General features: G+C 70.8%; 52 protein-coding genes (1 of these 52 running past the window's edge). 22 read left to right on the top strand and 30 right to left on the bottom strand.

Annotated features, from left to right (window positions below; translation table 11 throughout):
• Both ABT232_RS04610 and ABT232_RS04605 read left to right on the top strand, forming a co-directional pair.
• On the top strand, positions 1-223 hold the 3' end of the coding sequence (locus ABT232_RS04610; protein WP_351835803.1) for a DUF305 domain-containing protein. Its footprint begins 401 nt before the window's first position; only the last 223 of its 624 coding nucleotides appear in the window; its start codon lies beyond the left edge, outside the window; it ends in the stop codon at positions 221-223.
• Between the two features lie 58 nt (positions 224-281).
• On the top strand, positions 282-2,036 hold the full coding sequence (locus ABT232_RS04605) for an NAD+ synthase (protein WP_351835801.1): 1,755 nt from the start codon (positions 282-284) through the stop codon (positions 2,034-2,036).
• Between the two features lie 48 nt (positions 2,037-2,084).
• On the opposite strand, the gene ABT232_RS04600 is transcribed toward ABT232_RS04605, so the two are convergent.
• Positions 2,085-2,534: a VOC family protein gene (locus ABT232_RS04600; RefSeq protein ID WP_351835798.1), complete on the bottom strand. Its 450-nt coding sequence runs from the start codon at positions 2,532-2,534 to the stop codon at positions 2,085-2,087.
• Positions 2,534-3,070 carry a pyridoxamine 5'-phosphate oxidase family protein gene (locus ABT232_RS04595; RefSeq protein WP_351835796.1) on the bottom strand — a complete coding sequence of 179 codons (537 nt, stop codon included), beginning with the start codon at positions 3,068-3,070 and terminating at the stop codon, positions 2,534-2,536. The genes ABT232_RS04600 and ABT232_RS04595 overlap by 1 nt, the downstream gene beginning before the upstream one ends.
• A gap of 138 nt (positions 3,071-3,208) precedes the next feature.
• Here ABT232_RS04595 and ABT232_RS04590 point away from each other — a divergent pair, with 138 nt between their 5' ends.
• Entirely contained in the window at positions 3,209-6,205 is a 2,997-nt protein-coding gene (locus ABT232_RS04590) for a bifunctional [glutamine synthetase] adenylyltransferase/[glutamine synthetase]-adenylyl-L-tyrosine phosphorylase (protein WP_351835794.1), read from the top strand.
• A gap of 28 nt (positions 6,206-6,233) precedes the next feature.
• Here the strand turns inward: ABT232_RS04590 and ABT232_RS04585 are convergent, their stop codons facing one another.
• Positions 6,234-7,103: a phosphatase PAP2 family protein gene (locus tag ABT232_RS04585; RefSeq protein ID WP_351835791.1), complete on the bottom strand. Its 870-nt coding sequence runs from the start codon at positions 7,101-7,103 to the stop codon at positions 6,234-6,236.
• Between the two features lie 131 nt (positions 7,104-7,234).
• Complete coding sequence (locus tag ABT232_RS04580; protein WP_351835788.1) at positions 7,235-8,269, bottom strand: LacI family DNA-binding transcriptional regulator; 1,035 nt, start codon at positions 8,267-8,269, stop codon at positions 7,235-7,237.
• Between the two features lie 440 nt (positions 8,270-8,709).
• On the opposite strand from ABT232_RS04580, the gene ABT232_RS04575 reads away from it, so the two are divergent.
• From ABT232_RS04575 to ABT232_RS04545, 7 genes are all read left to right on the top strand, one after another.
• Positions 8,710-9,978 (top strand): extracellular solute-binding protein, encoded by a 1,269-nt coding sequence (locus ABT232_RS04575; RefSeq protein ID WP_351835785.1) that lies wholly within the window; start codon positions 8,710-8,712, stop codon positions 9,976-9,978.
• Positions 9,979-10,086: 108 nt separating this feature from the next.
• Positions 10,087-11,088: a carbohydrate ABC transporter permease gene (locus tag ABT232_RS04570; RefSeq protein WP_351835783.1), complete on the top strand. Its 1,002-nt coding sequence runs from the start codon at positions 10,087-10,089 to the stop codon at positions 11,086-11,088.
• A gap of 13 nt (positions 11,089-11,101) precedes the next feature.
• Positions 11,102-12,016 (top strand): sugar ABC transporter permease, encoded by a 915-nt coding sequence (locus ABT232_RS04565; protein WP_351835780.1) that lies wholly within the window; start codon positions 11,102-11,104, stop codon positions 12,014-12,016.
• Positions 12,017-12,168: 152 nt separating this feature from the next.
• Entirely contained in the window at positions 12,169-13,851 is a 1,683-nt protein-coding gene (locus ABT232_RS04560; protein WP_351835778.1) for a glycoside hydrolase family 13 protein, read from the top strand.
• Between the two features lie 146 nt (positions 13,852-13,997).
• The gene (locus ABT232_RS04555) at positions 13,998-15,377 is read left to right on the top strand and encodes an alpha-amylase (protein WP_351835776.1); all 1,380 of its coding nucleotides are present in this window, start codon (positions 13,998-14,000) and stop codon (positions 15,375-15,377) included.
• Between the two features lie 131 nt (positions 15,378-15,508).
• Complete coding sequence (gene pulA, locus ABT232_RS04550) at positions 15,509-20,914, top strand: pullulanase-type alpha-1,6-glucosidase (RefSeq protein WP_351835773.1); 5,406 nt, start codon at positions 15,509-15,511, stop codon at positions 20,912-20,914.
• 49 nt (positions 20,915-20,963) lie between these two features.
• A complete protein-coding gene (locus ABT232_RS04545) occupies positions 20,964-21,326 on the top strand; it encodes a 5-carboxymethyl-2-hydroxymuconate Delta-isomerase (protein ID WP_351835771.1) in 363 nt (120 codons plus the stop codon).
• Positions 21,327-21,337: 11 nt separating this feature from the next.
• On the opposite strand, the gene ABT232_RS04540 is transcribed toward ABT232_RS04545, so the two are convergent.
• From ABT232_RS04540 to ABT232_RS04520, 5 genes are all read right to left on the bottom strand, one after another.
• Complete coding sequence (locus ABT232_RS04540) at positions 21,338-22,027, bottom strand: TetR/AcrR family transcriptional regulator (RefSeq protein WP_351835768.1); 690 nt, start codon at positions 22,025-22,027, stop codon at positions 21,338-21,340.
• Between the two features lie 65 nt (positions 22,028-22,092).
• On the bottom strand, positions 22,093-23,133 hold the full coding sequence (locus ABT232_RS04535; protein WP_351836297.1) for a PDR/VanB family oxidoreductase: 1,041 nt from the start codon (positions 23,131-23,133) through the stop codon (positions 22,093-22,095).
• Positions 23,134-23,144: 11 nt separating this feature from the next.
• Entirely contained in the window at positions 23,145-24,077 is a 933-nt protein-coding gene (locus ABT232_RS04530) for a metal-dependent hydrolase (RefSeq protein ID WP_351835766.1), read from the bottom strand.
• 56 nt (positions 24,078-24,133) lie between these two features.
• Positions 24,134-26,059 carry a hypothetical protein gene (locus tag ABT232_RS04525; protein WP_351835763.1) on the bottom strand — a complete coding sequence of 642 codons (1,926 nt, stop codon included), beginning with the start codon at positions 26,057-26,059 and terminating at the stop codon, positions 24,134-24,136.
• Between the two features lie 49 nt (positions 26,060-26,108).
• Complete coding sequence (locus ABT232_RS04520) at positions 26,109-26,627, bottom strand: tetratricopeptide repeat protein (RefSeq protein WP_351836294.1); 519 nt, start codon at positions 26,625-26,627, stop codon at positions 26,109-26,111.
• A 94-nt stretch (positions 26,628-26,721) separates the two neighbouring features.
• Here ABT232_RS04520 and ABT232_RS04515 point away from each other — a divergent pair, with 94 nt between their 5' ends.
• A complete protein-coding gene (locus ABT232_RS04515; RefSeq protein WP_351835760.1) occupies positions 26,722-27,129 on the top strand; it encodes a hypothetical protein in 408 nt (135 codons plus the stop codon).
• Between the two features lie 73 nt (positions 27,130-27,202).
• Here ABT232_RS04515 and ABT232_RS04510 read toward each other — a convergent pair whose 3' ends face one another.
• The 9 genes from ABT232_RS04510 to ABT232_RS04470 all read right to left on the bottom strand — a co-directional run bounded on the left by ABT232_RS04510 (position 27,203) and on the right by ABT232_RS04470 (position 37,555).
• Positions 27,203-28,771 carry a DUF1996 domain-containing protein gene (locus ABT232_RS04510; protein WP_351835758.1) on the bottom strand — a complete coding sequence of 523 codons (1,569 nt, stop codon included), beginning with the start codon at positions 28,769-28,771 and terminating at the stop codon, positions 27,203-27,205.
• A gap of 118 nt (positions 28,772-28,889) precedes the next feature.
• Entirely contained in the window at positions 28,890-29,903 is a 1,014-nt protein-coding gene (locus ABT232_RS04505; protein WP_351835755.1) for an NAD-dependent epimerase/dehydratase family protein, read from the bottom strand.
• Positions 29,904-29,997: 94 nt separating this feature from the next.
• Positions 29,998-30,618 (bottom strand): winged helix-turn-helix domain-containing protein, encoded by a 621-nt coding sequence (locus ABT232_RS04500; protein ID WP_351835753.1) that lies wholly within the window; start codon positions 30,616-30,618, stop codon positions 29,998-30,000.
• 320 nt (positions 30,619-30,938) lie between these two features.
• Positions 30,939-31,859 (bottom strand): DUF6891 domain-containing protein, encoded by a 921-nt coding sequence (locus tag ABT232_RS04495; protein ID WP_351835751.1) that lies wholly within the window; start codon positions 31,857-31,859, stop codon positions 30,939-30,941.
• Positions 31,860-31,893: 34 nt separating this feature from the next.
• A complete protein-coding gene (locus tag ABT232_RS04490; RefSeq protein ID WP_351835750.1) occupies positions 31,894-33,741 on the bottom strand; it encodes a hypothetical protein in 1,848 nt (615 codons plus the stop codon).
• 124 nt (positions 33,742-33,865) lie between these two features.
• Positions 33,866-34,897: a glutamine synthetase gene (glnII, locus tag ABT232_RS04485; RefSeq protein WP_351835747.1), complete on the bottom strand. Its 1,032-nt coding sequence runs from the start codon at positions 34,895-34,897 to the stop codon at positions 33,866-33,868.
• Positions 34,898-35,438: 541 nt separating this feature from the next.
• Positions 35,439-36,125 (bottom strand): SCO2207 family protein, encoded by a 687-nt coding sequence (locus tag ABT232_RS04480; RefSeq protein WP_351835744.1) that lies wholly within the window; start codon positions 36,123-36,125, stop codon positions 35,439-35,441.
• A 148-nt stretch (positions 36,126-36,273) separates the two neighbouring features.
• Positions 36,274-37,128, bottom strand: coding sequence for a hypothetical protein (locus tag ABT232_RS04475; RefSeq protein ID WP_351835741.1), 855 nt, complete (start codon positions 37,126-37,128; stop codon positions 36,274-36,276).
• 67 nt (positions 37,129-37,195) lie between these two features.
• Positions 37,196-37,555, bottom strand: a complete 360-nt coding sequence (locus ABT232_RS04470) for an arsenate reductase family protein (RefSeq protein ID WP_351835740.1) — start codon at positions 37,553-37,555, stop codon at positions 37,196-37,198.
• Between the two features lie 222 nt (positions 37,556-37,777).
• Here ABT232_RS04470 and ABT232_RS04465 point away from each other — a divergent pair, with 222 nt between their 5' ends.
• Positions 37,778-38,092, top strand: coding sequence for a hypothetical protein (locus ABT232_RS04465; protein ID WP_351835737.1), 315 nt, complete (start codon positions 37,778-37,780; stop codon positions 38,090-38,092).
• A gap of 67 nt (positions 38,093-38,159) precedes the next feature.
• Here ABT232_RS04465 and ABT232_RS04460 read toward each other — a convergent pair whose 3' ends face one another.
• Positions 38,160-39,344, bottom strand: coding sequence for a winged helix DNA-binding domain-containing protein (locus ABT232_RS04460; RefSeq protein ID WP_351835734.1), 1,185 nt, complete (start codon positions 39,342-39,344; stop codon positions 38,160-38,162).
• Positions 39,345-39,585: 241 nt separating this feature from the next.
• Between ABT232_RS04460 and ABT232_RS04455 the strand changes: the two genes are divergently transcribed.
• Positions 39,586-40,950 carry a DUF2252 domain-containing protein gene (locus ABT232_RS04455; RefSeq protein ID WP_351835731.1) on the top strand — a complete coding sequence of 455 codons (1,365 nt, stop codon included), beginning with the start codon at positions 39,586-39,588 and terminating at the stop codon, positions 40,948-40,950.
• Positions 40,951-41,102: 152 nt separating this feature from the next.
• On the opposite strand, the gene ABT232_RS04450 is transcribed toward ABT232_RS04455, so the two are convergent.
• Positions 41,103-41,624 carry a DUF1269 domain-containing protein gene (locus tag ABT232_RS04450; protein WP_351835728.1) on the bottom strand — a complete coding sequence of 174 codons (522 nt, stop codon included), beginning with the start codon at positions 41,622-41,624 and terminating at the stop codon, positions 41,103-41,105.
• A 178-nt stretch (positions 41,625-41,802) separates the two neighbouring features.
• On the opposite strand from ABT232_RS04450, the gene ABT232_RS04445 reads away from it, so the two are divergent.
• On the top strand, positions 41,803-42,072 hold the full coding sequence (locus ABT232_RS04445; protein ID WP_351835725.1) for a hypothetical protein: 270 nt from the start codon (positions 41,803-41,805) through the stop codon (positions 42,070-42,072).
• A gap of 43 nt (positions 42,073-42,115) precedes the next feature.
• Here the strand turns inward: ABT232_RS04445 and pspAB are convergent, their stop codons facing one another.
• From pspAB to ABT232_RS04425, 4 genes are all read right to left on the bottom strand, one after another.
• Complete coding sequence (pspAB, locus tag ABT232_RS04440; protein ID WP_351835723.1) at positions 42,116-42,700, bottom strand: PspA-associated protein PspAB; 585 nt, start codon at positions 42,698-42,700, stop codon at positions 42,116-42,118.
• A 2-nt stretch (positions 42,701-42,702) separates the two neighbouring features.
• Positions 42,703-43,623, bottom strand: coding sequence for a zinc metalloprotease HtpX (htpX, locus tag ABT232_RS04435; protein WP_351835720.1), 921 nt, complete (start codon positions 43,621-43,623; stop codon positions 42,703-42,705).
• A gap of 88 nt (positions 43,624-43,711) precedes the next feature.
• Positions 43,712-43,969, bottom strand: coding sequence for an SCO2583/SCO2584 N-terminal domain-containing protein (locus tag ABT232_RS04430; RefSeq protein WP_351835718.1), 258 nt, complete (start codon positions 43,967-43,969; stop codon positions 43,712-43,714).
• A 242-nt stretch (positions 43,970-44,211) separates the two neighbouring features.
• Complete coding sequence (locus ABT232_RS04425) at positions 44,212-44,982, bottom strand: DUF2637 domain-containing protein (RefSeq protein WP_351835716.1); 771 nt, start codon at positions 44,980-44,982, stop codon at positions 44,212-44,214.
• Positions 44,983-46,012: 1,030 nt separating this feature from the next.
• Between ABT232_RS04425 and ABT232_RS04420 the strand changes: the two genes are divergently transcribed.
• Together ABT232_RS04420 and ABT232_RS04415 are read left to right on the top strand one after the other, a co-directional pair.
• On the top strand, positions 46,013-46,228 hold the full coding sequence (locus tag ABT232_RS04420; protein ID WP_351835714.1) for a hypothetical protein: 216 nt from the start codon (positions 46,013-46,015) through the stop codon (positions 46,226-46,228).
• Positions 46,229-46,311: 83 nt separating this feature from the next.
• Positions 46,312-46,899: a hypothetical protein gene (locus ABT232_RS04415; protein WP_351835712.1), complete on the top strand. Its 588-nt coding sequence runs from the start codon at positions 46,312-46,314 to the stop codon at positions 46,897-46,899.
• 118 nt (positions 46,900-47,017) lie between these two features.
• Here the strand turns inward: ABT232_RS04415 and ABT232_RS04410 are convergent, their stop codons facing one another.
• On the bottom strand, positions 47,018-47,242 hold the full coding sequence (locus ABT232_RS04410; RefSeq protein ID WP_351835710.1) for a hypothetical protein: 225 nt from the start codon (positions 47,240-47,242) through the stop codon (positions 47,018-47,020).
• 2 nt (positions 47,243-47,244) lie between these two features.
• Positions 47,245-47,457, bottom strand: coding sequence for a hypothetical protein (locus ABT232_RS04405; protein WP_351835707.1), 213 nt, complete (start codon positions 47,455-47,457; stop codon positions 47,245-47,247).
• A 174-nt stretch (positions 47,458-47,631) separates the two neighbouring features.
• Between ABT232_RS04405 and ABT232_RS04400 the strand changes: the two genes are divergently transcribed.
• From ABT232_RS04400 to ABT232_RS04390, 3 genes are read left to right on the top strand one after another with little or no spacing between them, the layout of a single operon-like run.
• A complete protein-coding gene (locus ABT232_RS04400) occupies positions 47,632-47,865 on the top strand; it encodes a hypothetical protein (protein ID WP_351835705.1) in 234 nt (77 codons plus the stop codon).
• Entirely contained in the window at positions 47,846-48,370 is a 525-nt protein-coding gene (locus tag ABT232_RS04395; RefSeq protein WP_351835703.1) for a DUF6879 family protein, read from the top strand. Before ABT232_RS04400 ends, ABT232_RS04395 begins: the two co-directional genes overlap by 20 nt.
• A 19-nt stretch (positions 48,371-48,389) precedes the next feature.
• Positions 48,390-49,238: a helix-turn-helix domain-containing protein gene (locus ABT232_RS04390; RefSeq protein ID WP_351835700.1), complete on the top strand. Its 849-nt coding sequence runs from the start codon at positions 48,390-48,392 to the stop codon at positions 49,236-49,238.
• A 555-nt stretch (positions 49,239-49,793) separates the two neighbouring features.
• On the opposite strand, the gene ABT232_RS04385 is transcribed toward ABT232_RS04390, so the two are convergent.
• The 3 genes from ABT232_RS04385 to ABT232_RS04375 all read right to left on the bottom strand — a co-directional run bounded on the left by ABT232_RS04385 (position 49,794) and on the right by ABT232_RS04375 (position 52,560).
• Positions 49,794-50,246 carry a hypothetical protein gene (locus ABT232_RS04385; protein WP_351835697.1) on the bottom strand — a complete coding sequence of 151 codons (453 nt, stop codon included), beginning with the start codon at positions 50,244-50,246 and terminating at the stop codon, positions 49,794-49,796.
• A gap of 833 nt (positions 50,247-51,079) precedes the next feature.
• Positions 51,080-51,274, bottom strand: a complete 195-nt coding sequence (locus ABT232_RS04380; RefSeq protein ID WP_351835694.1) for a hypothetical protein — start codon at positions 51,272-51,274, stop codon at positions 51,080-51,082.
• 2 nt (positions 51,275-51,276) lie between these two features.
• On the bottom strand, positions 51,277-52,560 hold the full coding sequence (locus ABT232_RS04375) for a phage major capsid protein (protein ID WP_351835691.1): 1,284 nt from the start codon (positions 52,558-52,560) through the stop codon (positions 51,277-51,279).
• 291 nt (positions 52,561-52,851) lie between these two features.
• Here ABT232_RS04375 and ABT232_RS04370 point away from each other — a divergent pair, with 291 nt between their 5' ends.
• Together ABT232_RS04370 and ABT232_RS04365 are read left to right on the top strand one after the other, a co-directional pair.
• The gene (locus ABT232_RS04370) at positions 52,852-53,115 is read left to right on the top strand and encodes a site-specific integrase (RefSeq protein ID WP_351835688.1); all 264 of its coding nucleotides are present in this window, start codon (positions 52,852-52,854) and stop codon (positions 53,113-53,115) included.
• Complete coding sequence (locus tag ABT232_RS04365) at positions 53,108-53,578, top strand: tyrosine-type recombinase/integrase (protein WP_351835685.1); 471 nt, start codon at positions 53,108-53,110, stop codon at positions 53,576-53,578. The genes ABT232_RS04370 and ABT232_RS04365 overlap by 8 nt, the downstream gene beginning before the upstream one ends.
• 33 nt (positions 53,579-53,611) lie before the next feature.
• Here ABT232_RS04365 and glnA read toward each other — a convergent pair whose 3' ends face one another.
• A complete protein-coding gene (gene glnA, locus ABT232_RS04360; RefSeq protein WP_351835682.1) occupies positions 53,612-55,021 on the bottom strand; it encodes a type I glutamate--ammonia ligase in 1,410 nt (469 codons plus the stop codon).
• A gap of 207 nt (positions 55,022-55,228) precedes the next feature.
• Here glnA and ABT232_RS04355 point away from each other — a divergent pair, with 207 nt between their 5' ends.
• Positions 55,229-55,699, top strand: coding sequence for an RDD family protein (locus tag ABT232_RS04355; RefSeq protein WP_351835679.1), 471 nt, complete (start codon positions 55,229-55,231; stop codon positions 55,697-55,699).
• Positions 55,700-55,841 lie beyond the last annotated feature (142 nt).

Raw genomic sequence — 55,841 nt, 5'->3', positions numbered from 1 at the left:
GATGGCGAAGCTGAGCGAGCTGAACGGCAAGGCCGCCGAGGTCTGGTTCCTCCAGCTGATGACGGACCATCACAGGGGCGGCATCCACATGGCCGAGGGCTGTCTGTCCGCCTGCGCGGTCGAGGTGGAGAAGGACCTCGCGCGGGGCATGGCCGAGGCGCAGCAGTCGGACATCGATCTGATGGCGGACCTGCTCGCCGAGCGGGGCGCGAAGGCCCGCTGAGCGGCCCGGAACTCGGATCGCCACCCCATCGCGTCGTTTTGACGATTACACTGGGCGCGTGCCTCAACTACGTCTCGCCCTGAACCAGATCGACTCCCGCGTCGGCGACCTCGGCGGGAACGCCGAGACGATCGTGCGCTGGACCCGGCACTCCGCCGAGCGGGGAGCGCACCTCGTGGCGTTCCCCGAGATGGCGCTGACCGGCTACCCCGTCGAGGACCTGGCGCTGCGCTCGTCCTTCGTCGAGGCGTCCCGCGCGGCCCTGCGCGCGCTCGCCGCCCGCCTCGCCGAGGAGGGCTTCGGCGAGCTGCCGGTGCTCGTCGGCTATCTCGACCGCAGCGAGACCGCGCAGCCGAGGTACGGCCAGCCGGCCGGCGCCCCGCGGAACGCGGCGGCGGTGCTGCACCGCGGCGAGGTGGCGCTCACCTTCGCCAAGCACCACCTGCCGAACTACGGCGTCTTCGACGAGTTCCGCTACTTCGTGCCCGGCGACACCCTGCCGGTGCTGCGGCTGCACGGCGTCGACATCGCGCTCGCCATCTGCGAGGACCTGTGGCAGGACGGCGGCCGGGTGCCGGCGGCCCGCTCCGCCGGGGCCGGGCTGCTGCTCTCCGTCAACGCCTCGCCGTACGAGCGGGAGAAGGACGACACCCGGCTGGAGCTGGTCCGCAAGCGGGCCCAGGAGGCCGGCTGCACCACCGCCTACCTCGCCATGACGGGCGGACAGGACGAGCTGGTGTTCGACGGCGACTCGATCGTCGTCGACGCGGACGGCGAGGTGGTGGCCCGCGCGGCCCAGTTCGCCGAGGAATGCCTGGTCATCGACCTGGACCTGCCGGCCGCGGCAGCGGACGCGCCGACCGGCGTGGTCGACGACGGGCTGAGCGTCGACCGCCTGGTGCTCTCCGAGGAACCGGTGCCGGCGTACGAGCCGCAGTACACCGGCGGGTACGCCGAGCGGCTGGACGACGACGCGGAGGTGTACGCGGCACTGGTCGTGGGCCTGCGCGCGTACGTCCTCAAGAACGGCTTCCGGTCGGTGCTGATCGGACTGTCCGGCGGAATCGATTCGGCGCTGGTCGCCGCGATCGCCTGCGACGCGGTCGGCGCACCGAACGTGTACGGCGTGTCGATGCCCTCGAAGTACTCCTCCGAGCACTCCAGGGGCGACGCGGCCGAGCTGGCGCGGCGCACCGGGCTGAACTTCCGCACCGTCCCCATCGAGCCGATGTTCGACGCCTACATGGGCTCCCTCGGCCTGACCGGACTCGCGGAGGAGAACCTCCAGTCCCGGCTGCGCGGCACCCTCCTGATGGCCCTCTCCAACCAGGAGGGCCACATCGTGCTCGCCCCCGGCAACAAGTCCGAGCTGGCCGTCGGCTACTCGACGCTGTACGGCGACTCGGTGGGCGCGTACGGCCCCATCAAGGACGTCTACAAGACCTCCGTGTTCCGCCTCGCCACCTGGCGCAACAAGGCGGCCGAGGAACGCGGCGAGACCCCGCCCATCCCCGAGAACTCCATCAGCAAGCCCCCGAGCGCCGAACTGCGGCCCGGCCAGGTGGACACCGACTCGCTGCCGGACTACCCCGTCCTGGACGCCATCCTGGCGCGCTACGTCGACCGCGACGAGGGCGCCGACACCATCGTCGCCGCCGGCTTCGACGCCGACCTGGTCACCCGGACGCTGCGCATGGTGGACACCGCGGAGTACAAGCGCCGCCAGTACCCGCCGGGCACCAAGATCTCCCCGAAGGGCTTCGGCAAGGACCGCCGCCTGCCCATCACGAACAGCTGGCGCGAGACGGGCTGAGCCCCGACTCCCCACGACACCGACCGGGCCGCGGAACGGGCGGTGCCCCTACTGCTGCTGCTTGCGGGCCAGCTCCGCCAGTACCTGGTACAGCGGTTCCGTGGCCCGGCGGCGGTACTCCTGGATGGCCCAGCCGTTGCCGTCCGGGTCGTCGAAGTACATGAAGGTGGCGCCGTCGTCCGGGGCGTACTGGACCGGCTCGGAGATCTCCAGGCCCCGTTCGACGAACTCCGCGCGGGTCGCCTTGATGTCGGCGACGCAGAGCTGGAGGCCCTGGTAGGAGCCGGGGGCGGGCTTGGGGCCGCGGGTGAGTTCCCAGACGCTGTCGCCGAGGGCGATGGAGCAGCCGGAGCCGGGCGGGGTCAGCTGGACGATGCGCATGCCCGGCATGACCTCCTGGTCGATGTCGACGTGGAAGCCGACCTTGTCCCGGTAGAAGTCCCGGGCCCGGTCGATGTCGCTCACGGGCAGCGGGATCACTTCGAGGGTCAGGTCCATCACGAGACTCCTTCGTCGCCTGCCGGTTGGAACCGCCACCGCGTCTGGCTGAACGGCTCCCCCTTACCGAAGCCGAAAACCGTGCGCGGCGCCACCCTGAAGACGAGGGCCCGTCCGGCGCCGTGGTGGAAGCAGCCGTCCCGCACCTCGAAGTGCCAGAACGCGCCGTACTTCGCCTCCCACGCGGCCGCCAGCTCGCGCAGCCGCCCGTCGTCGCCGACGCGGGCCGCCGCGCCCTCCACCACCAGGTCGTACCCCTCGTTCCAGGTGTTGGTGCCGGTGGTCAGCACCACCTGCGGGTTGGCCGCCAGGTTGCGCGCCTTGCGCTCCCGCGGCCCGGTGCAGAAGTGCAGCGCGCCGGCCGACCAGACCGCGGGCAGCGGTGTGACATGCGGACGTCCGTCCGGACGTACCGTCGAGATCCAGAACAGCTCGGCCGCGGCGAGCAGGGCCTCGGCCCGCGCCCAGGGGATCGCGGTGGCCGTCTCGTCGCTGTACCGGGGGTCGAGCCGGGTGTGCGGAGGTGCGCCGGTCATGAGGGGTCCTTTCCACGCTCACGAGTGCAGACTCCGTCCACCCGTCGAACTCATCGCCGCCCGCGGCACACACTCCGGTTAGGCTCGGCTCGTACGACAGTGATCTCGTACGACGTCGATCCGGACGGGAGGCCTGGGATGACGGCGCCGGGGCGCAGGAGCAGTACCTTCACACGGCTGCTGCGGCACGGTTTCACCGACGCCTCGGCCGCCGAGCGCCTGCTGGACAGCCCGGAGCTGGCCCCCGTGCGCAACGATCCGGTGCTGCTGGAGGCGCTGGGCGCCACCGCCGACCCCGATCTGGCCCTGCACGGCCTGCTGCGGCTGCTGGAGGCGCAGCAGACCCCCGCCGCCCGCCGGGAGCTGCTCGACACGGTGATAGCGGCCAAGCCGCTGCGCGACCGCCTGCTCGGCGTGCTGGGCGCCTCCGCCGCGCTCGGCGAGCACCTGGCCCGGCACGCCGGCGACTGGCAGGCGCTGGTCATGTACGAGCCGCGCGACCTGCATCCCGGTGTGGAGGAGTTCGAGCGCTGTCTGGGCGGGGCGGCCGACCCGGTGGAGCTGCGGGTCGCCTACCGGCGCTGTCTGCTGTCCATCGCCGCACGCGACGTGTGCGGCACCACGGATGTCGCCCAGACCGCCGCCGAGCTGGCCGATCTCGCCACCGCCACCCTGCGCGCCGCGCTGCGCCTGGCGGCGGCGGACGCGCCGGAGGACGCCGCGGTGTGCCGGCTGGCGGTGATCGCGATGGGCAAGTGCGGCGGCCACGAGCTGAACTACGTGTCCGACGTGGACGTCATCTTCGTCGGCGAGGCCGTGGAGGGCGCCGACGAGGCCAAGGCCCTCAAGGCCGCCACCAAGCTCGCCTCGCACCTGATGCGGATCTGCTCGGAGACCACCGTCGAGGGGTCGATCTGGCCGGTCGACGCCAATCTGCGCCCCGAGGGCCGCAACGGCCCGCTGGTACGGACCCTCAGCAGCCATCTCGCCTACTACCAGCGCTGGGCCAAGACCTGGGAGTTCCAGGCCCTGCTCAAGGCCCGCCCGGTCGCCGGCGACCCGGAGCTGGGCGAGAGCTACGTGACCGCCGTGGCGCCGCTGGTGTGGCAGGCCGCGGAGCGGGAGAACTTCGTCGCCGACGTGCAGAAGATGCGCCGGCGGGTGGTGGAGAACATCCCGGTCGCCGAGGTCGATCGCGAGCTGAAGCTCGGCCCCGGCGGCCTGCGCGACGTCGAGTTCGCCGTCCAGCTGCTCCAGCTGGTGCACGGCCGCGCGGACGCCTCGCTGCGCAGCGGCACCACCCTGGACGCCCTGCGCGCGCTGGCCGCCGGCGGGTACGTGGGGCGCGCGGACGCGACCCAGCTGGAGGACGCGTACCGCTTCCTGCGCCTGATGGAGCACCGCATCCAGCTGTACCGGCTGCGCCGCACCCACCTGGTGCCCGAGGCGGAGGACGACCAGCGCCGCCTCGGCCGCTCGCTGGGCCTGCGCACCGACCCGGTGGCCGAGCTGAACCGCGAGTGGAAGCGGCACGCGGCCGTGGTGCGCCGGCTGCACGAGAAGCTGTTCTACCGGCCGCTGCTCGACGCGGTCGCCCAGCTCGCGCCGGGCGAGGCCCGGCTCAGCCCGGAGGCGGCCCGCGAACGCCTGGTCGCCCTCGGCTACGCCGACCCGGCCGGCGCCCTGCGGCACCTGGAGGCGCTGGCCTCCGGCGTCACCCGCAAGGCCGCCATCCAGCGCACCCTGCTGCCGGTGCTGCTCGGCTGGTTCGCGGACTCCGCCGACCCGGACGCCGGTCTGCTCAACTTCCGCAAGGTGTCCGACGCGCTCGGCAAGACACCCTGGTACCTGCGGCTGCTGCGGGACGAGGGCGCCGCCGCGCAGAACCTCGCCCGGGTGCTGTCCGCCGGCCGGCTCGCCCCCGATCTGCTGATGCGCGCCCCGGAGGCGGTGGCGCTCCTCGGCGACGGCGACGGCGGCGGTCTGGAACCGCGCTCCCTGGCCCACCTCGAACAGGAGATCGTGGCCGCCGTCGGCCGCGCCGGGTCCGCCGAGCAGGCGGTCACCGCCGCACGTGGCGTGCGCCGCCGCGAGCTGTTCCGTACGGCCGCCGCCGACATCGTCGGCTCCTACGGCACCGAGGACCGGCCCGCCGAGGCCGATCAGGGCGCCCTGGTGGACCGGGTGGGCGCCGCGGTGTCCGACCTGACGGCCGCGACCCTCGCCGGGACGCTGCGCGCGGTGGTGGACGGCTGGGGCGGGACGCTGCCGACCCGATTCGCGGTCATCGCCATGGGCCGCTTCGGCGGCCACGAACTGGGTTACGGCTCCGACGCGGACGTGCTGTTCGTGCACGAGCCGCGCGACGGCGTCGACGAGCGCGAGGCCGCGGAGGCGGCGAACCGGGTCGTCTCCGAGATGCGCCGGCTGCTCCAGATCCCCAGCGCCGACCCGCCCCTGCTGATCGACGCCGATCTGCGGCCGGAGGGCAAGTCCGGGCCGCTGGTGCGCACCCTGAAGTCGTACGAGGCGTACTACCGCCGCTGGTCCCTGGTCTGGGAGTCCCAGGCGCTGCTGCGGGCCGAGCCGGTCGCCGGGGACGAGGACCTGGGCCGCCGGTTCATCGAGCTGATCGACCCGCTGCGCCATCCCGCGCGAGGGCTCGGCGACGACGCGGTCCGAGAGATCCGCCGGCTGAAGGCCCGGATGGAGTCCGAGCGGCTGCCCCGCGGCGTCGACCCCAAGCTGCACGCCAAGCTCGGACCGGGCGGCCTCTCCGACGTCGAGTGGACCGTCCAGCTCCTGCAGATGCGGCACGGCGCGGCCCACGAGACGCTGCGCACCACCCGTACCCGTGAGGCGCTGGCCGCGGCGCGTGAGGCCGGTCTGATCGGCGCCGAGGACGCGGCGACCCTGGACGAGGCCTGGGTCCTGGCGACCCGGGTGCGCAACGCGGTGATGCTGGTCAGGGGCCGGGCGGGGGACACCTTCCCGTCGGATCCGCGGGAGCTGGCCGCCGTGGGCCGCTATCTCGGCTACGGCCCCGGTCATGTGGGCGACATGCTCGACGCGTACCGCCGTACGACGCGGCTGGCGCGGGGTGTGGTGGAGGAGCTGTTCTACGGGACGGTGTGAGAGCCCGGCCGCCCCGCCGGCGGCGTGGTCAGGCCACGGTCTGGCGGGCCGGCCGTGGCGGGGCCGGCCTCGGCAGGCTGTGCGGCAGGGCGCCGTACCAGACGCGGGCCACGCCGTAGCCGAAGGAGAGGCAGAGGATGCCGCCCACCGCGTCCAGCCAGAAGTGGTTGGCGGTGGCGACGATGACGACCAGGGTGACGGCCGGGTAGACCAGGCCGAGGATCCGCACCCACGGCACGGTGGCCAGCGCGAAGATCGTCAGGCCGCACCACAGCGACCAGCCGATGTGCATCGACGGCATCGCCGCGTACTGGTTGGACATGTTCTTCAGATCGCCGGACGCCATCGAGCCCCAGGTCTGGTGGACCAGGACGGTGTCGATGAAGTGGCCGCCGGTCATCAACCGGGGCGGTGCGAGCGGATACAGGTAGTAACCGACCAGGGCCACACCGGTGGTGGCGAAGAGCACCGTGCGGGTCGCCGCGTAACGGCCGGGGTGACTGCGGTACAGCCACACGAGGACACCGAGCGTCACCACGAAGTGCAGCGTCGCGTAGTAGTAGTTCATGCCCACGATCAGCCAAGTGACCGCGTTCACCGTGTGGTTGACCGACTGCTCGACGGCGATGCCGAGCTGCTGCTCGGCCTTCCAGATCCAGTCCGCGTTGCGCAGCGCCTCCGCCTTCTGCTCCGGCACGGCGTTGCGGATCAGTGAGTACGTCCAGTAACTCACCGCGATCAGCAGGATCTCGAACCACAGCCGGGGACGGCGCGGGGTGCGCAGCCGGCCCAGAACGCTTCGCGGGGTCTGCCCCGTTTCGTCCGCCGCTTCGGCCATGACGGGCTGCGGAACGGCCTCTTCGCGGCCTTCCAATGTCGTCACGGTCGTCTCACCCATGGGCACAGAGTCTGCCAGAAAAGCGTTCCCCCACCGATCATCCCCTGGTCGGGTGAGGGCCGCATGTTGTACGCCGGCCGGACACCCGCCCGTACTGCGCGCGCAGGGCGCCCGGTCCGGTGTCCTCCGCCCTAAGGACGATTTCGGTCCCCAGGGGCCGAAGCGGTCGAACCGCGCACCACCAGCTCCGGCATGAACACGAATTCGCTGTGCGGCGCCGGCGTCCCGCCGATCTCCTCCAGCAACGTGCGGACCGCGGCCTGCCCCATCGCCGGCACCGGCTTGCGCACGGTGGTCAGCGGCGGATCGGTGAAGGCGATGAGCGGGGAGTCGTCGAAGCCGACGACGGAGATGTCCTTGGGCACGTCGAGGCCGAGCTGGCGGGCCGCGCGTATCGCGCCCAGCGCCATCATGTCGCTCGCGCACACGATGGCCGTGCAGTCGCGGTCGATGAGCGCGTGCGCGGCGGCCTGGCCGCCCTCCAGGGTGTACAGCGAGTGCTGGACCAGTTCGGTCTCGACCTCCTCGGCCGCCAGCCCCAGCTGGTCCTGCACGGCCCGGACGAAACCGTCGATCTTCCGCTGTACCGGCACGAACCGCTTCGGGCCGAGCGCGAGCCCGATCCGGGTGTGGCCGAGCGAGACCAGGTGCGTGACCGCCAGCGTCATCGCCGCGCGGTCGTCGGGGGAGATGAACGGCGCCTGCACCTTCGGCGAGAAGCCGTCGACGAGGACGAAGGGAACGCCCTGCGCGCGCAGCTGCTCGTAGCGCTGCATGTCGGCGGTGGTGTCCGCGTGCAGTCCGGAGACGTAGATGATGCCGGCGACCCCGCGGTCCACCAGCATCTCGGTCAGCTCGTCCTCGGTCGAGCCGCCGGGGGTCTGGGTGGCCAGCACCGGGGTGTAGCCCTGCCGGGTCAGCGCCTGTCCGATGACCTGGGCGAGGGCCGGGAATATCGGGTTCTCCAGCTCGGGCGTGATCAGGCCCACCAGACCGGCGCTGCGCTGCCGCAGCCGCACCGGACGTTCGTAGCCCAGTACGTCGAGCGCGGCCAGCACCGATTGGCGGGTGGTGGCGGCGACGCCAGGCTTCCCGTTGAGGACGCGGCTGACGGTCGCTTCGCTCACCCCCGCCTGCGCAGCGATGTCCGCAAGCCGTGTGGTCACAGGGTGGGACTGTACCGGCCGGGTCTCGCCTTGCCCACCAACCGAACGCCGGGTGCGAGCGCTTGCACGGCTCACTCCGGGTTGCTGCGTCATCGCGTCCCCTCGTTTTTCCTAGGTCGGCTTCCGATCGGCGTCCGCCTTCGCAACGGATGGTCCCCCGCGCCGGAAACGTATGGCAAGAGCTTGCAGAGTCTTGCACAACTCCGCGCGTCCCCGCTCAGTAGCGGTAGGTAGCGGTCTCGGGACGGCTGCCGAGAGGTCACGCGCGGATAACTTCAGTGATGCCTTGCACTTTTTTTCTGCAAGGTCTTTCGCAACGCTTACACGGCTGTTACGTTCCAGTCGCCCGGCGGCCGCAACGGCGCAGTCGGCAAGTCGCAAGGGGCGGCAGACGGGACCGCCCCCTGCACCACACGGGCTTTCACCCTCAAGGAGAACTCATGCGGCGTGGCATAGCGGCCACCGCGCTGGTGGCGTCCCTCGCTCTCGCGGCGACGGCCTGCGGCGGAGACGACAGCAGCGACAGCTCGGACGGGCCGGTCACCATCACCTGGTGGGACACCTCCAACGCGACCAACGAGGCGCCGACGTACCAGGCCCTGGTCAAGGAGTTCGAGGCCGCCAACAAGGGCATCAAGGTCAAGTACGTCAACGTGCCCTTCGACCAGGCGCAGAACAAGTTCGACACGGCCGCCGGCTCCAAGGGCGCCCCGGACATCCTGCGCTCCGAGGTCGGCTGGACCCCGGCCTTCGCCAAGAAGGGCTTCTTCCTGCCGCTGGACGGCACCGAGGCCCTGGCCGAGCAGGACAAGTTCAAGTCGAACCTGATCGAGCAGGCCAAGTACGAGGGCAAGACCTACGGCGTCCCCTTCACCACGGACACGCTCGCCCTTGTCTACAACAAGGAGCTGTTCGAGAAGGCCGGCGTCGAGGCCCCCAAGACCTGGGACGACCTGAAGAAGGCCGCCGCCACGATCAAGAAGAAGACCGGCGTCGACGGCTACTGGGGCTCCACCCAGGCCTACTACGCCCAGTCCTTCCTGCACGGCGAGGGCACCGACACCGTCGACGTCGACGCCAAGAAGATCACGGTCACCTCGCCCGAGGCCAAGAAGGCCTACGGCACCTGGGAGAGCCTGTTCGACGGCAAGGGCCTGCACAAGGCCGACACCACCGCCGACGCCTACGCCCACATCCAGGAGGCGTTCGTCAACGGCAAGGTCGCCTCGATCATCCAGGGCCCGTGGGAGATCACGAACTTCTACAAGGGTTCGGCCTTCAAGGACAAGAACAACCTCGGCATCGCCACCGTCCCGGCCGGTTCCTCCGGCAAGGCGGGCGCCCCGACCGGCGGTCACAACCTGTCCGTCTACGCGGGCTCGGACGAGGCGCACCAGAAGGCCGCGCTGAAGTTCGTGAACTTCATGACCTCGGTCAAGGCGCAGGAGACCATCGCGCTGAAGAACTCCACGCTGCCCACCCGTGACGACGCCTACACCGACAAGGTCAAGGCCGACCCGGGCATCGCCGGCTACCAGACGGTGCTCGCCGCCGCCCAGCCGCGCCCGGCGCTGCCCGAGTACAGCTCGCTGTGGGGTCCGCTCGACGACGAACTGCTCAAGATCGCCGGCGGCAAGGTGTCGCTGGACGAGGGCCTGAGCAACGCCGAGACCTCGATCGCCAAGCTGGTCCCGGACTTCAGCAAGTAAGCCCGTGTGGCCGCCGGATCCTCCAGCTCAGAGGGGGAAGGATCCGGCGGCCATCGGCCTGTGAGCCGTACTGATCGATCTGCCGAATCACTAGAAGGTTGTCGAACCATGACAGTCGCCATCGACCGTGCGACCGGCAAGCGGAGCGGTGACCGCGGTCCCCGGCCCGGGCTGGGCCGGCGTCTCAAGCGCAGCTATCAGAAGCACTGGTACGCCTACGCGATGATCACCCCGGTGATCCTGGTGCTGGGCGCCCTGGTGCTGTACCCCCTTGCCTACGGCCTCTACCTGACGCTCACCGACGCCGACAGCCTGAACTCGGCTCGCACCATCGGCGCCAACGAGATCGAGGCGACCTACAAGTTCATCGGCATCGACAACTACGCCGACATCCTGTGGGGCGAGACGGCGTACGACCGCTTCTGGTCCCACTTCATCTGGACGATCGTGTGGACGGCCGCCTGTGTGGCGCTGCACTACTCGATCGGTCTCGGCCTCGCCCTGCTGCTCAACCAGAAGCTGCGCGGGCGGACCTTCTACCGGCTGATCCTGGTCCTGCCGTGGGCGGTGCCGACCTTCGTCACCGTCTTCGGCTGGCGCTTCATGCTGGCCGACACCGGCCTGATCAACTCCGCGCTGGAGTTCCTGCACCTGCCGACCCCGGCGTGGCTGGAGGACACCTTCTGGCAGCGGTTCGCCGCGATCATGGTCAACACCTGGTGCGGTGTGCCGTTCATGATGGTCTCCCTCCTCGGCGGCCTGCAGTCCATCGACAACACGCTGTACGAGGCGTCCGAGATGGACGGCGCCAGCCGCTGGCAGCAGTTCCGCTACGTCACCCTGCCCGGCCTGCGCACGGTCAGCTCCACCGTGATCCTCCTCGGCGTCATCTGGACCTTCAACCAGTTCGCCATCATCTTCCTGCTGTTCGGCAACACCGCCCCGGACGCGCAGATCCTCGTCACCTGGGCCTACCAGCTCGGCTTCGGACAGCAGCCGCGCGAGTTCGCCGAGTCGGCCGCCTACGGCATCCTGCTGCTGGGCATCCTGATCGTCTTCACCTCCTTCTACCGCCGCTGGCTGAACCGCAATGAGCAAGCCGCGATCTGAGGCAGGAGCCCACATGAGCACCACGACCGTCACCCAGTCCGCCGACACGGACCAGGCCGCCCCCGCCCCCGCCCCCGCGCCCGCCAAGGTGCGCGGCCGCGGTGAGCGCAGCCTCGCCGCTACCCTCGCCTCCCACGGCATGCTCACGGTCGCGAGCCTGATCGCGCTGTTCCCGATCGTCTGGCTGGTCTTCCTGTCCCTCGGCCCGGACAAGGACGACTACCTGCACCCGGGGCGCATCTGGTCGACGATGACCCTGGACAACTACACCTTCGTGCTCCAGAAGACGAACTTCACCGACTGGCTGATCAGCTCGATGATCGTCTCGCTGGGCACCACCGTCATCGGCGTGATCATCGCGGCCACCACCGGCTACGCGGTCTCCCGCATGCGCTTCCCCGGCTACCGGAAGTTCATGTGGGTGCTGCTGGTCACCCAGATGTTCCCGATCGCCGTGCTGATCGTGCCGATGTACCAGATCCTGTCGCAGCTCCAGCTCATCGACACCTACCTCGGCCTGATCCTCGTCTACTGCTCCACCGCGGTCCCGTACTGCGCCTGGCTGCTCAAGGGCTACTTCGACACCATCCCCTTCGAGATCGACGAGGCCGGCCGCGTCGACGGGCTCTCCCCGTTCGGCACCTTCCTGCGGCTGATCCTGCCGCTGGCCCGGCCGGGTCTCGCGGTGGCCGCGTTCTACAGCTTCATCACCGCCTTCGGCGAGGTCGCGTTCGCCACCACGTTCCTGCTGGACGACGAGAAGTACACGTTCGCCGTCGGTCTGCAGAGCTTCGTCAGCGAGCACGACGCCCAGCGCAATCTGATGGCCGCGACCGCGGTGCTCATCGCGATACCGGTGTCCGCGTTCTTCTACCTCGTGCAGAAGAACCTGGTGACCGGACTCACCGCGGGCGGCACCAAGGGCTGACGCCCTCCAGGGAAAGACTCCCGCGCCCTGTCGCGCGGGTGGCGGCCGCGGTGTCCATCCGACCCCGCTGTCACCGCGGCCGCCTCATCACCCCGCCCCGCCGCCGTACCCACGCCTCCATGACATCGATTCGGTTAGACATCAAGGACGCCATGAGCCAGCACTCCGCCGACCCGGCACCGAACTCCGCAGTCGCCACCGTCGCCAAGCGCCGCGACTGGTGGCGGGACGCGGTGATCTACCAGGTCTATCCGCGCAGCTTCGCCGACAGCAACGGCGACGGCATGGGCGACCTGGAAGGTGTACGCTCCCGACTCCCGTACCTGCGCGACCTCGGCGTGGACGCCGTGTGGCTCAGCCCCTTCTACGCCTCCCCGCAGGCCGACGCCGGCTACGACGTCGCCGACTACCGGGCCGTGGACCCCATGTTCGGCAACCTCCTGGACGCCGACGCGCTGATCCGGGACGCCCACGAGCTGGGCTTGCGGATCATCGTGGACCTGGTGCCCAACCACTCCTCCGACCACCACGAGTGGTTCAAGCGCGCCGTCGCCGAGGGCCCCGGCTCGCCGCTGCGCGAGCGCTACCACTTCCGCCCCGGCAAGGGCGCGAACGGCGAACTCCCGCCCAACGACTGGGAGTCCATCTTCGGCGGCCCCGCCTGGACCCGTGTCACCGAGCCCGACGGCACCCCCGGCGAGTGGTACCTGCACCTGTTCGCCCCCGAGCAGCCCGACTTCAACTGGGACCACCCGGCGGTCGGCGACGAGTTCCGTTCCATCCTGCGCTTCTGGCTCGACATGGGCGTCGACGGCTTCCGCATCGACGTCGCCCACGGCCTGGTGAAGGCCGACGGTCTGCCGGACCTCGGCTCGCACGACCAGCTGAAGCTGCTGGGCAACGATGTCATGCCGTTCTTCGACCAGGACGGCGTGCACGAGATCTACCGCCAGTGGCGCCTCGTCCTCGACGAGTACGCCGGTGAGCGCATCTTCGTCGCCGAGGCGTGGACGCCGACCGTCGAGCGCACCGCGAACTACGTCCGCCCCGACGAGCTGCACCAGGCGTTCAACTTCCAGTACCTGGGCACCCACTGGGACGCCGAGGAGCTGCGCACGGTCATCGACCGCACGCTGGAGGCGATGCGCCCGGTCGACGCGCCCGCGACCTGGGTGCTCTCCAACCACGACGTCACCCGGCACGCCACCCGGTTCGCCAACCCGCCCGGCCTCGGCACCCAGATCCGCACCGCCGGCGACCGCGAGCTGGGCCTGAAGCGGGCCCGCGCGGCGAGCCTGCTGATGCTGGCGCTGCCCGGCTCGGCCTACGTCTACCAGGGCGAGGAGCTCGGCCTGCCGGACGTCGTCGACCTGCCGGACGAGGTGCGCCAGGACCCGGCGTACTTCCGCGGCGAGGGCCAGGACGGCTTCCGCGACGGCTGCCGGGTGCCGATCCCGTGGACCCGTACGGGCTCCTCCTACGGCTTCGGCGACGGCGGCAGCTGGCTGCCCCAGCCGGAGGTGTGGGGCGAGCTGAGCGTCGAGGCGCAGACCGGCGTGCCCGGCTCCACCCTGGAGCTGTACCGCTCCGCGCTGGCCGTCCGGCGCGCGCAGCCGGACCTCGGCGCCGGTGACGCGGTGGAGTGGCTGAAGGCGCCCGAGGGCGTACTGGCCTTCAGGCGCGGGGAGTTCGTCTGCGTCGCCAACACCGGCGGCGAGTCGGTGACGACCCCGGCCCACGGGCGGCTGCTGCTCGCCAGCGGTGAGGTGCTGGAGGGCGACGGCGAGGTGAAGCTGCCCGCCGACACCACGGTGTGGTTCAGCACGGCTCAGTAACTTCTTGCGGTAACTTCCGTCGGCCCGCTGCCCTTTTGGGCAGCGGGCCTTTAACATCTGGCCACCGCAAGGTTTCTGAAAGATTTCAGCAAAGCCATGCGGCAGTACGTCGCAGCATGTCCCTTCAAAGGTGAAGGAACCCCCACATGGCCAGCAGCAGAATCGTTTCGGGCGCCGTGACGCTCGCCGCGGCGGCAGCCTTCCTGGCACCCGCCACCGCCGCCCAAGCCGCCCCGCCCGGCACCAAGGACGTCACCGCCGTCCTCTTCGAGTGGAACTTCGCCTCCGTGGCGAAGGAGTGCACCACCCGCCTCGGCCCCGCCGGCTACGGCTACGTCCAGGTCTCCCCGCCCGCCGAGCACATACAGGGCGCGCAGTGGTGGACCTCGTACCAGCCCGTCAGCTACAAGATCGCCGGCCGGCTCGGCGACCGCACCGCCTTCAAGAACATGGTCGACACCTGCCACGCGGCCGGAGTGAAGGTCGTCGCGGACACCGTCATCAACCACATGGCCGCCGGCAACGGCACCGGCACCGGCGGCTCGTCGTACACCAAGTACAACTACCCGGGCCTGTACTCGTCGTACGACTTCGACGACTGCACCGCCCAGATCAGCAACTACCAGGACCGCTGGAACGTCCAGCGCTGCGAACTGGTCGGCCTCGCCGACCTGGACACCGGCGAGAACTATGTGCGCGGCGCGATCGCCGGGTACATGAACGACCTGCTCTCGCTCGGCGTGGACGGCTTCCGCATCGACGCCGCCAAGCACATCGACACCGCCGACCTGGCGAACATCAAGTCCCGCCTGACCAACCCTTCCGTCTACTGGAAGCAGGAGGTCATCCACGGCAGCGGCGAGGCCGTCCAGCCCACCGAGTACACCGGCAACGGCGACGTCCAGGAGTTCCGCTACGCCTACGACCTCAAGCGGGTCTTCAACAACGAGAACCTCGCCTACCTCAAGAACTACGGCGAGGGCTGGGGCTACCTGAGCAACGGGTCCGCCGGGGTCTTCGTCGACAACCACGACACCGAGCGCAACGGCTCCACCCTCAGCTACAAGGACAACGCCAACTACACCCTGGCCAACGTCTTCATGCTGGCCTGGCCGTACGGCGCGCCCGACATCAACTCCGGCTACGAGTTCACCGACCACGACGCCGGCCCGCCCAACGGCGGCCAGGTGAACGCCTGCTGGCAGAACGGCTGGAAGTGCCAGCACGCCTGGCCGGAGATCCAGCGCATGGTCGCCTTCCGCAACGCCACCCGCGGCGCGGCGGTCACCAATTGGTGGGACAACGGCGGCGACGCGATCGCCTTCGGGCGCGGAGCCAAGGGCTTCGTCGCCATCAACCACGAGGCGTCCTCGCTGACCCGCACCTACCAGACCTCGCTGCCCGCGGGGACGTACTGCAACGTGCAGAGCAACACGACGGTGACGGTGAACTCCAGCGGCCAGCTCACCGCCACACTGGGCTCGAACACGGCGCTGGCCGTGTACGCGGGCAAGTCCAGCTGCTGAGATCCCGTGCGCAAGGGTCGTGAAAATCCTTTCCGTTGCTTTCATGACCCTTGCTGCAAGCCTTGCTCCGGGGATACCGTCGCGCCCGGGGTCGGACCCGAATGAGCCGTAATCGCAAGGAGTTCACGCCTGTGATACCGAGATGGCCGGCGCCTGGGACGCGCCGCACCGCGCACAGCAGACGGGCAGCGGCCGTCACCGTCGCCGCGCTCGCCGCGGCGCTGGTCCAACCGCTCGCCGCCCACGCGGCGCCGCCGCCCCCGCCGTCCGACGCCGCACTGGCGAAGACGGCCGCGCGCCACGACCTGACCCGCGAGCAGTTCTACTTCGTCCTGCCGGACCGCTTCGCCAACGGCGACACCGGCAACGACAAGGGCGGACTGACCGGATCCCGTTTGGCCACCGGCTACGACCCCACCGACAAGGGCTTCTACCAGGGCGGTGACCTCAAGGGCCTGACCAAGAGGCTCGACTACATCAAGGGCCTCGGCACCACCGCCATCTGGCTCGCCCCGATCTTCAAGAACCAGCCCGTGCAGGGCGAGGGGGCGAACGCCTCGGCCGGTTACCACGGCTACTGGATCACCGACTTCACCCAGGTCGACCCGCACTTCGGCACCAACGAGGACCTCAAGACCCTCATCTCCAAGGCGCACGCCAAGGGCATGAAGGTGTTCTTCGACGTCATCACCAACCACACCGCCGACGTCGTCGACTACAAGGAGAAGTCCTACGAGTACCTCGCCAAGGGCGCCTTCCCGTACCTGACGGAGGACGGTGAGCCCTTCGACGACGCCGACTACGCCGACGGCACCCGCGACTTCCCGGCCGTCGACGAGGACTCCTTCCCGCGCACCCCGGTCGTCGCCGAGGCCAAGCAGGACACCAAGGTCCCGTCCTGGCTGAACGACCCGACGATGTACCACAACCGCGGTGACTCCACCTGGGCCGGCGAGTCGTCCACCTACGGCGACTTCGTCGGCCTCGACGACCTGTGGACCGAGCGTCCCGAGGTCGTCGAGGGCATGGAGAAGATCTACCGGCGCTGGGTGCGGGACTTCGACATCGACGGCTTCCGGATCGACACCGTGAAGCACGTCAACATGGAGTTCTGGACGCAGTGGGCGACCGCCCTCGACGCCTACGCGGCGAAGAAGGGCCGCGACGACTTCTTCATGTTCGGCGAGGTCTACTCCGCCGACACGAACGTCACCGCCCCGTACGTCACCGAGGGCCGCCTCGACTCCACCCTCGACTTCCCCTTCCAGGACGCGGCCCGCGGCTACGCCTCCCAGGGCGGCAGCGCCAAGAAGCTGGCGTCGGTCTTCGGCGACGACTACAAGTACACGACCGACAAAGCCAACGCCTACGAGCAGGTCACCTTCCTCGGCAACCACGACATGGGCCGCTTCGGGACGTTCCTGGAGCAGGACGACCCGGACGCGAGCGACGCCGAACTGGTGAAGAAGGCCTCCCTCGCCAACGAGCTGATGTTCCTCAACCGGGGCAACCCGGTGATCTACTACGGCGACGAGCAGGGCTTCACCGGCGCGGGCGGCGACAAGGACGCCCGCCAGACGATGTTCGCCTCGAAGGTCGCCGACTACCTCGACGACGACCAGCTCGGCACCGGCCGCACCCACGCCGAGGACGCCTACGACACGAGCGCGCCCCTCTACCGGCAGATCAGCACGCTCGCCGCGCTCCGCAAGGCCCACCCGGCCCTCGCCGACGGCGTCCAGACCGAGCGCTACGCCGCCGACGGCCCCGGCGTCTACGCCGTCTCCCGCACCGACGCGAAGACCGGCACCGAGTACGTCGTCGCCTTCAACAACGCCGCCGAGGCGAAGACGGCCACCTTCGCGACCGGCTCGGCGGACATGACGTTCCGCGGCCTGTACGGCACGGACGCCACCGCGAAGTCCGACGCCGACCGCAAGCTCACGGTCACCGTCCCCGCCCGGTCCGCCGTCGTCCTCAAGGCCGCCGGCAGGCTCCCCGCCCCCGCCGCCGAGCCGTCCCTGACCCTCGAGGCCCCGGCCACGGGCGCCACCGGCACCGTCGAGCTGTCCGCCGACGTCGAGGGCGGACAGCTCAACCGGGTCGTCTTCGCCGCGCAGACCGGCGACGGCACGTGGCGCACCCTCGGCTCCGCCGACCACGCCCCGTACAAGGTCACGCAGACCATCGGCAAGGACGTACCGGCCGGTACCGCCCTGCGCTACAAGGCCGTCGTGATCGACTCCGAGGGCCGCACCGCGAGCGCCACCGCCGCCTCCACCACCGGCACCCCGCCCGCCGAGGAGGTCCCCACCGCCTCCTCCCGCGACTACGCGATCGTGCACTACAAGCGCGAGGACGGGAACTACGCCGACTGGGGCGTGTACGCCTGGGGCGACCTCGCCGACGGCGAGGCCACCGAGTGGCCGAACAGCCACCCCTTCACCGGCCGCGACGCCTACGGCGCCTTCGCCTACGTCAAGCTGAAGCCGGGCGCCTCGAACGTGGGCTTCCTGGTCATCGACAAGCAGGGCAACAAGGACGTCTCCGCCGACCGCTCGATCGACGTCACCAAGACCGGCGAGATCTGGATCGAGCAGGGCAAGGAGACCGTCCGCACCGAGCGGCCCGCCGCCGACTACCCGGAGCAGGACAGGACCAAGGCCGTCCTGCACTACCACCGCGCCGACGGGAACTACGACGGCTGGGGACTGCACGTCTGGACGGGCGCCGCGAACCCCACCGACTGGTCGAACCCGCTGAAGCCGGTGAAGACTGATGCCTATGGCGCGGTCTTCGAGGTGCCGCTCACCGAGGGTGCCACCAGTCTCAGCTACATCGTCCACAAGGGCGACGAGAAGGACCTCCCGACCGACCGGTCCCTGGACCTCAAGGCGGCCGGCCACGAGGTGTGGCTGTTGAGCGGCCAGGAGAAGCATCTGCTGCCGCAGCCCGCCGGCTCCGCGGCCGCCGTCGACCTGACCACCTCCAAGGCGGTCTGGATCGACCGGGACACCGTCGCCTTCAACGGCTCCGACGCGGCCGCCTCCACCCAGCTGCTGTACTCCCGCACCGGCTCGATCAAGGCCGCGGACGGCGTGCTGACCAGCACCGACGAGCGCCGGCTGCGGCTGACCAGGAGCAGCCTCACCGACGCACAGAAGGCGAGGTTCCCGCACCTGAAGGGCTACACCGCCTGGACCGTCGACGCGCGCGACCGCGACCGGGTCCGCGAGGCCCTGCGCGGCCAGCTCGTCGCCGCCCAGTACGCCGCCAACGGCGCGGTGCTGTCGGCGACCGGTGTGCAGATCGCCGGAGTGCTCGACGACCTGTACGACGCGACGAAGGCGGACCTCGGCCCGACCTTCCGCCAGGGCCGCCCGACGCTCGCCGTCTGGGCCCCCACCGCCCAGAGCGTCTCGCTGGAGCTGGACGGCTCCCTCAAGCCGATGCGCCGCGACGCCGCCACCGGCGTCTGGTCCGTCACCGGCCCGGCGTCCTGGAAGAACAAGCCGTACCGGTACGTGGTGAAGGTCTGGGCGCCCAGCGTCCGCGAGATCGTCACCAACAAGGTCACCGACCCGTACTCCGTCGCCCTCACCACCGACTCCAAGCAGAGCCTCGTCGTCGACCTCCGCGACCGGAGCCTCGCCCCGAGCGGCTGGAACGCGCTGAGGAAGCCGAAGGCGGTGCCGCTCAAGGACGCCCAGATCCAGGAGCTGCACATCCGCGACTTCTCCGTCGAGGACCGCACGGCGAGCGACCGGGGCACCTACCTGGCCTTCACCGACAAGGACAGCGACGGCAGCCGGCACCTGAAGAAGCTGGCCGAGGCGGGCACCTCCTACGTCCACCTGCTGCCGGCCTTCGACATCGCCACCATCCCCGAGAGGAAGTCCGACCAGGCGACCGTCGACTGCGACCTGGCCTCCTACCCGGCCGACTCCGGCAAGCAGCAGGAGTGCGTGGCGAAGGCCGCCGCCAAGGACGCCTACAACTGGGGCTACGACCCGTACCACTACACGGTCCCCGAGGGCTCCTACGCCACCGACCCGGACGGCACCGCCCGCACCGTCGAGTTCCGCGAGATGGTGAAGGCGCTCAACGAGGACGGCCTGCGCGTCGTCATGGACGTCGTCTACAACCACACGGCCGCCGCCGGCCAGGCCGACACCAGCGTCCTCGACCGTGTCGTCCCCGGCTACTACCAGCGGCTGCTCGCCGACGGCTCGGTCGCCAACAGCACCTGCTGCGCCAACACGGCCACCGAGAACGCCATGATGGGCAAGCTGGTCGTGGACTCGATCGTCACCTGGGCCAAGGAGTACAAGGTCGACGGCTTCCGCTTCGACCTGATGGGCCACCACCCGAAGGAGAACATCCTCGCCGTGCGCAAGGCGCTCGACGCGCTGACCGTCGAGAAGGACGGCGTCGACGGCAAGAAGATCATCCTGTACGGCGAGGGCTGGAACTTCGGCGAGGTCGCCGACGACGCCCGCTTCACCCAGGCCACGCAGAAGAACATGGCGGGCACCGGCATCGCCACCTTCTCCGACCGGGCGCGCGACGCCGTGCGCGGCGGCGGCCCCTTCGACGCCGACCCCGGCGTCCAGGGCTTCGCCTCCGGCCTCTACACCGACCCCAACCCGAACGCCGAGAACGGCACCCCGGCCGAGCAGAAGGCCCGGCTGCTGCACTATCAGGACCTGATCAAGGTCGGGCTGTCCGGCAACCTCGCCGACTACACCTTCACCGACACCAGCGGCAAGCGGGTCAAGGGCTCCGAGGTCGACTACAACGGCGCCCCCGCCGGATACGCGGCGGCCCCGGGCGACGCCCTCGCCTACGCCGACGCGCACGACAACGAGTCGCTGTTCGACGCCCTCGCCTTCAAGCTGCCGGCGACGGCGAGCGCCGGCGACCGCGCCCGGATGCAGGTCATCGCCATGGCCACCGCCACCCTCTCGCAGGGTCCGGCGCTGTCCCAGGCGGGCACCGACCTGCTGCGCTCCAAGTCCCTGGACCGCAACTCCTACGACAGCGGCGACTGGTTCAACGCCATCCACTGGAGCTGCGCCGACGGCAACGGCTTCGGCCGCGGACTGCCGCCGGCCGCCGACAACGAGGCCAAGTGGCGGTACGCCAAGCCGCTGCTGACCGGGATCTCGGTGGGCTGCCCGCAGATCGAGGGCACCTCGGCCGCGTACCAGGACCTGCTGAAGATCCGTACGACGGAGAAGGCGTTCTCCCTCGACACGGCCGGGCAGGTGCAGTCCGCGCTCTCCTTCCCGCTCTCCGGCACCGAGGAGACGCCCGGCGTGATCACCATGCGCCTCGGCGAGCTGGTCGTGGTCTTCAACGCCACGCCCACGTCGCAGGAGCAGCGGGTCTCCGCGCTGGCCGGTGACGCCTACCGGCTGCACCCGGTGCAGGCGGCGGGCTCGGACACGGTCGTGAAGAAGTCGGCCTACGCGCGCGAATCGGGCACCTTCACGGTCCCGGCCCGCACGGTCGCCGTCTTCACCCGGGCCGGCTGACACACGCTGCGGTTAGGGTGCTCCTGTCCGCCCTAGAACAGGAGCACCCATGCCGCAGATCACCGTCGACTACTCCGAGCAGCTTGCGGAGGACTTCGACCGGCCGGGCTTCGCGAAGGCGCTGCACGCCACCGTGGTGGAGATCGCGGCGGCCAAGCCCCCGGCCTGCAAGACGCAGTTCCGCCGCACCGAGCACACCACGGTCGGCCCCGACACCGAGGGCCACGCCGTGGTGCACGTCATGATCGGCCTGCTGGCCGGCCGTACGGAGGAGACGAAGAGCGCGCTGACCGAGGCGGTCCTGGAGCTGCTGCGGCAGTACGTCAAGCCGGCCGCGGGACTGGCCCTGCACGCCTCGGCGGAGGTACGCGAACTGGACCCGTCGTACCGCAAGTTCGAGACGCAGGGCTGACCAGGGCCGACTCAGGACGCCAGCGAGAGCAGGTTGGTGACCAGGTCGTTGAACGGGCCGTCCGCCGGTTCGTCCGCCAGGACGCGCCGGATCAGGGCGGCCATCTCCGCGTCGTAGGCGGCGCTGACGGCCATCAGCGCGGCGAAGTCGTGCACGAGCTGCGACTGGAGCTCCTCGCGCGGGATGCGCCGCCCGTCCAGCCAGATCAGCGCCGTCGACTCGGCGAGCGAGATCCAGGAGCGCACCACCAGCTCCAGCCGCGCGGACGGTTCCGTGATGCGCAGATGCGCCATGATCTGCTCGTAGGCGGCCTGGCGCACGGAGTCGACGAGCGCGTTGGTGGTCGAGGAGCCGACGGCCGGGCCACCGCGCATCAGCGCCGAGAAACCGGGCCCGTGCTCCTCCACGAAGTCGAAGAACCGCGCCATCACCCGCAGCAGCCGCGCGCCCAGCGGACCCTCGGCCGGTTCCACGAACCGGTCCGCCAGATCCTCCGAGGCACGCTTCAACGCGGCCTCGTACAGGCTGAGTTTGCCGGGGAAGTAGTGGTACACCAGCGGGCGGGAGATGCCCGCCGCCGACGCTATCTCGTCGATGGAGACCTCGTCGGGAGAGCGGCGGCTGAACAGTTCGAGGGCGACGCCGATCAACTGCTGCCGCCGCTCCTCGACTCCCATTCTGCGGCGTACCCCGGTAGTCATACGAACACCTTACCGATCGAATCCGGCCCCGAACGGTCCGGATCGGTCGTGGGCGTTCGCGGGGCTCACATGTCCAGCACGATCCGCTCACCTCGTGCCCGTGACACACAGATCAGCATCGAGTCGTCGCGCTCGCCGTCGGTCAGCAGCTCGTCACGGTGGTCGACCTCGCCCTCCAGCACCCGCTGCTGGCAGGTCCCGCACCAGCCCTGCTCGCAGGAGTACGCGGTGTTCGGCAGCTCGTCCCGCACCGCCGACAGCACGCTCCGGTCCGCCGGCACCGTCAACGTCACTCCGCTGCGACGCAGTTCCACCTCGAAGCCGCCGTCGCCGTCGGCCGCCGTACGCGGCGCGAACCGCTCCAGACGGACCGCGGGGAATCGTTCCGCCACGGCCGCCATCAGCCCCTCCGGCCCGCAGCAGTAGACCGCGGCCCCCTCGGGCACCTCCGCGAACAGCGCGTCCAGGTCCGGCAGTCCGTCCTCGTCCTCGGCGACGACGGTCACCCGGTCGCCCGCGATCTTGACGACCTCCTCCAGGTACGGCATCGAGGCCCGGCCGCGCCCGCCGTACAGCAGCCGCCACGGCACGCCCTCCGGCAGCGCCCGCAGCATCGGCAGGATCGGCGTGATCCCGATGCCGCCGGCGACGAACACATACGCGTCCGCCTCGACCAGCGGGAACCGGTTGCGCGGCCCGCGCACCTCCAGTTCGGTGCCCTCCTGCACCTGCTCGTGCACCTCGCGCGAGCCACCCCGCCCGTCCGGCACGAGCCGGGCCGCCACCGTGTACGACGAGGTGTCCTCCGGGTCACCGCACAGCGAGTACTGCCGCACCAGCCCCGACGGCAGCACCAGGTCCAGATGGGCGCCCGGCTCCCAGCGGGGCAGGTCGTGGCCCTCCAGCCGGAGCTGGACGACACCCTCGGCGATCTCCTCGTGCGCGGTCACCAGCAGCCGCAGCGCCCGCGACCTCGGCTGCCCGGAGACCGGCCGCTCCAGGGCCGGCATCGGCCACAGCGGCGAGCCCTGGATCCGGCGGCGCAGCGCCCGCCGGGCGAGCAGCGCGGCACCCGCGACGACCGCCACGGTCCTCAGCTTCGGCATCGGCATCGGCATCAGGCGCTCCTCTTCTCGGCGGCGGCGGAGGCGACGGCGGCGTCGGCCGCGAGGGCGGCGGGGGAGGAGGCGAGATAGGCGATCGCCTGCTCGGTGGAACCCTCCTGCGACGGGTGGTAGTCGCGGCTGAGGTAGCGCGGGACGGACCGGAGCACATCACCCGTCGAGGGCAGCAGACCCTGCCTGCCCCGCTGGTGAAAGTCCTTGAAGCTCGCCTTCCCATCCAGCAGCGTCGGGTCGTTCTCCATGAAGAAGCGGATCCCGCGCTGCCAGAGGAACACCAGCGCGGCGAACGCGGTCGCCCAGGTGCGGGCACGGCGCCGGTAGCCGCCGTCGACATGCAGGAACAGCTCGAAGGCGACCGAGCGGTGCTCGACCTCCTCCGCCCCGTGCCAGCGCAGCAGATCCAGCATCACGGGGTCGGCGCCCCGCCGGTCCAGCTCCTCGGCGCCCAGCACCCAGTCGCCGAGGAACGCGGTGTAGTGCTCGATCGCCGCGATCAGCGCCACCCGCTCCATCAGCCACCAGCGGCGGGCCCGGCCCGGCGGCAGGGTGCGGTCGCCGAGCAGCTTCTCGAAGAGCCAGTCGACCTGCGCGGTGTACGGCGTCGGGTCGAGCCCCTGCTCCCTGAGGTGCGGCAGGACCTCGTCGTGCGCCTGGGAGTGCATCGCCTCCTGGCCGATGAACCCGATGACGTCCTCGCGCAGCCGCTCGTCGTGGATGTACGGCAGCACCTGCTTGTAGACGTGCACGAACCAGCGTTCACCGGCCGGCAGCAGCAGATGCAGCACATTGATCGTGTGCGTGGTGAACGGGTCCCCCGGCACCCAGTGCAGCGGGGTGCCCTCCCAGGAGAAGGACACCTTCCGCGCCTTGAGCGGTATGCGCTCGGATTCGACGGGCTGCGGCACCCGGGCATGCTTGTTAGACATGGCGTCAATGTACTGACGGGTAAGCCCGGGGTGAAGCCCTCTGCGTGACCTTCTTGCTACCGCAGGGCGCTGATCGTCCGGCCGCTCTCCAGCGTTCCCCTCAGCTCCGCCCGCGCCCCCCGCTCGGTGCGCACGGCCAGCACATTGCCGTCCGCCGACCCGCTCACCCCGCCCGACGCGCTGATCGACACGGTCTCCCGGCTGCCCGCCGCCAGCAGATACCAGTCGCCGGACTCCGCCTTCCACAACACCCCGGCCAGCACATGCGGATCGCGCGCCCCGCACGCCGGAACGCTGTCGGCCTTCGCCGCCACCGCGCCGTACGTCCCGCCCGGCGTCTGGAACTGCGCGAGCACCCGCTCGCCGCCGCCCCGCCAGGTCTCCGCCCGGGTGCACACCCACGCACCCGAACCACTGCCGTCCGGCAGCGACTGCCGGGCGTACACCCACGCGTTCACCGACCGCACGCCCTGACCCCGCCCGGTCGCCAGCGAACAGGCGAACGGCGCCCAGGTGCGCAGCGCCCGCGCACCCGTCGCCTCCTGCGCCGCACCCGGCCGGCCGCTGGTCAGCCGGGCCGGCATCAGCTCGCCCAGATCGGACATCAGCCGGGTGCCGGTGCCGTCGGTCACCTGGAGCACGTTCCAGGAGGTGCACGAACCGGCCCGGGTCACCGGGCTGGCCAGCGGCGAGGTGATCCCGTCGGTGAGGGTCAGCGCCATCGCGCCCGAACCCGGCTTCATCAGGTCCCGCTCGGCCGCCGCCGTCACCCACGGCGCCATCAGATAGCGGACGTTGCCGTCGGTCCGGTCCAGCACCACGGCGCTCGCCTCGGCCCGGCCCGCGCCGTCCGCGCGGGCGAAGTCCAGGGCGGCACCGGCCGTGCCGTCCTTGGGCTCGGCGTAGCGGGCGATGCGCAGACCGTCGTAGAGGATGACCACCCGGGCGCGGTCCACGGTCCCCGCGTACAGCAGCTGCGGCGGTCCGGCCGGGCCGCCGGACGGGGTGCCGGGCGTCACCGAGACCCGGACGTTCGCACCGGGGCGGGCCCACACGGCGAGGGCGCGGCGCAGCAGCGCGGTGTCCTCGGTGCGGTCGCCGCGCGCGGGCCAGACGGAGAAGTCGGTGCGGGTCGCCGACCGCCACGCCGCGGGCGCCACCTTGGTCAGCCTGGAGGGGTCGAGGGCGGCCCGGGCGGACGGGTTCTGCGCGTAGGGCGGCGCGGCGGCGCCGTCCGGGCCCCAGCCGTCGCCGGGCAGGCCGAGCAGCGCCCCGCACACGGCGACCGCCGCCGCCGCGGCGAGCGCGGCCTTCAGATGCTGGCGGCGGCGCATCAGATCGGTCGGCCGGGCCTGGAGGGAACAGGGGTCGAACTCGGGCGAGTCCAGCAGCGCGTACCGCGCCGCGACGGCGTCGGCCTCGTCCAGCGCGTCCTGCGCGTCCGCCACTCCGGCGGCCGCGAGCACGGTGCGGGTGTCGGCGTCGGACAGCCGCTCCAGACCGCGCAGCACATAGGCGGCGCGGGCGGCGGCGGACAGCGCGGACAGCTTCTGGTCGAGCGCGAGTTCGTCGGCGCCGCCCGAGCGCGGGAACAGGCGCAGGCCCCACACCTGGGGGAGCAGCGGCGGCAGCTGGGAGCGCTTCGGCCAGGCCGCGCGGCGCAGCGGCAGTCCCGCCTCCAGCGCCGACCGCAGCACCCGCAGCCGCAGGAAGGCGTAGCCCGGGTCGCCCTCGCGGCCGGTGGACTGGGCCGGGATGACGACCGAGGCGCGGGCGCGGCCGCGCGGAAGGGTGCGCTGGGTCAGCGCGTGGGCCGTCAGGACCCGTCGGTTACGGCCCAGGCTCGGCGGCAGCACCAGGTAGGCGAGGCGGACCAGCCGCGGGTAGTGCTCGACGAGCGCGGCCTCGGCCTGTTCGACGTCGACCACCGGATCGGCGGCGGCTGCGGAGCTCTGACGCTGGGCGACATCCTGTGACTGCACGTCCGGGAGAACGAGCCGAACGGCCGATGGTCACCGCCGTCCGGGGGACTCAGCCCTCCGGCTCGACCAGGGCGCGCGCGTAGTTCGCCATGGAGCGCCGGTAGCGCGGCAGATGGGCGGCGAGCGCGCCGAGCACCAGGGACAGCCCTTCGCGATCGCGGCCCAGAGCGGACAGGCACAGGGCCAGCGTGGCACGCACCGCGTCGTCCAACTCGTCCGAGGGCGCGTCCAGTTCGGGCGTCAGCAGCTCGACGCCCTCCTGCGGCCGGCCGATGTTCCGCAGCGAGCTGGACAGCTGGATCCTGGCCCGGCGGCCCTTGTAGCCGTCGAGCCCGCGCGCCAGCGCCTCCCGGTACAGCGGCACCGCCCGGTCCGAGTGACCGGTGGAGTCCCAGGCGCAGGCCTGCTCGAAGGGCGCGTCCGGGCTGCCCTCCGGGAGTTCGGCGACGAGGGCGTCGATCCGCGCGCGGAAGTCGGCGGCCCGCTCGTCCGGGAGGTCGTCGAAGGCGGCCCACGCCTGCGCCAGGCGGTCCTCCCAGTCCGTGTTCACCCTGCCACCCTCGCACAGCCGTGCGTGCCGGGCGGGGGATTTGAGCAGCGCGGGCCCGGCAGCCGTATCGACCTGCGGCAGGTGCCCGACCGACATCCCACCGGAGGAACTGATGAGGCTGACCCGACCGATGATCGCCGTGGCGGTGCTGGCGCTCGCGGGCTGCGGCACCGGTGGTGAGCGGGCGGCGCAGGTGCCCGAGACCGCCGAGGGCAGCCTGGAGCAGCTGGCCGCCGAGGCGCGCTGCGAGCCGGACATCCAGACCGACGCCGACGAGATCCGGCAGGCCATCTGCCGCCGCGGGGACGAGCGGTTCGTCCTCGCCACCTTCGCCACCGACCGCGGCCAGCGCGAGTGGATCAACGGGGCGAAGGACTACGGCGGCCACTACCTGGTCGGCCGCAAGTGGGTGGCCGTGGGGGAGACGAAGGTGGTCAGGGCGCTGCGCGGCACGCTCGGCGGGACGCTGGAGGAGGGCCAGGACCACGGCGCCGGGCACGGCACGCACGGCGCGCACTGATCCGCCGCGCGGCCGGACACACCGAAGGCCGGCGGCGGGGCCCCCCGGGTCCCCACCGCCGGCCTCGCCGGACTCAGGCGCACTTACGGCCGGAGTTGATGCACTTGACCATCGTGTTCATCAGCTCCGGGGAGAAGAAGTTGATGAAGTCGTTGTGGTCGGTGATCGGCTTGTGCAGCTGCTCCGGGAAGGTGTCCACCGCGAACGGGTTCTGCACAACCCCGTTCTCGACGGTCGGGGCCGGAACGTCGTAGACCAGCCGCACCTGGAGCTGCGGGATCGCCTTGAAGCCGTTCGGGCAGGAGCCGTTGGCCTGGACGAACGCCACATGGGTGCGGTGGTTGGCGCTGTCGATGTTCTGGCCGTCCCAGCAGCTCTGGAACTTGGACGTGCGGACCACGTCGCTGCCCTCGGGGCAGAGCGGGTACTTGTCCGTCAGCTGCCGGTCCTCGAAGCCCGTGCAGCTCCAGGAGGTGTTGGCGTTGCCGAGGCCGTTGACGAAGGCCTTGGCGTCACCGGTGATGATCCGCAGGGCCGTCGGCATCGCGACGACCGGGCCGCGCTTGTTGCCGACGAACTTGAGCTGCGCCACCCGCGGCTCCAGGATCCGGCCGACGTTGCCCTCCGTGCCGCCGCCCGCGTCGTTCTGGTCGAAGTCCTGCGAACCGTCCTGGAGCCGCAGCACCGGCCAGAAGTACGACGACTTGTCGCCCTGGTTCTGGCAGGTGGTGTCGGCCGCCGCCAGCTCGTCGTCGCTCGCGAAGGCGTCGTTGTTCTGGTTGCCGACGTAGTCGTGCAGGTGGTGCGCGCCGTTGGTGACACCGGGGGCGACGATCACGTTGTCCGTGTTGTGGTTGTCGTTGCCGTTGGTGCCGCACCGGGTGGTGAAGCTGCCCCGGGAACCGGTCCTGCCGTTGGCGGCGAGACCGTTCGGCAGGTTGCGGGAGCCCGGCTGGACGGTGGTGATGTCCTGGAAGTCCGCGGCCACCGGGCCGTTGCCGGCCTGGCCGCCGTTGCCCGGCTGCTGGCCGCCGTCCTGCTGGCCGTCACCGTTCTGGTCCTGGCCGTCGCCGTCCTGGTTCTGGTCCCCGCCGTCCTGCTGGCCGTCGCCGCCCTGGCCGTCGCCGCCCTGGCCGTCGCCGGTCTGGCCGTCCGTGGTCTGCGGCGGCTCCACCGGGGTGCCGGTGCAGCCGGAGAGGTCGTCCAGGTCCTCGGAGGCGTTGCCGCCGGCCCGGTTGATCTCCAACTGGATGCGGTCGATGATCGCCTTGCGCCGGTCCTTGAGCGGCTGGAGGATCGTGTTCTGCACGAAGCTCGCGTCCCTGGCCTGCGCGTCCCGGGTGTTCGCCAGCCGCTGGTAGGCCTCGGTGATCTGCTGGTCGAGGGTGGCCAGCTCGCCGTCCACCTCGCCGCGGGCCCGGTCCGGCACCTCGAAGAGCCGCTGGCCGACGTCCGGGCAGTCGATCGTGGCGACCTGAGCCGTCGCCGATCGGGTCCGGTTCGGCCAGCTGTCCTGGTCCTCGTGCGCCGAGGCGTAGAAGTTCGCCCAGATCAGCCCGCCCCCACCGAGCGCTAGGGCCGCCGATGCGGCAATGGCCTTGGTGGCCAGCGGCGTACGGCGTTTTCGTGTGTTGCGTCCCATGGAACTCCTCTGACTTCCTTGCGGGGCAGCATCGAGGCGCCCGACAGGAGTGAAGCGGCTCCCCTCCATACGGAAGCGGTCCCACGGGTGTTCAGAGGTCGCAGAAATTGCCTTTCGTTCAAGGGAGTTGACGGGCCGCGGCGGCCGCGAGCACCTTCGCCTCCGTCTCCGGGTCCAGGCCCTTGTGCGGCCGGTCGGGGCGCTGCGGAGCCACTTGGCCGAGCGAGCGCAGCCAGCTCCAGGTGTCCGCGACGGTCTCCTCGACCGGACGGCAGCGCAGGCCCGCCGCGACCGCCCGCGAGACGTCCGCGCCGTGCAGGGCGTCATGCAGATCGCTGCCCGGCGGCACCCACACCGGCAGCTGGGTCCAGGGCTCGACACCGGCCTCCAGGATCACCTCCGGCTCGGTCCAGCGCAGTTCCGCCGCACCGCCGGTGACCCGGACGCATGCCTCCAGGAGCGAGCCCATCGTGGCGTGCCCCCGCGGCGAGATCAGGTTGTACGGCCCGCTCAGCTCCCGGCCGACGCCGTCGAGGAGCCATTCGGCGAGGTCGCGGACGTCGATGTACTGCACCGGCAGGTCCCGGGGCCCCGGCGCCAGCACCGGGCCGCCGCGCGCCGTCCGGTTCAGCCACCAGGGCAGCCGCCCCACGTTCTCGTACGGCCCGATGATCAGGCCCGCCCGCGCCAGCAGGGTGCGGTCGGCGCCGAACGCCTCGAGCGCGGCCAGCTCACCGCCCCGCTTGTCGTGCGCGTACTCGGTCTGTTCCGCGCCCGGATCGGCGCCCTCGACCAGCGGCGCGTCCTCGGTGAACCCGGCGGGCGGCGCCCAGTCGTACACCGAGCAGCTGGAGACGTACACATAGCGGGCGGCGCGGCCCCGCAGCAGCCGCGCCGCCTCCCGTACCGCGCGGGGCGCCGCCGACCAGGTGTCGACGACGGCGTCCCACTCGCCCTCCGCCAGGGCCGACAGCCCGCCGGGCGCGGTGCGGTCGCCGTGCAGCGCCCGCGCTCCGGCGGGCGCCTCGTGGCGTCCCCGGTGGAAGACGGTCACCTCCCAGCCACGCCCGAGGGCCGCCTCCACGACGGCCCGCCCCACGAACTCCGTCCCGCCCAGCACAAGAAGTCTCATGCCGGTGATCGTGCCCGCTCGTGGTGCGGGACGGAAGGCGGCTCTGCCGTGGGCAGACGACCGCCGTCCGCCGGGCCGTCGTCCGGCCCGTCGGTCAGCGGCCCGTCGGCGGGGTGTACTTGTAGCCGACCCGGCGCACGGTGCGGATGGACTGCCGGTGCTCGGCGCCCAGCTTGCGGCGCAGCCGGGCGATGTGCACGTCGACCGTGCGGCCGTCGCCCACGTGCCCGTAGCCCCACACCGTGGTGACCAGCTGGTCGCGGGTGTGGACCCGGTGCGGGTTGCCGACCAGATGGGCCAGCAGCTCGAACTCCAGGTAGGTGAGGTCGAGTTCGACCCCCTCCACCTCGGCGATCCGGCGCACGGAGTCGATGCGGATCAGGGGCTCGGGGTCGGCCGCCTCGGGCGCGGTGGGACCGGCGGCCGCCTCCGGGACGGCGGTCGCGGCCGACGGCTTCGGGATCTGCTGGTCCGGCACCGCCACCGGCAGGAACGGCGGCTGCTGGTCGGCCGGGACCAGCACCAGGTAACCGACCATCGGCGGACGGCCCGGCAGCACGGGCAGGGTGTGCTGCGGGGCCGGCAGCCAGGTGGCGCCCGGCGGCAGGAAGTCGGCCACGTCGATCACGTCGTCGCGGTCGACGGCCCGCAGCCGGTGCCGGGAGGTCGTGGCGGGGGAGTGGGTACGGGAGGACAGGGAACCAGTGGTCGCCATGAGAGGTCAGCTCTTTCGCGCGAGGAGTCCGTCAGGAGGGGACGTACGTCGTCGCGCCGGCCGAAGGCCTGGGTGTACGGCTTTAGAGGGCCGGCGCGTTCGTCGCGCGGCAACACACCCGGTCGAAGTCGTGGTGCTGACGGGAAGGCCAGAAGGGCTCGAGGTCATGGCGACCCGTCGCGAAGTACTTCTGGAAGCTGGCCATAGCCCCATTCAAGCAGACATCCGCCGAGGACTGGACCCTTCTCTCACTGCGTGGACGCTCCGAGGGCCAAGTCGGCGCGGAACGCGGGGAGCGAAGGGACGCCGGAGTCCGCTCCTCAGCCCTCCAGACGTCTGCGCCAGTCCAGGTCGGTGACGGTGATGGACCGGCTCGGAGAGCCGTCCCAGTCCGCCGACAGACCGGCGGCCGCCAGCGCGGCCACCACCTCGCGGCCGACGGCCGCCGTGGTCTCCTCCGCGTCGTCGAACCCGCCGTAGTACAGCGGGAGTCCGGCGCCGCGCACGGCGTGCTCGGTGCTCTGCCGGTGGAAGAAGACGAAGCCGTGCGCGTCCTCCCGCTCCGCGCCGATCTCCGTCATGCCGCAGCTCCGGCAGCAGGTGAAGTTCTCCCGGGCGGTGATGCCCTCGGCGTCCAGCGCCGCGAAGGCGCGGGCGAGGCGCTCGGGGTCGGTGACGCCCGTCCAGGTCTCCTGCTCGGCCAGCCGCTCCAGCCACAGCCGGTCCACCAACTGCCGTGCCTGGGCGGCGGACACCGGCCGCTCGTCCCCCTCGACCAGGTACTCCTCGGCGAGTTCGGCCAGTTCGCGGCGCGAGTCGTAGCCGGCGCGCAGGGCCAGGCCGACGCGCTCCTCGAGCGTCGCCCGCACCTCGTCCGGCAGCTCGGGCACCTCCTCGCGCGGACCCATGTCGACCGGCTCCCAGGCCACGCCCGCGTCCCAGCCCGCCGCCTGCCGGGCCCAGCCGGTCAGCAGCGCGGCCACCTCGTCCCGGTCGGCGAGGTCCGTACCGAAGAAGGCGTCGACGCCGGCGCGGTGCTCCAGGCGGTAGCCGCCGCCCTCCTCGTGCCACACCTGCGCGAACACATCCGGGATGTCCGGTATCCGCTGCACGATCAGGAAGCGGTCCCCGGCACCGCCGATCCGCTCCACCAGCTCACGCAGCGCCGCCGCCGGAATCCGCCGGTGCGTCTGCCAGTTCTCCGTCTCGACCCTGATGGCCAGGCCGCCGTCGATCTCCATGCCCCGACGATGCCACACGGCACCGACAACGCCCTCAGCCGACTACCTCGGCGGTCGCCAGCAGCCGCCGCACGGCGTCGCGCACGACGTAGTCCTCGTGCGGGCGCCCGTCGTCGAAGACACCGCCCGGCGCCACCCGGCGCGCCGACCCGGCCGCCCGCCGCAGCGGTTCCACCGCGGGCCGGGGCAGCAGCCCGACGGCGGTGAGCGCCCGCACGGCGGTGAGCTGGACGGGGTGGAAGGCCGGCGACGTCACGGCCTGGCGGGCGAGCGGCCCGAGGACGTCGGCGTCGCGCCGCCCGGTGATCCGCCACACCGCGTACGCCGCGGCGGCCCGCGTCGGCGGCGCCCCGTGCGCCAGGCGGTCCTCCAGCAGCGGCAGCAACGGGGCTGCGGCGGGCCCCAGTTCGCCCGCGTACGGCACCGCCCGGCCCCGCCGCTCACCCGTGAGCAGCCGCCGCAGCACGCTGACCGCGAACCCGGCGTCCCCGGTGACCCGGTGGTGCGCCACCGCCGCCGGCCCGGCCAGGCCCTCCCCGTCGCCCTCCGCGGCCTCCCGCAGCGCCCGCTCGCCCGCGCTCCCGGCGTCCGGCCCCAGCGCGCCGAGCAGCCGTATCGCGGCGTACGGGTGGACACCGTGCGCGAGCAGCCGCGCCGGCCGGTCCGCCGACGCGGCGGCGAGCGCGGGGAAGCGGGCGAGCGTGCCGAGCAGGGCGCCGGGCAGCGCGTCGGTGAACCTCCCGGCGGCCAGCAGGTCCGCCACGGCCCGGGCCACCGGCTCCGCGGCCGCTCCGTACTCCTCCGCCAGCGCCTCGGCGGCGTAGCCGGTGCCGTCGGCCTCCGGCACCTCCGCCACCAGCCGGACCACTTCCGCGACCGCCTCCGGCGCCCGGGCCCGCACCAGCGCGGTCACGGCGGCGGCCCGCACCGCGCGGTCGGGCGAGGCGGTGTACGGGCGGACGTGCTCGCGCACGCGCGCGTGGCCCTCGGCCGGCAGCGCGCACGCGAGCCGGGCGAGCCGCAGCAGGTCCGCCGGGTCGGCGCCGGTGGCCGTCAGCGCCCACGGCAGCACGTCCGTCTCGCGGTCCCGCCAGTGGTCCACGATGCCGAAGGCGATCGGCAGACCGAGGGCGAGGGCGCGCAGAGCGGCCTCCGGGTCCTCCATCAGCCGCTCGTCGAAGGGCCGGTAGGGCGATGGCCACAGGGACGGCTCGCGGTGGTGGGGGTCGGCGAGGTGGGCGGTCACGGCGTGCTCGACCAGGTCGCCGGGGAGCGGCGGTTCGGCCGTGCGCAGCAGGTCCTCGGCGGCGGCGAGCCGGACCCGGGGCTCGGGGTCGGCGAGCAGCGCACGCGCGCGTGCCGTGCGGGTCGCGGCACCCGGATCGAGCAGTCCGAGGGCGGTCACCAGCTCCCCGCGCGCCTCGGGGTCGGTCTCCTCGGCCAGCCGGGCCCGCAGCAGGGGCAGCACCGGCAGCGCGTGCACGGGCCCGCACGCGGCGACGAGCGTCACCATGGCCCGGCGCAGCCGCACGTCGGCGTCGTGCGCCAGCCGCAGCAGCGACGGCAGGGCGACGGCGACGGCCCGCTGGGCGGCGGCCACCTCGTCGGGACGGCCGGCCCCGCCCGCGATCCCGCCGAGCAGCCACACCAGTTGCAGCCGGTGCCCGGGACCTTCGAGGGCGAGCCGGGCGAGTTCCGGCACCGCGTGGGCGGACGCCGAGTACACGTCTCCCTGGTGGCACAGCGAGGAGAACAGTTCCTCGAGCGCCCGCTCGCGCTCGGCGGCGTCCTCGGACGCCATGGCCCGCAGCAGCTCCGGCACGTCCTCCGCCGAGCCGTAGGCGTGCTCCAGCCCGGCCCAGTCGATCGTGATCGCCTCCATGGCGGCGCACGATACGCGTGAGGGGCGCCCGCCAAGACGGCGGGCGCCCCTCACGAGGTTCCTGTCACGAGGTTCCTGTCACGAGGTCCCTGTCACGAGGATCCTGTCACGAGGATCCTGCGGATCAGACCTGGCCGGCCTTCTCCAGAGCGGAGCAGCAGGTGTCCACCAGCAGGCGGGTCACCACGTACGGGTCCACGTTGGCGTTCGGACGGCGGTCCTCGATGTAGCCCTTGCCGTCCTGCTCGACCTGCCACGGGATGCGGACCGAGGCGCCGCGGTTGGAGACGCCGTAGGAGTACTCGTCCCACGGGGCGGTCTCGTGCAGACCGGTCAGGCGGTCGTCGATGCCGGCGCCGTAGTTCTTGACGTGGTCGAGCGGCTTCGAGCCCTCGCCCAGCGACTCGCAGGCGGTGATGATCGCGTCGTAGCCCTCGCGCATGGCCTTGGTGGAGAAGTTGGTGTGCGCGCCCGCGCCGTTCCAGTCGCCCTTCACCGGCTTCGGGTCCAGCGTCGCGGAGATGCCGAAGTCCTCGGCGGTGCGGTAGAGCAGCCAGCGGGCCACCCACAGCTGGTCGGAGACCTCCAGCGGGGCGAGCGGGCCGACCTGGAACTCCCACTGGCCCGGCATGACCTCGGCGTTGATGCCGGAGATGCCCAGGCCCGCCTTCAGGCAGTTGTCCAGGTGCTTCTCGACGATGTCACGGCCGAAGATCTCGTCCGCGCCGACACCGCAGTAGTAGCCGCCCTGCGGGGCGGGGAAGCCGCCCTCGGGGAAACCGAGCGGGCGGGAGCCGTCGAAGAAGGTGTACTCCTGCTCGATGCCGAAGATCGGCTCCTGGGCGCCGAACTTGGCCTCGACCTCGGCGAGCGCGGCACGGGTGTTGGACTCGTGCGGCGTCATGTCGATGTTCAGGACCTCGCACAGCACGAGGATGTCGTCGCCGCCGCGGATCGGGTCCGGGCAGGTGAAGACCGGCTTGAGGACACGGTCCGAGGAGTGGCCCTCGGCCTGGTTCGTGGAGGACCCGTCGAAGCCCCAGATCGGAAGCGCGTCCAGACCGGCGGGCGCACCCGCGATGATCTTGGTCTTGGAGCGGAGCTTGGCCGTCGGCTGGGTGCCGTCGATCCAGATGTACTCAGCCTTGAAGGTCACGGGCCACATCCTTCTGGGGTGGGTCTGGGCGCGATTGCGGGTGCTGCGGCGCTGCGGCACTGGGGCGCCGCGCTGTTGCCCGCGAGCCTGTCAACAGGCGATTTCCCGATCATTGCCCGAATGTGAACCCCGTGTTACCTGGTCGTTCTGTGGCGCGCTTCACGCTGTGAGGCCGCGTCGCGGCGGGAGGCCCGGCACGAACGCGGCATTCGCATCCGCAGACGCGGCGGCGAGGGCGCGCCGGGGCCGACTCGTATGCGATGGGATTGGGCCGCGCCGGGGCCGGGGTGGAGTGGTGGCCGTCCGCTCGCGCGGTCGCCGACGCGCCGGTTGTGCGGGTACGCCGCCTGTTCCTCCTGTACCCGGCCGTGCCTCGCCCGGTACAAGGCGGCGTACCCGCTCCGGCGCGCCCCGCCGGCGCCGCCGCGGCCCGCGCCGGCTTCCCTTCCGCGAAGCCGACACCTCCGTCCCCATCCGGAGGCGCCGCGTCGGCTCGGCGGTGCCGCGTCGGCTCAGCGGTTGCCTCGACCGCCGAGTCGTCTCACCCCACCTTCTCGATCACCGCCCGGCGGATCAGGAACTTCCCGGGCTCCCGGACCTGCTCGAAGGCCGCGTTGTTCAGCAGGACGCAGCTCCCGGAGACCGAGGTGACCTCCACCGTCGTGGACTTGTTGTTGTCCAGGTTGGTCACCTTCAGCTTGGTGCCGGCCGGGAACTGGTTGCTGGACGCGGCCGGGGCGCCGCCCTCGCCGGACAGGGTGACCGTGGAGCCGTTGCAGACCTGCTCACCGGCCGCCTGCGCGGGCTGCGACGGCTGCGCCTCCTGCGCCGGCTGGGACGGCTGTCCGGCCTCCGCGGGCTGGGACGGCTGTCCGGCCTCTGCGGGCTGGGAGGCCTGTGCGGTCTGGGAGCCCTGAGCCGGCCCCCCGACAGCCTCGCCCACCACGCACCCGGAGGCCTCCTGCTTGCGCTGGATCTCGGCGAGGACCGCCTCACGGTTGGCGATCCGCGCCTGCGACTGCGCGTCGGGCCTGGCCCGCTGCTCCGCGATGAACCGCTGGTTGTTGCCGAGGGCGGTGGCCAGCCCCTGGCAGACGGTCGACTCCTTCGCCGACTGCGCGGCGTTCGACGTGCTGGCCATGACGAAGGCACCGCCCCCGGCCACCGTCGCCGCGCTCACCAGCAGCGCGATCTTCTTCTTCGTACTGAGCGTTCTCCTACGCGACATGCGCGCCTCCTGAAGAGGTCGGTGGAGCGTACGCCGGTATGTACGAGATCCCGAACGAGGTTACTCAGCGGTCACGGGGATGGTTCGAAGTGGCTTGCGTCACAAGGGAGTCGGGCGGCACGGGGGAGGCGGGGTCCCGGTGTGCCGGTCACCCCTCCTCGTACGCCACCACGTTGTCGGCGGCGTACTGGAGCAGCTCCTCGGTCTGCCGGGTGATCTCCGCCTCCTCCGTCTCCGCGCCGTCGCCCCACTGGCCGTTGGCGAACACCACCGAGCGGACCGTCATCACCCGCCGGAACACCCCCGCCGCACCCGGCGGCACCGTCGGCATGCCCGCCGCGGGCGGCGGGTCGAGCGAGACCGTCTGATAGGTCACCGGGTCCATGGAGGCCATCGCGAACACCGACGAGGCGTCCTCCACCCGGCGGAAGCTCAGCACGCTCACCGTCACCTGGGAGCGCCGCTCGACATCGGTGAACAGGGCCGCCGTCAGCCGGACGCAGCCCTCGCCCTGCTCGATCAGCGCGGCCAGCTCCGGGGACGTCCCCTGGGCGCAGTCGGGGGTGGTGGCCAGGTCGACGCGTTCGTAGCGGGAGCCGTTCCGCAGCCGTACGGCGGTCGCCGGGAACGCCTGCTCGGGCCGTACGACCGGACGGGCCAGCAGGGAGGGCAGCGCGGACGGGGCATCGGGCGGGAGGGAGACGGTGACGGAGGGGGCCTTCGGGCCGCCGGAGACGGGAGAGGCGGTGGCGGTGGGGGAGTGCGGGGCGGCGGCCGTCCCGCCGTCGCTCCCGCCGGTGTACATCACGGTCCCGGCGGCGAGGGCGGCGAGCAGCACGACACCGGTGGCGCCGGCCACCGCCAGGCGGGTGCGGCGGCGTCTTCGTATGCGCTCCCGCTCCACCACCCACTGCGTGTACGGGTCGGGCGCGGGCTGCCCGGGGACGGTTCCGGGGTGTCCGTACGGCTGCCCGTACGGCGTTCCTTGATCACCGAAGGTCATGGCGGCGGAGGGTAACAGCGCGAGGCGCCTCGACTCGCACCGCCCGACAAACCGGTGGGAACGGCCGCTACCGGGACAACGCGTCCCGTACGGCCTCGTCGGTGCGGGCGACCACGGCGGTGCCGTCGTCCGCGGTGATGATGGGGCGCTGGATCAGCTTCGGGTGCTCGGCCAGCGCCGTCACCCAGCGGTCGCGCGCGGCGGCGTCCCGCGGCCACTCCTTCAGGCCCAGCTCCTTGGCGGCCGGCTCCTGGGTGCGGGTGATGTCCCACGGTTCGAGGCCGAGGCGGTCGAGCACCGCGCGGATCTCGTCCTCGGTCGGCACGTCCTCCAGGTAGCGGCGGACGGTGTAGTCGGCGCCCTCGGCGTCGAGCAGCGTGAGGGCGCTGCGGCACTTCGAGCACGCGGGGTTGATCCAGATCTCCATGCGGGACACGGTACGCCCGAAGGGTGTTGTTCGAATTCTGCGGTTGTCCCGTGAGCCTCGTCCGCCCATCCTGAAACACCGCCAATTCTCCATCCCACCTGGGACTTTGAGGGCGTTCGCGGGCCCCCCATTGTCAGTGGGGGACGGTAGAATTGAAGCAGTGTTCGAGGGAATCGCCGGAGGCCTTCCGGGCGGTTCCCTGACCGCGACAGGAGGATGCCTGTGCCCGCTGCCGCACTCAAGCCGAAGCCGTTGCCCACCCAGTCCACCGCCCGCCGTGCCGTCCAGCTCGACCTGCCGTACGCCCCCGTGGCGAAGCGGCCGCTGCCGCCGGGACGGCCGCGCGAGTGGTACGTCTCGCACAACCGCCGGCTCAAGGCCATGCGCCTGGCCATAGCGCTGCTCGACTCCGGCGTGTTCGTGGCCAACCAGGCCCCGAACGAGACGATCCGCGACACCGCCGAGCTCATCGGCGTCCACCCTCCGTCGGACACGACCTGCCACATGGTCCGGGCCCTGATGAAGTACTGCCGCTGAACCGACCCGCGAGGCCGACCGTGACGCCGGGCGCGCCGCCCGGCGTCATGGGGTTCACAGACGCCGGTCAGCGCGTCAACTCCCGCTCCAGCGGTGTCCGGAAGCGCGGCGTGACCCGGGTCGCACCCAGCCACTCCGTCAACCGCTCCGCCTCCGCGGCGATCGCCGCCTCGGCCTCGCGGTCCACGCCCGTGCCGTCGAGGACGCGCCAGGTGATCTCCCCGTCGGGCCGCTGGGCCCAGCCGCCCACCACCCGCCCGTCCCACCACACCGTCGGCCCCACGTTGCCGCTGCGGTCGAACAGGGACGGGCGCAGCTCGGGCGCGAGGAACCAGTCCCGCTGCTGCCAGCCCATGGCGGTCGGGTCGAGGGCGGGCAGCAGGGCCGCCCAGGGTGCCGCGGGGGCCGGCGCCGGGTCCTCGTCGCCCGCGAGGACGTACCCCGTGCCCTCGTCCAGCCCGACCTCGCGCGCGTCGATCGCCGCCAGCGCCCGGCGCACCTCGGTCACCCGCCACCCGGTCCACCACTTGAGGTCGGCCTCGGTGGCCGGTCCGCAGACGACGAGCCAGCGGCGCAGCAGGTCCGCCTGGGCGGCGGCCACGTCCAGCTCGGGGTGGGCCGGGGCGAGAGCCCAGCGGAACTGGCTCGACGTCCAGGAACCCAGCGGCCGTCCCCGCACCACCTTGCCCTCCACGCCCAGCACCCGCAGCAGCCGGGTCGAGACGGTGTGCACCCCCTCGTAGCTCTTCCCGGCCGCGTACGTGAACTGCTCCCGCAGCCGCGGCTCGTCGGCCGCCAGCTCCGCCGCCGTCGCCTCCCCGCGCCGCGCCAGCACGGCCAGCACCGAGGCCTCCACCTCGGCCAGCCAGCGGGCGTCCGGCGCCCCCGCCGCCGCCATGTCCTTCACCAGCGCGGCCCGCTCCCGCGCGGCGACGGCGACGCCCGTCGAGGCGTGCACGACGGCGGTCAGCTCCGCCGGGAACACGAACACGGTGTGCCGCATGCCGTGCATCCGGACCAGGGACCTGTCCGCGTACAGCGCCCGCTCGGTCTCCGGCACCGTCTTCCCCGGCTCCGCGAGCCGCGCCCCGACCGCCAGGTACACCGTCGCCGGGTCCGTACCGTGCAGGGCCACCATGCGGGCGGCGACCTCCTCCGGGCTCCCCGCCCGCGCCTCGCGCGCCAGCCGGTGCCGCACCCCCAGCCGAACCCGCCGCTCCGCCCCGCCGATCCGCCGCACACCACCACTCATCCCGACCTCCACGTCCGGTCCACACCTGCCCCGCATCCTGACGCACCCCTCTGACAACCGGGGCCCACCCGCCCCCCAGCCCCCGCCCCCACCCCTCACCCCCGTTCACCCGATCGCCGTACTGGGCATGCGCCGGCCCCGTCGCCGCATTTCACTGCCAACAGGAGGCGGCGACCCCGGGAGGTGCGATGCAGCGCGACGGCGAGGGCTACCACCGCATACGGCCACCGGCCCGCACCCCATGACCAGCGGCGTCCCCGGGGGATCCGCCGGGCCCGTCGAGCGGGCCGAGCGGGGCAAGGCGGCCCGCAAGCGCGTCCCCCGTACCGCGCACGCCGGCTGGCTCGCGCCCGTCGACCGGCAGGATCCCGTCGGCGTACTGGAGCGGCAGGGCCGGGACCGGCTGCCGGAGCTGCTGCCGATCCGGTACGGGCGGATGGCCGCCTCGCCGTTCGCCTTCCTGCGCGGCGCCGCCGCCGTGATGGCCGCCGATCTCGCCTCCCAGCCGCACACCGGCCTGACGGTGCAGCTGTGCGGCGACGCCCATCTGCTCAACTTCGGCCTGTACGCCTCCCCGGAACGCACCCTGCTGTTCGACCTCAACGACTTCGACGAGACCTTCCCCGGCCCCTTCGAGTGGGACGTCAAGCGGCTCGCCGCCAGCACGGCCGTCGCCGCCCGGGAGAACGGGCACAGCGACGACAAGGCGCACCGGGCGGCCCTGGAGACGGCGGCCGCGTACCGTGCCGCGATGCGCCGGCTGGCCACGATGGGCGAACTGGACGTCTGGTACGAGCGGATCGAGGCCGACCGGCTGCTGCCGCTGGTCCGCTCCGCACGGCGCCGCCGCCGGGTCGAGGCCAGCCTCACCCGCGCCCGCCGCCGCACCAGCCTCCAGGCCCTCGACAAGCTGACCGAGGTCGTCGACGGCCGGCGCCGCATCATCCACGACCCACCGCTGCTGGAACCGGCCGGCGCCCCCGACACGGCCGCCCTGCGCAAGATCTTCAGCGACTACCGCTCGACCCTCACCGAGGAGCGCCGCCTGCTCCTGGACCGCTACCGCTTCGTCGACGCGGCCCGCAAGGTGGTCGGTGTCGGCAGCGTCGGCACCCGCTGCTTCATCGTGCTGCTCATCGGCCGCGACGCCGACGACCCGCTGTTCCTCCAGATCAAGGAGGCCCGCAAGTCCGTCCTGGAGGACCATCTGCCCAGCGGCCCCTACGACCATCCCGGCCACCGGGTCGTCGCCGGGCAGCGGCTGCTCCAGGCCGCCGGCGACATCTTCCTCGGCTGGATGTCCGGCCCCCAGGGCCGCGCCTACTACTGGCGCCGGCTGCGCGACATGAAGGGCTCCGCGGACGTCGCCGGGATGAGCCCCGCCGAGCTGCGCGCCTACGCGGGGCTGTGCGGCACCGCCCTGGCCCGCGCGCACGCCCGCTCCGGCGACCGCATCGCCATCGCCGCCTACCTCGGCGGCGCCGACACCTTCGACCGCGCGGTCGCCGACTTCGCCCTGCGCTACGCCGACCAGACCACCGCCGACCACACCACGCTCGGGGCGGCCGTCGCCGCGGGCGTGGTCACGGCGGCGCCCGAGGTCTGAGGGCGAGCGGAACGCACGACAGCGGTACGGCGGTGACGGCAGCGATACGGCGGTGACGGCAGCGATACGGCGGTGACGGCAGCGATACGGCGGTGACCGCGCCGGGACGGCGCCGTCACCGCCGTGGACCTGGATCTTCCGGCGGCGGCCGGTCAGACCGCGGGGGAGGCGTTCGCCGGCTTCGGCGTGGCGGCCGCGGCGAGCGCCTCGCGCAGGTGGTCCTCCTCGGCCTGGCCGAGCGAGGTCTGCACCAGCTCACCGCCGAACGCGGCGATCTGCGGGATCACCTTGTCCTGGGCGGCGTGCTTGACCAGCACGAACAGCGCGGCGGCGCCCGGACGGAGGTTCTGGCTCAGCTCCTTCATGAAGCTGTCGTTGATACCGGTGTCGGTGACCGCGCCACCGGCCGCGCCGGCCGCCGCGCCCACCGCCGCGCCGAGCAGCGGGGCCAGGAAGAGCAGACCGATCACGCCGCCCCACACGGCACCGCCGGCCGCGCCCACCGCGGTGTGGTTGACGGCCTGGTGCAGCTTGATCCTGCCGTCGTCGCGCCGCTCGACGACCACCGCGTCCTCCAGCTCGACCAGATGCTGCTTGGACAGCTCGAACAGCTTGTCGCGCACCTCGTTGGCGGTGGCGAGGTCGTTGTAGGCGACGACGAAGAGATTGCTCATACCGGGCACCCCTTGTGTTCGTTTTGTTGCATTTCGACCGACTTTATAGCGACCGTGACCATGGCGCAGTCGGAGGAAGAACGAAGCGGCGCGGCCGGGAAAAGGGGATGCGCCGCTGCGTGCGCCCAGGGCACCCTCGGAACATCCCCACCCCACGTCCCAGGAAGGGAGGCCTGTCATGGGCACCATCGTGCTTTCCGGGGCGGCCGTCCTGGCCGTCCTGGGCTTCGGGAACCACGTGTACTGGCTCGCCGCCGTCGCCCTGCTCTTCCTGTACGTCCGGTACGGGCGCGACGCGACGCCCCCGCCCCCCACGGGACCGGGGCCCGCGCCCACCACGTACCAGGCGTACCGCGACCGCCGTGACCAGCAGGCCAAGTGGGAGCGCCGCTACCGCCGCGAGCGCCCCCTGGAGGCCCGCCGTCAGGAGCGCGAGAAGAGCGGGTGACCCGCGGAGCCGGAGCCGCAGCCCCGCTGCTCTCGGCCCCCGGTCACAGACCGGGGGCGCCCCACACCGGGAACCACCGGCTCAGGTCCTCCTCGATCCGCAGATCGCCGGCGAGCGCCGCCCGCAGCTCCAGCTCCAGCGCGTTGTCGCGCCGCTGCGCCACGCCGGGCAGCGGCGCGAACGGGTAGAAGGTGCCGCGCTTGTAGAGGTAGACCAGCGCCAGCCCGCGCCCCTCCGGGTCGCGGAAACCGGCCAGCGAGCACAGCAGCTGCGGGCCGAAGCCGTTGACCTCCATCGCGCTGTTCACCGCGTGCAGATCGTTGACCAGCAACGGCAGTTCGTCGGGGGAGCGGCGGGAGACCAGCCAGGAGTAGCCGTACCTGTCCTGCTCCAGCTCCACCGGCGGCCCGGTGCGGTCGGTGTCCGCGTCCAGCAGCGCCCGCACCTCGCGATGCGTCTGCTCGAACGCGGCGCCCTCGACCGTGGCGAAGCACACCGCGCCCCGGCCGGTGGGGGTGAAGGCGGCGGCGGCCTCCAGGGTCACCGCCGCCGACGGCAGCGCGAACAGCCGGTCGAGATCGGCGGCGACCGGCCGGCTCCGGCCGAGCAGGATGTCCAGCAGCCGCATGCTCACCCCGCCTTCCCAGGCGCCGCGGCCTCACCCAGCTCACCGGAGATCCGGCCCAGCTGCTCCAGCCGCTGCCCGAGGGTCGGGTGGGTGGAGAACAGCCGGGCCACCCCGGGCTCCCGGCCGAGCGCCGGGGTGAAGTAGAAGGCGTTGAAGGCCTGGGCCGTACGCAGGTCCCGGGTCGGGATCCGGGCGATGTCCCCGGTCACCTTGGTCAGCGCCGACGCCAGCGCCGAGGGCCGGCCGGTGAGCAGCGCGGCGGCGCGGTCGGCCGCCAGCTCCCGGTACCGCGACAGCGCCCGGATCAGCAGGAAGCTGATCGCGTACACGGCCGCGGACACACCCATCACCGTGGCGAAGAGGACCGCGGTGTTCTGGTCCCGCCGGCCCCCGCCGAACAGCTGCGAGTAGAACGCGAACCGCACGATCAGACCGGCGATCACCCCGAGGAACGAGGCCACGGTGATCACCGCGACGTCCTTGTGCGCCACATGCGACAGCTCGTGCGCGAGCACGCCCTCCAGCTCGGCCGGCTCCAGCCGCCGCAGCAGCCCGGTGGTCACACAGACCACGGCGTTGTCGGCGTTGCGCCCGGTCGCGAACGCGTTCGGCATCTCCATCACGGAGACGGCGACCACCGGTTTCGGCATGTCCGCCAGCGCGCACAGCCGGTCGACCACGGCGTGCAGCTCCGGATACTCCTCCCGCGCCACGATCCGCCCCCGCATCGCGTACAGCGCGATCCGGTCGGAGAACCAGTACTGCGCGCCCAGCAGCGCCGCCGCGACCACCACGACCAGCACCCACGACTTCAGCAGCACGATCAGCGCGGCGACGAACCCCACGTACAACAACCCGAGCAGGAACAGCGTGACCGTCATCCGCACGGTCAGCCGCCGGTCCCTGCGAAAGCGGCTCCGCATGACCCATCACCTCGCGGTCCGGCCCCCGTCCTCCTGCCAGTGTGCACCCGGACGACGGGAGCGGCGGGCCGCCTCGGACCGGGCGCGCTCAGTACGTCCCGCGCGTGCCCGCCCACCCCAGCAGCAGGATCAGCGCGGCCACGCAGCCCAGCACGATCACCGTCGAGCGCCAGGACGAGCGGCGCGGGGTTCTCGGGCCGGGGTCGGGACGGAAGGGGACCGGGCCGGGCGGGTCGTGTCTCCAGCGGGCGGCGAGCATACGGGCCCGGGCCGAGGGCTCCTTGTGCTCGGCGCGGTCGGCCCAGCGGAGGTCGAACTCCCGGTCCTCGTCGTCCCGCTCGGACATCCCGTCTCCCCGCGATCCTGGCCGTACAGCCGTACAGCCGTACAGCCGTACAGCCGTACAGCCGTACAGCTGTCGAACAGCCGTACAAACCACCATACGGCGGCGCCCCCGCCTGGAGCTGCTGCACTTCACGTCGCGTGGTGGTCCAGGGGGCGACCGCGGCCATGGCCGCCATCGAGGCCTTGAGGCAGCAGGTGCCCGGGGAAAGAAACCGGGCACCTCGTGCACCGAGGACCATGCCGCTAGCGGCGGCGGCGCCGCGTGCCCTGTCGCGGTGGCCGAGTCAGCGTGATCTGCCGGATGAGCTGCTGGAAGCACGCAAGGGAGGCGAGGGCCGGCAGGCACGCTCCGGCGACACCGGTGACGGTTCTGTCTGCCTGAGCCACGCACAGCATCATCGCGACGGAGGAGAACAGCAGAACGATGAACCACGAGTGCACGGCTCGGCGCCGGTGCAGGGCAGTCCGGAGGATGGAGAGAGAGGCCACCATCCAGGGGCCGTACACGAGAAGAGGCCACGACGGGGCCACGGCGCCTCCCGTCCCGGAGGTGATGTTCTGCAGAGGCCTGTAGGCCACCATGCCGCCGAAGACGCTGACCATCGCCACGATGACGGCAACGAGCGCGACGATGACGTAGCTGCCAGTCTGCAACCACTTGAGCCGGGCTCTTCGGACGTGGAGCTTCCGGTGCCCGGCGGAGGAGCGTCGGGTGGGCGGCAGTTGAGCGGTGATCTGCGCCAGGCTCTCCATTGGGTCGGTGAAGCCGACGCCGGATGCGGGCTCGCTGCGAGGTGGCGGGATCTTGGCTGTCTGCTCCGCCGAAACAGCCTCCTGCAGGAGATAGGTAAGTTCCTCGGCGGGGTCCCAGTCGGCGTCGGGTGCAGTCAGGGGAACTCCTGAGTGCACGCTGTCGGCATGTGCCCCGTTCCAGCCGGTACGCGGCCCGTAGGAGTACGCGTCGTAGTAGTACTCACGCTGCCCAAAGGCAGGATCGACATAGTCATGATTCACGAAAATGCGACCCGTCATGCTGTACGCGGCGGCCGGAGTTCTCCGGGCCGTTCCATCGTGAATTGAGTCCCTCCTGGAGTTCCTCCAGCAGGGCGAGGAACTCGCGAAGCAGTGGCTCGGTGACCTGACGTTCGGACTGCGCGTCACCCCCGGTCCCCGTGGGCCGTACCGTCAGCACCACGCATTCCGCACCAGGCTGGAAAGTGTACTTACCCATTGTCAGGCCGCGGACCGCAGAAATATTATCCGTCGTCGCGTTGCCTCGAGGAAGGCCGCGGGTCCTTGCTGTCGTCATATTCCGATAACGCGGCTCCGCCCCTTCAGGGCGCGCGGCAAACGAGTGACCTTACGAAGGTGAAAACCAGAGAAAGGGCTTATTGATCAATTACTCTACGCATCTAATTTCGCACCCTATTAGTCGATAAATTCTTCTTCTCGACTCCACTTGAGGAGTAAATAGGATTCGCTGCCTGGCGATCTCTGGGCCGGACACGACAGCGTCCATCGCCCTGGACCGGTGCCGCTGTGGCCAGCGCCGTCGGGGAACGAATCACCGCCCCGGCCGATCTCTCCGGAGCTACGGATCAGGAACCGAGAAGCCGACGGCCGGCCCTCCCGCGCTGGGAGGACCGGCCGACGGCCCAGAGACGGTCCAGGGGAGCGGTTGCCCGCTCTGGCCTGGGGCGATGTCACACGTCGAAGTACAGCTCGAACTCGACAGGGGAAGGCTCCCACCTGGGCGCCTCTACGCAAGAGGGTGCCTGACCAGCGCGTTCCCTTCTCATCGCTTCGCATCTGTTCGCGCCTCTTTCCAAGGTCCCACGGAACAGGGGCGGAACAGAGGGCACGCACGACCTTCGGGTCTGGGCAGCAGTACGGCCGGTGAGTGCCGGGGTGACCTCTCACCCGTTCAGCCTCTGGTGGCGCCTTGAGCGCCCCTCATCCGAACCGCAAGATCTGAACGTGGCTTCCGTAGTTGAAGCCCCTCGCCTGGGCGTAGGCCAACGAACCCCGCAAAGAAGTGATCCACATGACCCGCACCATCAGCCCCGAAACCGACCGCGCCCTGACCGCGATGGCCGTGCTCGCGGCCAGCCGGGGCGACGACGAACAGCGCGTGCGCGATCTTCGGCAGCACTTCACGAACGGGGAGTTGGTGGCGGATGCGCTGGAGACCATCGGTTGGTTCTGCGCCGGGAAGGCGGGCATGCCGCTGGCAGATGTCCTGCGCCGCACCCTCGGCTGACCGAAGCCCCAGGGCTCAGCGCCACGGGGGGAGCGGATGCATGATGGACGCAGGCAGGGGGGCGATTCGAGAAGAAGATCGTCATGAAGCACTGGACCGCCAGCGTCGCCGTTGTGGTCGCTCTCGTCGCCGGTGGCGCCGCAGCCTGCGGGGACGGTGGCAATGACGCAGCACCGTCGCCCACACTGACCGGGGTGGAGGGGGTGTCGCCCCCGCCGAGCACACCGCAGACGACGGCGCCACCACAGACACCGCGTGAGCTGAGAGCCGGGCAAAAGATCACCGTCACGACCGAGGACGGACCTGCTGAGATCACCTTGCTGGCGGTAGAGCGAACCACCGCCATCGGCGATTCGAAACCTGATCCGGGCCAGCAGTTCGTGGTCTACTCCATGCAGGTCAAGAACCTCGGCACGACCGGCGAGTGGAACACGCACTGGCTGGAGAGTCCGCGCTGGTCCGGCAGCGACGGGGAGGCCGACAGTCCCGTCTTCGTGGCTGGCCCTACCGACCCCGAACTGATCCCCTACGACCCGTTCTCCAGCACACCGGAGCCGCGTCCCGGCGAGCACATTCGGGCGACGGAAGTACTCCAGGTCCCGAACATCTCGGGCACCTTCCAGTTCGAGGATGAACCGGGCAACGCGCAGTTCGACATCGTCGTCAAGTAGTGGACCGCCTCAGCTCCAGACGATCCACCCGCACCGGCCGCACGCCCAGCGCACGAGCCGCCCGGCAGGGGTGGCGGTCATGGCGCCGCCGCACCGCCGAAGGCAGGCCAGGGTGGCCCTACTCAACGGCCTCGGCCGGAACCCGGATGGCTTCGGTGATCTTCTCGACGGCGTCCGCTCGGATCATGCCGAGATGCACGTACGGGCTGCCGCTGTGGGTCACCATGGGCCGGATGCCGCCCCAGACGCGCTCCGGGAGGCCGAGGGCGGCCAGGGCCTGCCGGATGGCGTCCGCCGCGTCCTCGGCCTGCTTGCGGCCGTCCCGGTACGTCTGCATGTCCATCGTCACGAGTGACCGCCTCCGGCGTGGTCGCGGATCGCCGTGGCGTGTCTGGCAGCCTGGGCGATGTCTCCCCGCTTCTTGCACGTGTTGAGCTGGCGCCACTCGGACTGGCAGCGTGCGCAGTCGGCGACCGGGGCGCAGTCGAGCAGCCAGGCGTCCAATCCGATCGGAAGCTCTACGGGCGGTTCCTGGGTGGTCTTGTGTCTCGTGGACATGGATGCTCCCCGACTCTGCGTGACTCCGGGTACGACCGTAGGGAGCTGTGAACAGGCCGGTCCACGAAGTTGCACGCGGTTGCACGCGCCCTGGGGTGACCTTGACGGCCATGTCACGGCGCCGTGAGGCTCACCCTGCAACCGGCAGCAACCGGCTCGACGTAGGGAGAGGCAATGCAGCTACGGTTCGTCGGCAAAGATCCGGAGTCCGGGGATCACGGCTGCCCGGCCGTATGGGTGGACGAGAAGACACACGATCTCGTCCTCCAGGGCATCAGGGCCGACGCCGAGACGGTCGCGCGGACCGTCCAGGACAGCCCGCTCCCCGATCATGAGGGAGTGATCCGGCTACCGCAGCGCATGATCCCGCTGCTGAGGGAGGCACTTGATGGCGCAAAGCCTGAGTAGTTTTGCGGACCTGATCCGGTCTGTGGAGCACTCCGCCGTGCACCTTGAGACTCGCGACGTGTACGCGATCTCCGATGAGGACGAGGGGTTCGCGGCGTGGAGGCGCGGGCACCGGCTCGACCCGGAGAACCGCGAGTCGTGGTGGCGCCCGTGGCTCGACCTGGTTCAGAAGGTCACCGCCAAGGGTGTCGTCATGCGCCGAGCCCGGATCGTCGGCGAGCCGCAGAGCGAGTACATCCGCTACGAACACTCGTTCACGTTCACCAACGTCGCGGCGGGCGAGGAGGTCCGTTGGCTTCCCAGGCGACAGGCTTCGGACCTCGCACTTCCGGGGAACGACTTCTGGCTCTTCGACGGTCGCATCGTTCAGTTCAACGTCTTTGATGGCGAGGGGCGTTGGGTGCACACCGATCAGACCGACCAGCCGGCGGTCGCCCAGTTGTGCTCAACCGCGTTCGAGGCCGTCTGGGAGCGAGCCATCCCGCACGAGAAGTACGTCATCTGAGAAGCCGGTACGCCAGTTCATGCCCACGTCTCCGCTTTCCACCGCCCAGGCCGCCCGTGCGGCCATCGCTACCCGCCTGGACGAGATCAGGAGGGACGCCGGGCTCAGTGGGCTTGAACTGGCAACGCGGTGCGGCTGGCACAAGTCGAAAGCGTCGCGCATCGCGAATGCCAAGACCGCCCCGTCGGACGCTGACATACGGGCGTGGTGCCGGGTTTGTGGCGCCGAGGACCAAGCGGCGGATCTGATCGCCGCCTCCCGCACCGCCGAGTCCATGTACGTCCAGTGGCGGCAGATCCACCGGGACGGCATGCGGCGCGTCCACGAGAAGACCATCCCGCTGTACGAGCGGACGGCTCACTTCCGCGTCTACGCCTCGAACGTGGTTCCCGGCATGCTCCAGACCGCTGACTACGCGGCCGGGCTTCTGAGGGCCATCACGGACTTCCAGGGCACCCCCGACGACGTGGACGACGCCGTGCAGGCCCGGCTGAACCGGTCCCGCGTCGTCCACGAGGGCAACCATCGGTTCGCCCTGCTGCTGGAAGAGGCGGTGCTCTACTACCGGGTGTGCGCCGAGCCCTCGATGGCCGCGCAGCTCCGGTACCTGCTGGAGATCATGTCCCGGCCGAACGTGTCCCTTGGGATCATTCCCTTCACGGCCCACCGCACCGTTTGGCCGCTGGAAGCCTTCTACGCCTTCGACGAGGCCCAGGTGGCCGTTGAGACGCTGACGGCGGAGGTCAACATCACGGCCCCCGGAGAGATTCGCACCTACCTGAAGGCGTTCGCCGAGCTGTCCCGGATCGCCGTGCACGGGCGCGAGGCGAGAGAGTGCATCAGGAAGGCTCTCGACTCCCTAGGTTGACCTGTCAAACTCTCCTGCATGGATGCAGGGTTGGCCGCAGTGCTGGGGGCATTGGCGGGAGCTGCGGCGACGACGGGGGCGGCATTCGCCACGGGATGGTCGACGCGCGAACAGGCGAGGATCGCAGCGCGAGCGGAGCACCGCCGACAGCGACGCGATGCAAGGCAGGCTGTCTACGAGGAGTTCATAAATAGCGTTGGCGCATTACTTAGGAAAACATCCACACCCATGGACCTAATCGCGCGACACCCTTCACTGCGGCCTAACCTGCAAGAACTAGCCCCCTTCAGCGAAACGATTAGCGAAATCGCCACAAAAGTAATGCTGGCCGGGCCGGAACATATCAGTAGGAGAGCGTCAGTAATAAGCGTATACGCCTTGCGCCTAATTATGTCTCTGGCACTCATAGAGGCGCATATTAGAACCGAAGACTCTGAAGTCGCGAGTGACGACTGGGCTCAAGCCCAGGAGGTCCAAGAGAAGCTGAGTCAGGAGATGGCAAGTTTCTCAGTAGATGCTCAAACGGTCCTGGATGACGACGGAACCCGCTCGTGATCACCGACCCTCCTCGCCGTCCCATCCAGGGATCAGATGCAGCGAGCCGACGACGGGCGGGCAGACATTCTCAACTTGACTACAGAGGACTGCACTTGAGGGCTGCCCGGCATCCCGCTGCGGCGGGTCCGGAAGGCCCTTCGTGCGCCGGTAGGCGGCGGCGCGGGCGCGGTTGCCGTTGATCGCACCCTGCCGACGATTGCAGGACGCGTGCGCCCAGCCCAGGTAGCCGCTGCCGTCGTCGGCGTGGTCCAGGTCGATCGATTCTCCTGGGTGCATCGTCTTGCCGCAGCGGGCACACGGGTTCCCGTACGCGGCGTCGCGGGTCTGCTCGACCAGCCTGCGATGCTCGGGGCCGTACCGGCTACTGCGGCAGTCCTTGCAGCGTTTCGCCGGTCGGCCGGTGTGCTGATAAAAGGGGCGCCCACAAGATTCGCAGGTCAGACTAGGCATTTGAGCCTCTTTCCAAGATCGATTTACCCCCGACCCCTCAGAGAGAGGCGAAACGATGGCGGCGGGGTCGCGAAGTCAATTTGATCCATGGGGACACCCGCCCCCCTAGGTTGGCCGGGGGTGCACTTTATTGGCGTGAATCCCCTCCGGTCGTGCAGCAAACACTTAGCCGAGCACGTTTTCATGCACTGAGTGTGGAAGATGGGAACCATTGGTTCCGAGTTCGATCCTCTCGGCTCCCAAGACCTTCGGAAGACATGCCGTCGGAGTTGGTCACGAGTGGTGCTTCACTCTTGCGATTCGGCTTTCGCTTCGTCGAGTTTCTCTTCTGCGAGCTTCATTCGTGGCGCTTGCAGGGCTCACGTGTATGGGATGCACGCATCGGGGCCATGGGTGACGCCTGCCATCTCTCGCTCGCGTCACTCGGTAGATTGATTACGTTCGTTGCTTCACTGATTCAGTTGATGTTGTGTTGATGCTGAATCGATGATGATGAGTTTGTTTGTCGATCATCATCACGTGTGTGAGTGGTGGCGCAGTGCATGGCACAGGTGTGGGTACTGCACCGGGGCAGGGCACCAGGGCCAGGGAGGGTGGGGCCTGTACGCCACACTGGGGGCCTGCCACCACCTCACCGGTAGCGGAACACCAGGGCGGTGCCACCAGGGCCTCAGCGCGGCGTGCATTGACCCCGGCTCCTCTGCCGAGAAGATGGCGAAGCGGCAGAAGGGGCCGGGGTCTGATGCCTGCGCCCCCGGTTCGACAAGGCCGGGTGAGGTTGGCGCGGCGTCTTCCGGTCCCCCGAGTTCTGAAGCGAGGGACCGGAAGCATCTTCAGTTTCCGTTTGCGTCCGAGGGCTTGAGCGCCCGCCACATGTGGACCGGGATGCGTTCCCGCCGTCCGCCCTTCTGGCGGCGACGGCCCTGCTCGCCCAGGTCCTGGATACCATCCGCCATCTCTTCGAGCGCCTTCTCCTGCTCTGCGGCGTTGTGCCGTGCACAGTCACGCAGGACTTCGAATCCGCCCATGGTCAGCCCCTCACTCCCGTGTCCACAACGAACGCTTCCGGGTGGAACAGCTGGATGTCCGCCCGGAGGTGGGCCAGCACACCGATCTGAAGGTTGTCCGCGTACCGCTCCTTGAGGAACTCCAGCTCGATGCCGGTCCTGATGCCGATCCCGAGCTGGTTCCACTGCGCGGTGTACAGCTCCGAGCAGTCGGTGGAGGTGCCCACCGTGAGGTTGATCGGGATCTGCTTGGTGTTGAGCCGGGGGATGGTCGCCAGCGCGGCCGGGGGGATCAGGTAGGCGTTGGTGGTCGCCTCCTTCAGCTTGGACAGCGACGTCTCCGAGCGGGGTGCCTGGATCTGGGCGTTGGGCTCGAAGTTGTTGTTCCGCACCGTGCCCACGGAGTCCAGCCAGAAGTCGTAGTTCGTGATGGCGGCACCGTTCGCGCCATGCGTGGTGGTGGTGATGCCGCTCTGGTTGAGCACACCCCTCGGCTCGGGTGCCGTGCCGGTTCCGCGCAGCGCCACGCGGTCGAGTTCGAGGGCGAGCTGCTGGGCGAAGCTGTGGGCGATGATGTCGCCGGCTGCCGGGGAGGAGTCCTCGAACAGTTCCCGCGACAGCTTGACCAGCCGGGCCAGGCTGCGGGCCGTGAAGGTGACGGCGTCGAAGGTCAGGTCCACATCGGTGATGAGCGCGTTCTCGTTGCGCCAGCCCGGAGTTCCCTCACCGGTCAGCCTCGGGACCTTGAGCGTCTGCGTCGTCATGGGCACGAACGTCGCTCCGGCCTGCGCCACCACCATCTTGTTGCGGACCAGGTCGATGAAGCTCGAAGCGAGCGGCGTGGGCACGGTGTGTCCGCCTGCCGTCAGCGTGCCTTCGCTCATGGCCTTGCGCTCGCGCTCGGCGTCCTTCCAGTCGCCGGTCACCAGGCCGCGCATGTACTTGTCGAAGTTGAGGCCCTCGGTCTGCGGGTCGCTGTGCCCGTTGGCCTTGAGCCAGTCGCCCATCTTCTGGCCCTTGGTGAGGACCTGGGCGCCCTTGAGGCCGCTTGCCCCGCCCGCGTACGAGCGCGGGTCGAGACGGGCTCCATCGCCGGACTCGCCATAGAGGCCGCCGCCCTCGGCGGTCTTCTGGACGGCCTTGAGGTCTTCGAGTTCGTCCATGAGACGGCGGATGTGGGCGACCTTCTCGGCGGCGCTGCCCTTGATGGAGGTGACGCGGTCCATCTTCATGTCCGGACCGGCCTCTTCGAATATCTGCTTCAGCTCGGCCTTCTTGGCTTCGAGCGCGGGAAAACTGATGGTCATGACTGTCTCCGTGAATGCGCGTGGTTTTGCTCGGCCTCGTTCCGGAGACAGTCACCCTCAAGCGAGTTCCGGTTTCGCAAAACCGACATCGCTCAGGGCACCTACATCCACGGATCGGCGGCCCGGACAACGGTCGAGCAGTGGTGCGAAACATGGCTCACCGGGTACGCCACCCGCAGGCCGTCGACAGTCCGGCAGGCCAGGGTTCACATCCGCCGTATCAACAAGGAGTTCGGCGGGATGCCGCTCGGGGCGGTGCGGCCGTCCCAGGCCAGGGCGTGGTGTGCGCGGATGCGTGAGGAGGGGCTGAGCGCGTCGTACGTCTATGCCTGCCACCGGCGGCTGTCCCAGATCATGGGCGACGCGGTGCATGACGGCCTGCTGGCGAAGTCCCCGTGCTCGCGGCGTACCTCACCGGGCCAGGGTGCCCAGCGGCCCTACGTGGCGACCACAGCGCAGGTCTGGGCCCTGTACGACGCGTTCCCGGAGCGCATGCGGGCCGCTGTCCTGCTCGGGGCGTTCGCCGGGCTGCGTGTCTCCGCTCCGGGTGTCTGATGTCGACTTTCTGCGCGGCGTCGTGCATCCGGCCGTCCAGTACCCGAGTGTGGAGCTGAAGACGGAGGTCTCTAAGACGTCCATCCCCGTGCCCAGGTCGCTCGCCACGCTGCTGTCCGCGCAGGTCTCCACCTGGCGGGCCGAGACGCTGCTCACGGGTGAGGACGGAGAGCAGCTCTCCCCTTGGGCGCTGGAACGTGCCATGAGGAAAGCCCGTGGCCAGGTCAAGGACCTGCCCACGGGCTTTCGTTTTCACGATCTGAGGCACTACTTCGCGAGCCTGCTGATCGCGAACGGCTGCGATGTCAAGGTCGTCCAGGCGCGGCTGCGTCACGCCTCCGCGAAGACGACCCTGGACGTCTACGGGCACCTCTGGCCGGACTCCGACGAGTCCACCCGTTCCGCCGTCGACGCCGTGCTCACTGCCCGGACGGAACAGGGCCGGAACACGAGCGCCCAGTGACGACTGCGCCGCAGGTCAGCCGGGGTGAAAGGCTTACACGTCGAAGTAGAGCTCGAACTCGTGCGGGTGCGGACGCAGCTGGAGCGGCGCGATCTCGTTCGCGCGCTTGTAGTCGATCCACGTCTCGATCAGGTCCGGGGTGAACACGTCACCCTGGAGCAGGAACTCGTGGTCGGCCTCCAGGCGGTCCAGGACCGCGCCGAGGGAGGTCGGGACCTGGGCGACGTTCGCGTGCTCCTCGGGAGCCAGCTCGTACAGGTCCTTGTCGATCGGCTCGGCCGGCTCGATCTTGTTCTTGATGCCGTCCAGGCCCGCGAGGAGCAGCGCCGAGAAGGCGAGGTACGGGTTGCCGGAGGCGTCGGGCGCGCGGAACTCGACGCGCTTGGCCTTCGGGTTCGAGCCCGTGATCGGGATACGCATCGCGGCGGAGCGGTTGCGCTGCGAGTAGACGAGGTTCACCGGGGCCTCGAAGCCCGGCACCAGGCGGTGGTACGAGTTCACCGTCGGGTTGGTGAAGGCCAGCAGCGACGGCGCGTGCTTGAGGATGCCGCCGATGTAGTAGCGGGCGGTGTCGGACAGACCGGCGTAGCCCTGCTCGTCGTAGAACAGCGGGTCGCCGTTGCTCCACAGCGACTGGTGGACGTGCATGCCCGAGCCGTTGTCGCCGAAGATCGGCTTCGGCATGAAGGTCGCGGTCTTGCCGTTGCGCCAGGCCACGTTCTTCACGATGTACTTGAAGAGCTGGAGGTCGTCGGCGGCGGCGAGCAGCGTGTTGAACTTGTAGTTGATCTCCGCCTGGCCGGCGGTGCCCACCTCGTGGTGCTGGCGCTCGACCTGGAGGCCGGAGCGCTCCAGCTCCAGGGAGATCTCGGCGCGCAGGTCGGCGAAGTGGTCGACCGGCGGGGCCGGGAAGTAGCCGCCCTTGTAGCGGACCTTGTAGCCGCGGTTGTCCTCCAGCGCGCCGGTGTTCCAGGCGCCCGCCTCGGAGTCGATGTGGTAGAAGGACTCGTTCTCGGACGTCTTGAAGCGCACGCTGTCGAACACGTAGAACTCGGCCTCGGGGCCGAAGAACGCGGTGTCGGCGATGCCGGTGGAGGCCAGGTAGGCCTCGGCCTTCTTCGCCACGTTCCGCGGGTCACGGGAGTACTGCTCACCGGTGATCGGGTCGTGGATGAAGAAGTTGATGTTGACCGTCTTGTCCCGGCGGAACGGGTCCACGCGGGCGGTGGAGAGGTCGGCGCGCAGCGCCATGTCGGACTCGTGGATGGCCTGGAAGCCGCGGATCGAGGATCCGTCGAAGGCCAGCTCCTCGTCCGGGTCGAACGCCGCAGCCGGAATCGTGAAGTGCTGCATGACGCCCGGCAGGTCGCAGAAGCGGACGTCGACGAACTTGACGTCCTCGTCCGCGATGAACTTCTTGGCCTCGTCGGCGTTCTGGAACATCCAGCTCCTCCTACTCCCGACCATCCCGCCGGGGTGGTAGATCGTTCGTGCGGCCAGTGCGGTGGCACACGCTGCCTCGACCCTAGGGAGGCGTGATTTCTCCGGCGTGACCCATTTGTTTCGCACAAGTTAACCGGCTCGGTTCCACCGTAGTCCGAAAACACCCCGCCGTCCCCCGGTCATATACGGGCGCAGTACCGTGTACGGGTGGACAAGAGGCAAGCAATCGGATCATGGCTCTCCGGCCCGCGCGCGGCCATGGAGGACGCCGGTGCGGACTTCGGATACCGGGGCGAGCAGCTGGGTCTGCCGGAGGACGGGCCGGGCTCCCTGGCCGGTCCGGGACGGCGGCTCGGGGCACTGGCCGTGGACTGGGGCCTGTGCTTCTTGATCGCATACAGTTTGATCACCGACGGCTACCAGCAGCAGGCCACCGGCAACTGGACCCTGCTGGTGTTCTTCGTGACGAGTCTGCTGACCGTCGGCACCGTCGGCTTCACCCCCGGCAAGCGCCTGCTCGGCCTGCGCGTGGCCGCCCTGGACACCGGCACCGTCCACCCCGGCCGCGCCCTGCTGCGCACGGTCCTGCTCTGCCTCGCCGTCCCCGCCCTGGTCTGGGACCGCGACGGCCGCGGCCTCCACGACCGGCTGGCCCGCACGGTCGAGGTCCGGATCTGAGCCGAGCCCCACGCACACGACGACCTCACGCTCACGACGACCTCCCACCTACGACGAAGGGGGCGCCCGGAGATCTCCGGGCGCCCCCCGAGTGGGTGGGGGGGGGGGAGCGGGCCCACGGGCCCCCCGGGGGGAGGCGCAA

Origin of the sequence: Streptomyces sp. NPDC001532 (assembly GCF_040298625.1) — a bacterium.
Classification (GTDB): domain Bacteria; phylum Actinomycetota; class Actinomycetes; order Streptomycetales; family Streptomycetaceae; genus Streptomyces.
The sequence above is the reverse complement of the archived record's forward strand: the minus strand, read 5'-3'. Positions and strand labels throughout refer to the sequence as shown.

Bases quoted from the DNA above. Each gene is read 5' to 3' on its own strand.
- ABT232_RS04595 (WP_351835796.1), bottom strand. From the start codon at position 3,070: ATGACCGGCGCACCTCCGCACACCCGGCTCGACCCCCGGTACAGCGAC.
- ABT232_RS04490 (WP_351835750.1), bottom strand. From the start codon at position 33,741: ATGGAGGCGATCACGATCGACTGGGCCGGGCTGGAGCACGCCTACGGC.
- ABT232_RS04500 (WP_351835753.1), bottom strand. From the start codon at position 30,618: ATGGCGACCACTGGTTCCCTGTCCTCCCGTACCCACTCCCCCGCCACG.
- ABT232_RS04420 (WP_351835714.1), top strand. From the start codon at position 46,013: ATGACCCGCACCATCAGCCCCGAAACCGACCGCGCCCTGACCGCGATG.
- ABT232_RS04495 (WP_351835751.1), bottom strand. From the start codon at position 31,859: ATGGAGATCGACGGCGGCCTGGCCATCAGGGTCGAGACGGAGAACTGG.
- ABT232_RS04555 (WP_351835776.1), top strand. From the start codon at position 13,998: ATGGCCAGCAGCAGAATCGTTTCGGGCGCCGTGACGCTCGCCGCGGCG.
- ABT232_RS04480 (WP_351835744.1), bottom strand. From the start codon at position 36,125: ATGTCGCGTAGGAGAACGCTCAGTACGAAGAAGAAGATCGCGCTGCTG.
- pspAB (WP_351835723.1), bottom strand. From the start codon at position 42,700: ATGCGGCTGCTGGACATCCTGCTCGGCCGGAGCCGGCCGGTCGCCGCC.
- ABT232_RS04575 (WP_351835785.1), top strand. From the start codon at position 8,710: ATGCGGCGTGGCATAGCGGCCACCGCGCTGGTGGCGTCCCTCGCTCTC.
- ABT232_RS04535 (WP_351836297.1), bottom strand. From the start codon at position 23,133: ATGCCGAAGCTGAGGACCGTGGCGGTCGTCGCGGGTGCCGCGCTGCTC.
- ABT232_RS04400 (WP_351835705.1), top strand. From the start codon at position 47,632: ATGCAGCTACGGTTCGTCGGCAAAGATCCGGAGTCCGGGGATCACGGC.
- ABT232_RS04410 (WP_351835710.1), bottom strand. From the start codon at position 47,242: ATGGACATGCAGACGTACCGGGACGGCCGCAAGCAGGCCGAGGACGCG.
- ABT232_RS04585 (WP_351835791.1), bottom strand. From the start codon at position 7,103: ATGGGTGAGACGACCGTGACGACATTGGAAGGCCGCGAAGAGGCCGTT.
- ABT232_RS04385 (WP_351835697.1), bottom strand. From the start codon at position 50,246: ATGCCTAGTCTGACCTGCGAATCTTGTGGGCGCCCCTTTTATCAGCAC.
- ABT232_RS04510 (WP_351835758.1), bottom strand. From the start codon at position 28,771: ATGGGACGCAACACACGAAAACGCCGTACGCCGCTGGCCACCAAGGCC.
- ABT232_RS04590 (WP_351835794.1), top strand. From the start codon at position 3,209: ATGACGGCGCCGGGGCGCAGGAGCAGTACCTTCACACGGCTGCTGCGG.
- ABT232_RS04380 (WP_351835694.1), bottom strand. From the start codon at position 51,274: ATGGGCGGATTCGAAGTCCTGCGTGACTGTGCACGGCACAACGCCGCA.
- ABT232_RS04370 (WP_351835688.1), top strand. From the start codon at position 52,852: ATGCGTGAGGAGGGGCTGAGCGCGTCGTACGTCTATGCCTGCCACCGG.
- ABT232_RS04450 (WP_351835728.1), bottom strand. From the start codon at position 41,624: ATGAGCAATCTCTTCGTCGTCGCCTACAACGACCTCGCCACCGCCAAC.
- ABT232_RS04455 (WP_351835731.1), top strand. From the start codon at position 39,586: ATGACCAGCGGCGTCCCCGGGGGATCCGCCGGGCCCGTCGAGCGGGCC.
- ABT232_RS04505 (WP_351835755.1), bottom strand. From the start codon at position 29,903: ATGAGACTTCTTGTGCTGGGCGGGACGGAGTTCGTGGGGCGGGCCGTC.
- ABT232_RS04600 (WP_351835798.1), bottom strand. From the start codon at position 2,534: ATGGACCTGACCCTCGAAGTGATCCCGCTGCCCGTGAGCGACATCGAC.
- ABT232_RS04560 (WP_351835778.1), top strand. From the start codon at position 12,169: ATGAGCCAGCACTCCGCCGACCCGGCACCGAACTCCGCAGTCGCCACC.
- ABT232_RS04530 (WP_351835766.1), bottom strand. From the start codon at position 24,077: ATGTCTAACAAGCATGCCCGGGTGCCGCAGCCCGTCGAATCCGAGCGC.
- ABT232_RS04460 (WP_351835734.1), bottom strand. From the start codon at position 39,344: ATGAGTGGTGGTGTGCGGCGGATCGGCGGGGCGGAGCGGCGGGTTCGG.
- ABT232_RS04405 (WP_351835707.1), bottom strand. From the start codon at position 47,457: ATGTCCACGAGACACAAGACCACCCAGGAACCGCCCGTAGAGCTTCCG.
- ABT232_RS04540 (WP_351835768.1), bottom strand. From the start codon at position 22,027: ATGACTACCGGGGTACGCCGCAGAATGGGAGTCGAGGAGCGGCGGCAG.
- ABT232_RS04375 (WP_351835691.1), bottom strand. From the start codon at position 52,560: ATGACCATCAGTTTTCCCGCGCTCGAAGCCAAGAAGGCCGAGCTGAAG.
- ABT232_RS04395 (WP_351835703.1), top strand. From the start codon at position 47,846: ATGGCGCAAAGCCTGAGTAGTTTTGCGGACCTGATCCGGTCTGTGGAG.
- ABT232_RS04515 (WP_351835760.1), top strand. From the start codon at position 26,722: ATGAGGCTGACCCGACCGATGATCGCCGTGGCGGTGCTGGCGCTCGCG.
- glnA (WP_351835682.1), bottom strand. From the start codon at position 55,021: ATGTTCCAGAACGCCGACGAGGCCAAGAAGTTCATCGCGGACGAGGAC.
- ABT232_RS04415 (WP_351835712.1), top strand. From the start codon at position 46,312: ATGAAGCACTGGACCGCCAGCGTCGCCGTTGTGGTCGCTCTCGTCGCC.
- ABT232_RS04445 (WP_351835725.1), top strand. From the start codon at position 41,803: ATGGGCACCATCGTGCTTTCCGGGGCGGCCGTCCTGGCCGTCCTGGGC.
- ABT232_RS04390 (WP_351835700.1), top strand. From the start codon at position 48,390: ATGCCCACGTCTCCGCTTTCCACCGCCCAGGCCGCCCGTGCGGCCATC.
- ABT232_RS04470 (WP_351835740.1), bottom strand. From the start codon at position 37,555: ATGGAGATCTGGATCAACCCCGCGTGCTCGAAGTGCCGCAGCGCCCTC.
- ABT232_RS04430 (WP_351835718.1), bottom strand. From the start codon at position 43,969: ATGTCCGAGCGGGACGACGAGGACCGGGAGTTCGACCTCCGCTGGGCC.
- ABT232_RS04570 (WP_351835783.1), top strand. From the start codon at position 10,087: ATGACAGTCGCCATCGACCGTGCGACCGGCAAGCGGAGCGGTGACCGC.
- ABT232_RS04475 (WP_351835741.1), bottom strand. From the start codon at position 37,128: ATGACCTTCGGTGATCAAGGAACGCCGTACGGGCAGCCGTACGGACAC.
- ABT232_RS04545 (WP_351835771.1), top strand. From the start codon at position 20,964: ATGCCGCAGATCACCGTCGACTACTCCGAGCAGCTTGCGGAGGACTTC.
- ABT232_RS04565 (WP_351835780.1), top strand. From the start codon at position 11,102: ATGAGCACCACGACCGTCACCCAGTCCGCCGACACGGACCAGGCCGCC.
- htpX (WP_351835720.1), bottom strand. From the start codon at position 43,623: ATGCGGAGCCGCTTTCGCAGGGACCGGCGGCTGACCGTGCGGATGACG.